This window comes from Chromobacterium fluminis (assembly GCF_011602385.1).
Classification (GTDB): Bacteria; Pseudomonadota; Gammaproteobacteria; order Burkholderiales; family Chromobacteriaceae; genus Chromobacterium; species Chromobacterium fluminis.
Genome location: NZ_JAAOMA010000001.1, coordinates 112367 through 168265, shown reverse-complemented (window position 1 = coordinate 168265; position 55899 = coordinate 112367). Strand labels below are relative to the sequence as shown.

Annotated in this window: 58 protein-coding genes and 1 pseudogene (2 of these 59 only partly in view); 41 read left to right on the top strand and 18 right to left on the bottom strand. The window is 63.3% G+C overall.

Features of this window, described 5'->3' with window-relative positions:
- The 4 genes in view from HA052_RS00800 to HA052_RS00785 are tightly spaced (at most 1 nt apart) and all read right to left on the bottom strand, a layout consistent with a single transcriptional unit that may run on beyond the window.
- Positions 1-382, bottom strand: partial view of a KpsE/RkpR family capsule polysaccharide export protein gene (locus tag HA052_RS00800; RefSeq protein WP_206118728.1) — the 5' end (the start) only. 737 nt of this gene lie to the left of the window's left edge; only the first 382 of its 1119 coding nucleotides appear in the window; its start codon is at positions 380-382; its stop codon lies beyond the left edge, outside the window.
- Entirely contained in the window at positions 366-1037 is a 672-nt protein-coding gene (locus tag HA052_RS00795) for an ABC transporter ATP-binding protein (protein WP_081544941.1), read from the bottom strand. The genes HA052_RS00800 and HA052_RS00795 overlap by 17 nt, the downstream gene beginning before the upstream one ends.
- Positions 1034-1807, bottom strand: coding sequence for an ABC transporter permease (locus tag HA052_RS00790; RefSeq protein ID WP_166450419.1), 774 nt, complete (start codon positions 1805-1807; stop codon positions 1034-1036). The genes HA052_RS00795 and HA052_RS00790 overlap by 4 nt, the downstream gene beginning before the upstream one ends.
- A 1-nt stretch (position 1808) precedes the next feature.
- Complete coding sequence (locus tag HA052_RS00785) at positions 1809-2747, bottom strand: KpsF/GutQ family sugar-phosphate isomerase (protein WP_166450418.1); 939 nt, start codon at positions 2745-2747, stop codon at positions 1809-1811.
- Between the two features lie 369 nt (positions 2748-3116).
- Between HA052_RS00785 and HA052_RS00780 the strand changes: the two genes are divergently transcribed.
- The 4 genes from HA052_RS00780 to yedA all read left to right on the top strand — a co-directional run bounded on the left by HA052_RS00780 (position 3117) and on the right by yedA (position 5608).
- Positions 3117-3317 carry a hypothetical protein gene (locus tag HA052_RS00780; RefSeq protein WP_081544938.1) on the top strand — a complete coding sequence of 67 codons (201 nt, stop codon included), beginning with the start codon at positions 3117-3119 and terminating at the stop codon, positions 3315-3317.
- 55 nt (positions 3318-3372) lie between these two features.
- Positions 3373-3963, top strand: coding sequence for an L-threonylcarbamoyladenylate synthase type 1 TsaC (gene tsaC, locus HA052_RS00775; RefSeq protein ID WP_166450417.1), 591 nt, complete (start codon positions 3373-3375; stop codon positions 3961-3963).
- Between the two features lie 26 nt (positions 3964-3989).
- Positions 3990-4658: a protein TolQ gene (gene tolQ / locus HA052_RS00770; protein WP_019101077.1), complete on the top strand. Its 669-nt coding sequence runs from the start codon at positions 3990-3992 to the stop codon at positions 4656-4658.
- A gap of 86 nt (positions 4659-4744) precedes the next feature.
- Entirely contained in the window at positions 4745-5608 is an 864-nt protein-coding gene (gene yedA / locus HA052_RS00765) for a drug/metabolite exporter YedA (RefSeq protein WP_166450416.1), read from the top strand.
- A 130-nt stretch (positions 5609-5738) separates the two neighbouring features.
- On the opposite strand, the gene HA052_RS00760 is transcribed toward yedA, so the two are convergent.
- The gene (locus HA052_RS00760; RefSeq protein ID WP_166450415.1) at positions 5739-6266 is read right to left on the bottom strand and encodes a cytochrome b; all 528 of its coding nucleotides are present in this window, start codon (positions 6264-6266) and stop codon (positions 5739-5741) included.
- Positions 6267-6457: 191 nt separating this feature from the next.
- Positions 6458-7621, bottom strand: coding sequence for a lytic polysaccharide monooxygenase (locus tag HA052_RS00755; protein WP_166450414.1), 1164 nt, complete (start codon positions 7619-7621; stop codon positions 6458-6460).
- Between the two features lie 439 nt (positions 7622-8060).
- On the opposite strand from HA052_RS00755, the gene HA052_RS00750 reads away from it, so the two are divergent.
- The 6 genes from HA052_RS00750 (at position 8061) to gap (ending at position 16590) form a co-directional block, all read left to right on the top strand.
- Positions 8061-8795, top strand: a complete 735-nt coding sequence (locus HA052_RS00750) for a GntR family transcriptional regulator (RefSeq protein WP_166450413.1) — start codon at positions 8061-8063, stop codon at positions 8793-8795.
- The gene (gene nagA, locus HA052_RS00745) at positions 8792-9913 is read left to right on the top strand and encodes an N-acetylglucosamine-6-phosphate deacetylase (RefSeq protein ID WP_141111076.1); all 1122 of its coding nucleotides are present in this window, start codon (positions 8792-8794) and stop codon (positions 9911-9913) included. Before HA052_RS00750 ends, nagA begins: the two co-directional genes overlap by 4 nt.
- Positions 9906-10916, top strand: coding sequence for an SIS domain-containing protein (locus tag HA052_RS00740; RefSeq protein WP_166450412.1), 1011 nt, complete (start codon positions 9906-9908; stop codon positions 10914-10916). The genes nagA and HA052_RS00740 overlap by 8 nt, the downstream gene beginning before the upstream one ends.
- A 122-nt stretch (positions 10917-11038) precedes the next feature.
- Positions 11039-13543, top strand: a complete 2505-nt coding sequence (ptsP, locus tag HA052_RS00735; RefSeq protein ID WP_166450411.1) for a phosphoenolpyruvate--protein phosphotransferase — start codon at positions 11039-11041, stop codon at positions 13541-13543.
- A 156-nt stretch (positions 13544-13699) separates the two neighbouring features.
- A complete protein-coding gene (gene nagE, locus HA052_RS00730) occupies positions 13700-15382 on the top strand; it encodes an N-acetylglucosamine-specific PTS transporter subunit IIBC (RefSeq protein WP_166450410.1) in 1683 nt (560 codons plus the stop codon).
- A 194-nt stretch (positions 15383-15576) separates the two neighbouring features.
- Positions 15577-16590 carry a type I glyceraldehyde-3-phosphate dehydrogenase gene (gene gap, locus HA052_RS00725; protein ID WP_081544931.1) on the top strand — a complete coding sequence of 338 codons (1014 nt, stop codon included), beginning with the start codon at positions 15577-15579 and terminating at the stop codon, positions 16588-16590.
- Positions 16591-16672: 82 nt separating this feature from the next.
- Here gap and HA052_RS00720 read toward each other — a convergent pair whose 3' ends face one another.
- Positions 16673-17116 carry an Lrp/AsnC family transcriptional regulator gene (locus HA052_RS00720; RefSeq protein ID WP_166450409.1) on the bottom strand — a complete coding sequence of 148 codons (444 nt, stop codon included), beginning with the start codon at positions 17114-17116 and terminating at the stop codon, positions 16673-16675.
- 430 nt (positions 17117-17546) lie between these two features.
- Here HA052_RS00720 and phoB point away from each other — a divergent pair, with 430 nt between their 5' ends.
- The 3 genes from phoB to tal all read left to right on the top strand — a co-directional run bounded on the left by phoB (position 17547) and on the right by tal (position 20931).
- Positions 17547-18236 carry a phosphate regulon transcriptional regulator PhoB gene (gene phoB / locus HA052_RS00715; protein WP_019101332.1) on the top strand — a complete coding sequence of 230 codons (690 nt, stop codon included), beginning with the start codon at positions 17547-17549 and terminating at the stop codon, positions 18234-18236.
- A gap of 6 nt (positions 18237-18242) precedes the next feature.
- Positions 18243-19550, top strand: a complete 1308-nt coding sequence (gene phoR, locus HA052_RS00710; protein ID WP_166450408.1) for a phosphate regulon sensor histidine kinase PhoR — start codon at positions 18243-18245, stop codon at positions 19548-19550.
- A gap of 319 nt (positions 19551-19869) precedes the next feature.
- Positions 19870-20931 carry a transaldolase gene (tal, locus tag HA052_RS00705; protein ID WP_166450407.1) on the top strand — a complete coding sequence of 354 codons (1062 nt, stop codon included), beginning with the start codon at positions 19870-19872 and terminating at the stop codon, positions 20929-20931.
- A 234-nt stretch (positions 20932-21165) separates the two neighbouring features.
- Here the strand turns inward: tal and HA052_RS00700 are convergent, their stop codons facing one another.
- Positions 21166-21699, bottom strand: a complete 534-nt coding sequence (locus tag HA052_RS00700; protein WP_166450406.1) for a hemerythrin domain-containing protein — start codon at positions 21697-21699, stop codon at positions 21166-21168.
- A 234-nt stretch (positions 21700-21933) separates the two neighbouring features.
- On the opposite strand from HA052_RS00700, the pseudogene HA052_RS27515 reads away from it, so the two are divergent.
- Together HA052_RS27515 and ampD are read left to right on the top strand one after the other, a co-directional pair.
- Positions 21934-22317 (top strand): annotated as a pseudogene (locus HA052_RS27515) (GNAT family N-acetyltransferase); the annotation flags it as partial.
- Positions 22318-22365: 48 nt separating this feature from the next.
- Positions 22366-22953 carry a 1,6-anhydro-N-acetylmuramyl-L-alanine amidase AmpD gene (ampD, locus tag HA052_RS27510; RefSeq protein WP_240937240.1) on the top strand — a complete coding sequence of 196 codons (588 nt, stop codon included), beginning with the start codon at positions 22366-22368 and terminating at the stop codon, positions 22951-22953.
- Between the two features lie 66 nt (positions 22954-23019).
- Here the strand turns inward: ampD and kup are convergent, their stop codons facing one another.
- Positions 23020-24885 carry a low affinity potassium transporter Kup gene (gene kup / locus HA052_RS00690; protein ID WP_166450404.1) on the bottom strand — a complete coding sequence of 622 codons (1866 nt, stop codon included), beginning with the start codon at positions 24883-24885 and terminating at the stop codon, positions 23020-23022.
- Positions 24886-25192: 307 nt separating this feature from the next.
- On the opposite strand from kup, the gene HA052_RS00685 reads away from it, so the two are divergent.
- Complete coding sequence (locus HA052_RS00685; RefSeq protein WP_166450403.1) at positions 25193-26902, top strand: proline--tRNA ligase; 1710 nt, start codon at positions 25193-25195, stop codon at positions 26900-26902.
- A 7-nt stretch (positions 26903-26909) separates the two neighbouring features.
- Positions 26910-27551 (top strand): lytic transglycosylase domain-containing protein, encoded by a 642-nt coding sequence (locus tag HA052_RS00680; RefSeq protein WP_043589513.1) that lies wholly within the window; start codon positions 26910-26912, stop codon positions 27549-27551.
- An 88-nt stretch (positions 27552-27639) separates the two neighbouring features.
- On the opposite strand, the gene HA052_RS00675 is transcribed toward HA052_RS00680, so the two are convergent.
- Both HA052_RS00675 and HA052_RS00670 read right to left on the bottom strand, forming a co-directional pair.
- Positions 27640-28137, bottom strand: a complete 498-nt coding sequence (locus HA052_RS00675; RefSeq protein ID WP_166450402.1) for a MarR family winged helix-turn-helix transcriptional regulator — start codon at positions 28135-28137, stop codon at positions 27640-27642.
- Positions 28138-28269: 132 nt separating this feature from the next.
- Positions 28270-28698 (bottom strand): carboxymuconolactone decarboxylase family protein, encoded by a 429-nt coding sequence (locus HA052_RS00670; protein WP_043589518.1) that lies wholly within the window; start codon positions 28696-28698, stop codon positions 28270-28272.
- A gap of 116 nt (positions 28699-28814) precedes the next feature.
- Here HA052_RS00670 and HA052_RS00665 point away from each other — a divergent pair, with 116 nt between their 5' ends.
- A complete protein-coding gene (locus tag HA052_RS00665; RefSeq protein WP_166450401.1) occupies positions 28815-29717 on the top strand; it encodes a LysR family transcriptional regulator in 903 nt (300 codons plus the stop codon).
- Between the two features lie 144 nt (positions 29718-29861).
- On the opposite strand, the gene HA052_RS00660 is transcribed toward HA052_RS00665, so the two are convergent.
- The 4 genes from HA052_RS00660 to HA052_RS00645 are packed head-to-tail and all read right to left on the bottom strand — an operon-like array spanning position 29862 to position 31719.
- Entirely contained in the window at positions 29862-30422 is a 561-nt protein-coding gene (locus HA052_RS00660; RefSeq protein ID WP_166450400.1) for an RDD family protein, read from the bottom strand.
- Positions 30409-30798 (bottom strand): DUF3106 domain-containing protein, encoded by a 390-nt coding sequence (locus HA052_RS00655; RefSeq protein WP_166450399.1) that lies wholly within the window; start codon positions 30796-30798, stop codon positions 30409-30411. The genes HA052_RS00660 and HA052_RS00655 overlap by 14 nt, the downstream gene beginning before the upstream one ends.
- Entirely contained in the window at positions 30791-31156 is a 366-nt protein-coding gene (locus tag HA052_RS00650) for a DUF3619 family protein (protein ID WP_166450398.1), read from the bottom strand. The genes HA052_RS00655 and HA052_RS00650 overlap by 8 nt, the downstream gene beginning before the upstream one ends.
- Entirely contained in the window at positions 31153-31719 is a 567-nt protein-coding gene (locus HA052_RS00645; protein ID WP_166450397.1) for an RNA polymerase sigma factor, read from the bottom strand. Before HA052_RS00645 ends, HA052_RS00650 begins: the two co-directional genes overlap by 4 nt.
- A 195-nt stretch (positions 31720-31914) precedes the next feature.
- Here HA052_RS00645 and ilvB point away from each other — a divergent pair, with 195 nt between their 5' ends.
- The 3 genes from ilvB to ilvC are packed head-to-tail and all read left to right on the top strand — an operon-like array spanning position 31915 to position 35260.
- Positions 31915-33681 carry a biosynthetic-type acetolactate synthase large subunit gene (gene ilvB / locus HA052_RS00640; RefSeq protein WP_166450396.1) on the top strand — a complete coding sequence of 589 codons (1767 nt, stop codon included), beginning with the start codon at positions 31915-31917 and terminating at the stop codon, positions 33679-33681.
- Positions 33682-33692: 11 nt separating this feature from the next.
- Positions 33693-34184 carry an acetolactate synthase small subunit gene (gene ilvN, locus HA052_RS00635; protein ID WP_166450395.1) on the top strand — a complete coding sequence of 164 codons (492 nt, stop codon included), beginning with the start codon at positions 33693-33695 and terminating at the stop codon, positions 34182-34184.
- 59 nt (positions 34185-34243) lie between these two features.
- On the top strand, positions 34244-35260 hold the full coding sequence (gene ilvC / locus HA052_RS00630; RefSeq protein ID WP_166450394.1) for a ketol-acid reductoisomerase: 1017 nt from the start codon (positions 34244-34246) through the stop codon (positions 35258-35260).
- Positions 35261-35336: 76 nt separating this feature from the next.
- On the opposite strand, the gene HA052_RS00625 is transcribed toward ilvC, so the two are convergent.
- Positions 35337-36398, bottom strand: a complete 1062-nt coding sequence (locus HA052_RS00625; protein WP_166450393.1) for a ferritin-like domain-containing protein — start codon at positions 36396-36398, stop codon at positions 35337-35339.
- Between the two features lie 182 nt (positions 36399-36580).
- Complete coding sequence (asd, locus tag HA052_RS00620) at positions 36581-37423, bottom strand: archaetidylserine decarboxylase (RefSeq protein WP_166450392.1); 843 nt, start codon at positions 37421-37423, stop codon at positions 36581-36583.
- 235 nt (positions 37424-37658) lie between these two features.
- Between asd and HA052_RS00615 the strand changes: the two genes are divergently transcribed.
- The 7 genes from HA052_RS00615 to HA052_RS00585 all read left to right on the top strand — a co-directional run bounded on the left by HA052_RS00615 (position 37659) and on the right by HA052_RS00585 (position 44985).
- Positions 37659-39467 carry a 2-isopropylmalate synthase gene (locus tag HA052_RS00615; protein ID WP_166450391.1) on the top strand — a complete coding sequence of 603 codons (1809 nt, stop codon included), beginning with the start codon at positions 37659-37661 and terminating at the stop codon, positions 39465-39467.
- Positions 39468-39764: 297 nt separating this feature from the next.
- A complete protein-coding gene (gene bioD / locus HA052_RS00610) occupies positions 39765-40403 on the top strand; it encodes a dethiobiotin synthase (protein WP_166450390.1) in 639 nt (212 codons plus the stop codon).
- 230 nt (positions 40404-40633) lie between these two features.
- Positions 40634-41686 carry a cytochrome c oxidase subunit II gene (gene coxB / locus HA052_RS00605; RefSeq protein WP_240937202.1) on the top strand — a complete coding sequence of 351 codons (1053 nt, stop codon included), beginning with the start codon at positions 40634-40636 and terminating at the stop codon, positions 41684-41686.
- 38 nt (positions 41687-41724) lie between these two features.
- A complete protein-coding gene (gene ctaD, locus HA052_RS00600; protein WP_166450388.1) occupies positions 41725-43362 on the top strand; it encodes a cytochrome c oxidase subunit I in 1638 nt (545 codons plus the stop codon).
- Positions 43328-43927, top strand: coding sequence for a cytochrome c oxidase assembly protein (locus tag HA052_RS00595; RefSeq protein WP_240937195.1), 600 nt, complete (start codon positions 43328-43330; stop codon positions 43925-43927). Before ctaD ends, HA052_RS00595 begins: the two co-directional genes overlap by 35 nt.
- A complete protein-coding gene (locus HA052_RS00590) occupies positions 43924-44100 on the top strand; it encodes a DUF2970 domain-containing protein (RefSeq protein ID WP_081544914.1) in 177 nt (58 codons plus the stop codon). Before HA052_RS00595 ends, HA052_RS00590 begins: the two co-directional genes overlap by 4 nt.
- A gap of 21 nt (positions 44101-44121) precedes the next feature.
- Positions 44122-44985, top strand: a complete 864-nt coding sequence (locus HA052_RS00585; RefSeq protein ID WP_166450387.1) for a cytochrome c oxidase subunit 3 — start codon at positions 44122-44124, stop codon at positions 44983-44985.
- 57 nt (positions 44986-45042) lie between these two features.
- Here the strand turns inward: HA052_RS00585 and HA052_RS00580 are convergent, their stop codons facing one another.
- A complete protein-coding gene (locus tag HA052_RS00580) occupies positions 45043-45240 on the bottom strand; it encodes a DUF2909 family protein (protein ID WP_019102806.1) in 198 nt (65 codons plus the stop codon).
- A gap of 91 nt (positions 45241-45331) precedes the next feature.
- Here HA052_RS00580 and HA052_RS00575 point away from each other — a divergent pair, with 91 nt between their 5' ends.
- From HA052_RS00575 to hisA, 13 genes are all read left to right on the top strand, one after another.
- Complete coding sequence (locus HA052_RS00575; protein ID WP_346774532.1) at positions 45332-45961, top strand: SURF1 family protein; 630 nt, start codon at positions 45332-45334, stop codon at positions 45959-45961.
- Positions 45945-46472: a redox-active disulfide-containing membrane protein gene (locus tag HA052_RS00570; protein ID WP_166450385.1), complete on the top strand. Its 528-nt coding sequence runs from the start codon at positions 45945-45947 to the stop codon at positions 46470-46472. Before HA052_RS00575 ends, HA052_RS00570 begins: the two co-directional genes overlap by 17 nt.
- A gap of 73 nt (positions 46473-46545) precedes the next feature.
- A complete protein-coding gene (locus HA052_RS00565; RefSeq protein WP_166450384.1) occupies positions 46546-47565 on the top strand; it encodes a COX15/CtaA family protein in 1020 nt (339 codons plus the stop codon).
- Positions 47566-47591: 26 nt separating this feature from the next.
- On the top strand, positions 47592-48491 hold the full coding sequence (locus HA052_RS00560; protein WP_081544909.1) for a heme o synthase: 900 nt from the start codon (positions 47592-47594) through the stop codon (positions 48489-48491).
- Positions 48491-49078, top strand: coding sequence for an SCO family protein (locus HA052_RS00555; protein ID WP_081544908.1), 588 nt, complete (start codon positions 48491-48493; stop codon positions 49076-49078). Before HA052_RS00560 ends, HA052_RS00555 begins: the two co-directional genes overlap by 1 nt.
- A gap of 93 nt (positions 49079-49171) precedes the next feature.
- Positions 49172-49888, top strand: a complete 717-nt coding sequence (locus tag HA052_RS00550; protein WP_240937193.1) for a flagellar brake protein — start codon at positions 49172-49174, stop codon at positions 49886-49888.
- A gap of 53 nt (positions 49889-49941) precedes the next feature.
- A complete protein-coding gene (gene hisG / locus HA052_RS00545) occupies positions 49942-50583 on the top strand; it encodes an ATP phosphoribosyltransferase (protein ID WP_043589540.1) in 642 nt (213 codons plus the stop codon).
- 10 nt (positions 50584-50593) lie between these two features.
- Positions 50594-51886, top strand: a complete 1293-nt coding sequence (gene hisD, locus HA052_RS00540; RefSeq protein WP_166450383.1) for a histidinol dehydrogenase — start codon at positions 50594-50596, stop codon at positions 51884-51886.
- Between the two features lie 57 nt (positions 51887-51943).
- Positions 51944-52933, top strand: a complete 990-nt coding sequence (locus tag HA052_RS00535; RefSeq protein ID WP_166450382.1) for an ABC transporter substrate-binding protein — start codon at positions 51944-51946, stop codon at positions 52931-52933.
- A 99-nt stretch (positions 52934-53032) separates the two neighbouring features.
- Entirely contained in the window at positions 53033-54103 is a 1071-nt protein-coding gene (gene hisC, locus HA052_RS00530; protein WP_166450381.1) for a histidinol-phosphate transaminase, read from the top strand.
- A gap of 3 nt (positions 54104-54106) precedes the next feature.
- Positions 54107-54700: an imidazoleglycerol-phosphate dehydratase HisB gene (gene hisB, locus HA052_RS00525; protein ID WP_166450380.1), complete on the top strand. Its 594-nt coding sequence runs from the start codon at positions 54107-54109 to the stop codon at positions 54698-54700.
- A gap of 83 nt (positions 54701-54783) precedes the next feature.
- The gene (hisH, locus tag HA052_RS00520; protein ID WP_166450514.1) at positions 54784-55425 is read left to right on the top strand and encodes an imidazole glycerol phosphate synthase subunit HisH; all 642 of its coding nucleotides are present in this window, start codon (positions 54784-54786) and stop codon (positions 55423-55425) included.
- A gap of 20 nt (positions 55426-55445) precedes the next feature.
- Positions 55446-55899 carry the 5' portion of a 1-(5-phosphoribosyl)-5-[(5-phosphoribosylamino)methylideneamino]imidazole-4-carboxamide isomerase gene (gene hisA, locus HA052_RS00515; RefSeq protein ID WP_081544902.1) on the top strand. The gene runs 287 nt beyond the window's last position, so the window shows 454 of its 741 coding nt (coding positions 1-454); it begins with the start codon at positions 55446-55448; its stop codon lies off the right edge, out of view.

The following is a 55899-nucleotide window of genomic DNA, read 5'->3' as shown; positions in this document are numbered from 1 at the left end:
AGAAGGCCAGCGTGTCTTCCTTGCTGGCCGATGCCGATAGCCGGTGCGGCCAATCAAGACCGGCGGCGTCAAAGGCTTTCTTGAACGCCAGCCGTGTTTCCAGCCGTTGCAGCATGTCCGGCGAATGGATGTACTGCTGCAACAGCATGGCGTCCTCCCGGACCGTGGAGGCGCCGGCGCCTAATAGTGTGCTCAGATTGAGATCTCCTCCGCCGTCGCTGGAGCGTTTGACGATGACCTTGGACTCGCTGACGTAGCGATCCTGGGCGATCAGGACGAAATATGCGCCGCACAGCGTCAGCGGCAGTCCGATGCAGATCCATGGCGAGACGAGGCGGGCGAGCAGGGCCTGAGGCAGGAAACCATCAAACCATGTCGACATTTTCTTCTTCCCGGTAGGCCTGGATGGCATCGTCAATGCGCTGGAAATAGCGGACTTGGCAACGGCCGATCAACAGCCCGGCGTCGCAGAACTTCTTCAGTTCGGACATGGAGTGCGACACCATCAGGAACTGGCTGTGCCGTCGGCGCTCCAGCATCAGCTCCGCGCTTTTTCGTTTGAAGGCGGCGTCGCCCACGGCGGTGATCTCATCGACCAGGTAGTAGTCGAAGGGGAAAGCCATCGACAGCCCAAAGCCGAGCCGGGAACGCATGCCGGAGGAATAGGTTTTGATGGGCATGTCGAAATAGCCGCCCAATTCGGCGAAGTCCTCGACAAAGGCGACTTTGTCGTTCAGTTCGTGTTTGCGGGCATAGAGCCGCGCGACGAATTTGACGTTATCGCGTCCGGTCATGCTGCCCTGAAAACCGGTGGCCAAGCCCACCGGCCAGGAGATGCTGTGTCGGGTGACGATGCTGCCGCAGTCCGGCCGGTCTATGCCGCCGATGATGCGCAACAAGGTTGATTTGCCCGCGCCGTTGCGGCCGATCAAGCCTACGCTGACATTGGACGGGATCTCGAGGTTGAGGTCTTTGAAGACATGGAACCGTCCGTTGGGCGTCTTATAGGACTTGCTGAGTTTGTGTATCTGGATCATGAGCGCAACATGGCCGGTTCCCGGCCTTTATAGAGAGATAGGGCGGAAAACAGCAGGGCCAGCGTCCAGGCGGAGAGGTAGGCCAGGCTGTCGTCGTTGATTGGGTAGGCGGGCATGACCGCGTGCCGCATCAGTTCGAAGGCATGCAGCAGAGGGTTCCACTCCACCAGCCAGCGGTATTCGGCGGGGATCAGGCTGAGGGGGAACAAGATTCCGCTGAGGAAATAGAGCAGCTTCATCAGGATGGGCAGCAGCTTGTCGACTGCCTTGAACGCATGGCCCAGAACCATGCAGATCAGGCCCCAGGCCAGGGAGAGCAAGCACAGCAGCAGCCAGGCCACGATCAACAGCGAGAGCTTGTTTAGCTGGATGGTTTCGCCGGCAAGCCAAAGGCAGCTCATCAATATGGCGTAAACCAGCGCGTAGGTCAGACTCTCCAGCAAGGTCCGGGCCAACACCGCGTCCAGCGGCCGCACCGGACGGTAGTTGAACAGGCCGCGATTGGCCTCGATGGCGTTCAAGGAGCGCAGGGAGATGTTGCGAAACAGCATATAAGGCACGATGCCATTGGCCAGGAAGACCGGAAACGACATGCCGGGCATCGCGCGTTGCACGATGAAGCCAAGCACCAGCAGAAGAATGGCCATATGCGCCGCCGGTTCCAGCGGCGCCCATAGATAGCCCAGCCGATACTCGCCGAAGCGGGTTTTCAACTCTCTCAGCAGTAGCGCGTGCACGGCGGCGCGCATGATGTCGAAGCCGCTGCGCATATCAGATATCGAATGATTTGATGACGCCGACCGTTCGTTGGCGCTCATCGGTGACCAGCAGCGCGGTGATCTTGCGCTGGCTCATCAGCGCTTCCGCTTCCGACAGCAGGGCGTCGGCGGCAATGCAGAATGGCGATGGGCTCATGATGTCGCTCGCGCGCAGCGATTTGAGGTCTTCGTGCTGTTCGATGGCGCGGCGCAAATCGCCGTCGGTGATGATGCCGTCGGCGGGGGCGTCGGGCGCGCCCACCACGGTCAAGCCCAGACAGCCCTCGGTAATGGTGCTGACGATGGTTTTGAAGGTGTCGTCGGGGCGGTTGGAGGGCACCCGAGCGTGCATCGCGTCTTTCGTCTTGGTCAGCAGTTTGCGGCCCAGCGAACCGCCGGGATGGAAACGGGCGAAATCCTCAGCCTGAAACTGGCGTCTTTCCATCAGCGCCATGGCCAAGGCGTCGCCCATGGCCAGGGCAAGCGTAGTGGAGGTGGTGGGTGCCAGATTATTGGGGCAGCTTTCACGCTCCACCGGGATGGGCAGCGACAAGTCGGCCTGCCGAGCCAGCGTGGAGCCCGGCTTGCCGGTGATGGCGATGACTTTGGCCTGGATATGGCGAAGGTAGGGCAGCAGACGCAGCACTTCCTCGGTTTCCCCGCTGTTGGATATCAGCACCAGGCAATCATTGGACATGATCATTCCAAGGTCGCCGTGAAAGGCTTCGCCGGGATGGACAAAGAAGCTGGGGGTGCCTGTTGAGGCCAGCGTCGCGGCGATCTTGCGCCCGATGATGCCGGATTTCCCCATGCCGGAAACGATGACTTTGCCAGTGGTGGCGTACATGAGGTCGATGGCGCAGGAGAAGGACGTCGACAGCGCGTCGGCTTGTCGAATCAATGCCTGTCCTTGCGTGCGCAAGACGCGTATTCCGGTTTGAATGGCATTCATGCGTTTATCCAATAGGGTGTGCGGCGCAGCGGCGTTAGGGTTCAGACGAGCTCGCTGTAAAAGTCCAGTCGGCCGACGCAGGGTTAGTGTTTTGTCATGATGCTAGCATCAGCATGAAATATCCTCATTAGGAAAAGTCCTAAAAAAAACGGGGTTTCTTCCCTGTTTTTATTGGTATTTTCACTGCAGTTTAAAATTAATTAACCTATTTATTTATTTGTGTTTGTTTTCTAGGATTTAATGAAAAAACAAGGTATTTAAATCTTATATTTACATGCGATTTTGTAGGCTTTTCCTATCAAGTCTGATTGCAGCGTTTGGGCCGCGGTTCTTGCCTGGAGCGCGGCGCATATATGCTAGGGAGGGATCATGGTTGGAGTGGACGAGGGAGAGGACGCGGAGCCTGGGAGCTGGCGCCGCCAACTGGCGCAGTTTCTACGCCATGAACGTCGCTGCTGGCGCCGGCTGGCGTATTGGTTGAAGCAATTCCACAGCGACCGTCCGCCGCCACGCTGCTACGCTTGGCGGCCGGCGCCGGAGGATGTCGACGACGAGGCGTCGAAGCGCTAGGTTGCCGCCGCGGACAGCGGTACAATGCGGCTTTACTTTCGCATCGCCGTCCATCATGAAGTTCACGCCAGGCCGGGTGCGGCCCTTGCCCCGTCTGCCCGGCCGCGCCCTGCAACAGCAGGCCCGCGCGGCCTTGAAGCAAGGCGAGGTCATCGCCTATTCCACCGAGTCCTGCTACGGCTTAGGCTGCAATCCGCTGGACGCGCGCGCCATCCGCAAAATTCTGGCGATCAAGGCCAGGCCCAATCACAAAGGGCTGATCGTGATCGCGGCCGACGTTTCCCAGATCCGCCACCTGATCCGTCCTTTGACCGCCGCCCAATACGCGGAACTGGCGCGCTACTGGCCCGGTCCATATACTTTTTTGCTGCCGGCTTCGCGTCGCGTGCCGTCGGCCTTGCGCGGCAAACACGACAAGATCGCCGTGCGCGTCACCGCGCATGGCGAGGCGGCGGCCTTGTGCCGCACCTTGGGCACGGCGCTGGTGTCCACTTCGGCCAACCGCGCCGGCCAGCAATCGCTGAAGACCGCGCGCGCCTGCCGCGAGGCGTTCCGCCGGCGGGTGTTGACCCTACCGGGGCGTATCGGCAAGCGGCGCAAACCGTCCACCATCATTGATTTGGAAACAGGCCGCGTATTGCGCTGAGCCTGGCGATTACAAGAGGAGTTGCCGTGCAACAGATTTCCTTCCTGAGCCTGATCCTGGACGCCAGCCTGATGGTGCAATTGGTGATGGCCGGCCTGGCCTTGATGTCGGTGCTGTCCTGGGCCCTGATCTTCAACAAGATCGCGGTGCTGCGCGCGGCCCGGCGCAATAGCGACGAGTTCGAGCGCAATTTCTGGAGCGGCGCTGACTTGAACCGCTTGTATGAAGACGCCAGCCGCCGCAGCGACACCGTGGGCATGGAGCGCATCTTTCAGTCCGGCTTCGCCGAGTTTCTGAAACTGCGCGGACGCAACGGCACCGAGCTGTCCGACATCATGGCCGGTTCGCGCCGGGCGATGAAGGCGGCGGCGCAGCGCGAACTGGACGCCTTGGACAGTCATACGTCCTTCCTCGCCACAGTGGGTTCGGTCAGCCCCTATATCGGCCTGTTCGGCACGGTGTGGGGCATCATGCATGCCTTCATCGGCCTGGGCAACGCCGGTCAGGCCACCTTGTCCACGGTGGCGCCGGGCATTGCCGAGGCGCTGGTGGCCACCGCCATCGGCCTGTTCGCCGCGATTCCGGCGGTGGTGGCCTATAACCGCTTCGCCACCGACGTCGACCGTTTGGCCACTCGCTTCGACAGTTATATGGAAGAGTTTTCCAACATCTTGCAGCGCCTGGCCACGCGTTAAGTTTGGCCGCGTCCGCGGCAAAATTGGACTTGCCACGGACATTCCCATACGGCATGGTATTCGGTTCCACTTTCTTGAGCCGCACCATGCCGTTTTCGCGCATTCCCCCGCTGACTTTAGCCGCTTTCTTCGCCCTGTACGTGATCTGGGGCTCCACTTATCTGGGCATACGCATAGGGGTGGAATCCTGGCCGCCGATGATGATGGCCGGCTTGCGTTTTTCCCTGGCCGGCTGGCTGATGCTGGCCTATCTATGCTTGCGCAAATACCCGATGCCGAACGCGCGCGAGCTTGGCGGCGCCGCCTTGCTGGGCGTGCTGATGCCGGCGGTGGGCAACGGCTTGGTCACGGTGGCGGAGAAAGACGTGTCCTCCGGCGTGGCCGCCTTGGTGATCGCCACCGTGCCGCTGTTCACCCTGTTGTTCGCGCGCATGTTCGGTCAAAAGGCGCGCAAGGTGGAGTGGGCCGGCATTGGTTTGGGCGTTTGCGGCATGGTGTTGTTGAATATGGGTGCCAATCTGAAGGCCAGCCCCAGCGGCGCCGCGCTGCTGCTGTTGGCCTCTGCCGGCTGGGCGCTGGGCTCGGCCTGGAGCCGCCATCTGGCTCAGCCCAAGGGACCGATGGGCAGCGCCTGGATGATGATCTTCGGCGGCGCGGCTTTGCTGCTGGCCAGCCAGATCTACGGTGAGAAGTTGCTGGCGATGCCGCCGCTGTCCGGCTGGCTGGCTTTGCTCTATCTGGCGGTATTCGGTTCCATCATCGCTTACAGCGCCTATCTGCACCTGCTGAAGACGGTGTCTCCGGCCGCCGCCACCAGCTACGCCTACGTCAACCCGGTGATCGCGGTTCTGCTGGGCGTGGTCTTCCTCGGCGAGCATATCGGCTTGCACGAGATGTTGGCGATGAGTGTGATCGTGGCGGCAGTGGTGCTGATCAGTTGGCGGCGCTAGCAGCGCTTCCATGTCCGCTGCGCTTCGTGAGACGTGGCGTAGCGAGCACCGCTTCGACATGCTCATATACCGTCGGTATATTACGCTTTCTCGGCGGTTTGCGTCTGCTCTTACTCTTGCCGGCGAGGTTTTAGTTTGTTAGCAGCGCCATGCGCCGCAACAGACGACGCCCCCGGCGCTGATGCTGGATCACCGCGCCGATATGCGCGCTCAGCAGCAGGGCCAGCATAACGTTGCTGGCGAAGTGCAGCTTGGCCAGCGCGCGCGTGCCTGCGCCCGGGTCCAGGCTGGGCGGCAACGTGATCTGGCCGAACAGATCGACCGGCCGCTCCATCATCAGCCAGCCGCTGGCCAGCGATAGACAGCTCAGCAGATAGAGCAGTGCGTGGGCGCGGCGCGCCAGCCGGTGCTTGGCCGGGGGGATGCCGGCGGGCGGCGGCATGCGGAAGCTGACGCGGTAGACGACGCGCAACAGGAAGACAGGCATGAGCAGGGTGGTCAGCGCAACGTTGAACGGCGGAATCGCCGCGGCGACGGCGGGCGGCAGCGCGCCGGAGGCGAGGGCGAAGCCGCTGATCATCGCCCACAGGATCACGACGGCGCAAATCCAATGCAGCCAGGCGGCGAGGGGCGGATAGGTCTGGATCGAGGTTTCCATCGGAACCGGCTTTCTTGCGAATCCCGGCAGGCGACGCGCGGCAGCCGTCCTGCCTGCGTTGGGGCATGGCGTGGCCGCCGTTCAAGGAATGGCCTGCGGCAGGAGGGGTGGGGGAAGCCGGCCTCCCGGAGAAGGGGAAGGCCGGCGATTCAGCGCGTCAGGAGCTCAGCTCGCGCGCCGAGCGGGACGGCTTAAGCCGGCGCCCACAAAGCGGGTTGGGTGGACGGAGTCCAACCCGCGCCGGCCCAGGCGGTGTGCGGCTGCAGGCAGCGGTACTTTTTGCCTTGATAGCTGACGATCTGCCCTGCGGTGTAGGACAGGCCTTCTTTCCAGGTATCGCCCACCGGCGGCGGGTTGATGCCGCCGTCGCCCTTTTTCAGGTCGATCTGGTAGGTGTAGCCCTTGTAGCTGTCGTTCAGGTACACGCGGTTGGCGGTGGCGCTGCGTTCCGGGGTGATGGTTACCGTGCGTTGCTTCTGATTCATCACGCCGATGCGAATCGCCTTGGAAGTTGCGTTCACTTTCACGCCCAGCTCGTACGGCCAGTTGGCCATCTGGCCGCTGACGGCGTCCAGCTTGACCGGGATGGTTTCGGCGTCTCGGCCGCTGGCGTCGAACACGCGCAGGGTGGCGGTGCTGTTGTTCGGCAGGTTCTCATAAGCGGTTACCTTGCCGATTTCCTTCCACGGATTGGTCACCGGCGGCGGCTCCGGCGGGTTGGTGCCGTCGCCGAAGATCACGTCGGAGCACGAGTAGAACGCTTCCTCGCTGTCCGCGCGCTTCCAAACATTGAAAATGATGTGCGGGCCGCTCTTGCCGGCCGGCAGCTTGGCGACCATGTGGTAGCGCTTGTTGGCGTCCAGCCACGGATTGCCGTTCACGGTGTGGAAGGGCTGCGGATCCAGGTCCGACCACTTCAGCGGTTTGGTCTGATCCCAGCCGTTCTTGGTCACATAGAACTTGAAGTACTTGGTCGAGTGCGGCGCAGTGGCGTGGTAGACGAACTCGTAGTTGCCGCTGGCGTCCGGGACCAGTTTGGTCTTCGGCCAGTCAGTGCGCGCCAGATTGAAGCCCTTGAACTTGTCCTGGCCGCCGGCGCACAACTTGCCGTCCGGCACCAGAGACGCGTGGTCATCGCCGCGCGGGGTCTGGTTGATGCCGTTCCAGTCGTACATGGCCTGGGTGCCGCCTACGAGTTTGGCTTGCTGGCAAGCGGCGGACTTTGGCGATTCCGCGCCCTCCTTGAAGCAGTTGTAGGTGCGGTTGATCGGCACTTCCATGGTGCCGTGGGCCCAGAGCGGTGCGCTGAGGCAGGCCAGGGCGAGGGCGGCGGGAAGGCGCAGTTGTGGTTTCATTCTGACTCCTTTGAGCTACGAGTGGTATGCAAGCGCCCAGCAGTTTGCCGAGCAGTCCAATCATCATATGAAATGCCATATGATTTAAAATGGGACGACTATTTTTAATTTAAGTTTGGCGATAGGTACTATTGCCATGCTTACTGTGTGGTCTTGCATCTGCTTGATTCTTGCAAAAAACGCTCATTCCCAGACCTGTCCCGCCGGTCACGACACATTGATTTCACTTTTTCCCCTGCCAAATCATTCGTTTGTCGTTTTGCTGCCATGCAGCAAGCCGACAATAATGCGCGTCAATAAAATGGTATTGACGTGGTATTAATGTGGTATTAACGTTCGCGGTAAGCCGGAAGGCCGGAATCGACACGCGCCAGCGCGGAAGATGCCAGCCGGGGAGCCAGGTTATACACTGGGGTTTTCAGACCACTTGCAGACAACCATGGAAAATCGCTGGCTTGCATTGAAACCGGATGAAACCCTGACCACGCCGCTGTATCTGCAGCTGTCGCGGAAACTGGCCGACGCCATCAACGCCGGTTGGTGGCAGGCGGACGAGGCGCTGCCGTCGGAGCGCACGTTTTCCGAAGAACTGAGCATTTCGCGCGTCACCGCGCGCAAGGCGATGGATGTGCTGCTGGAGCAGGGCCTGATACGCCGGCGGCAGGGTTCGGGCACCTTCATCACGCCGCGGCTGGAGCAGCCGCTGTCGCGCTTGACCGGCTTTACCGAACAATTGCGCCAACGCGGTTTCGTGCCGTCGTCGGTGTGGCTGGAGCGCGGCGTGTTCGCGCCCAGCAATGAAGAAGTGATCAAGCTGGGGCTGTCGCCCACCTCGCAGGTGTCGCGGCTGAAGCGCCAGCGCCTGGCCGACGGGGTGGTGATGGCGATCGAGATGACGACGCTGCCGGTGGCGTATTTGCCGGAGCCGCAGCAAGTGGGCACCTCGCTGTACGCCCATCTGGACGCCTGTGGCCACTCGGTGGTGCGCGCGCTGCAGCATATTCGCGCGGTGAACGCTTCCGGCGACATCGCCACGCTGGCCGGCATCCGTCCCGGCGAGGCGATGTTGCTGATTACCCGCATCGGTTTCAACGCCGAGAACATCGCGATTGAATTGACCGATACCTATTGCCGTAACGACTACTACGATTTTGTTGCCGAACTGAGACGATGACCCAACACCGAGTGCTGCAAGGACGCATCCTGACCGAAGCCGGCTGGATGGACGGCGAATTGAAACTGGCTGCCGACGGCCGCATTGAGTCTATAGACGCGCGCTTGGCCTCCGGACGCGCGGTGGAGCGCTATCTGCTGCCGGGCTTCATCGATCTTCACGTCCACGGCGGCGGCGGCGTAGACATCATGGAGGGCGGCCGCGCCGCCGAGCGCGTGGCCAGGCTGCACGCTCGCTTCGGCACCACCTCCTTGCTGGCCACCACCATGACCGCGCCGCCGATCGACATCGAGCAGGTGCTGCGCGCGCTCGGTTCCTCCTGTCGCGAACGCCAGCCCGGCGGCGCCCGCATCCTGGGCGTGCACCTGGAAGGCCCCTACATTAATCCCGGCAAGTTGGGCGCCCAGCCCGACGACGCCTGCCGCGCGGTGATGGAGCAAGTGGACTGGTACCGTTCGCTGGCGCCGGTATCGTTGATCACGCTGGCGCCGGAAATCGCCGGCCACATGGACATCATCCGCCAACTGGCGGAGCAGGGCGTCAAGGTGCAACTGGGGCACACTCTGGGCAGCTACGAAGACGGCGTGCAGGCCCTGGAGCAGGGCGCATCCGGCTTCACCCATCTGTTCAACGCAATGAGCGGGCTGCACCACCGCGAGCCCGGCATGGTGGGCGCGGCCTTGGCCCACGCCGAATACGCGGAACTGATCCCGGATTTGCTACACGTCCACCCGGGCGCGATTCGCGCCGCTCTGCGTTCGATTCCACGCTTGTATTGCGTCACGGATTCCACCGCCGCCGCCGGCATGCCGGACGGCGAATACAAGTTGGGTTCGCACTCGGTGACCAAATGCATGGGCGGCGTGCGCCTGGCCGACGGCACCCTGGCCGGCAGCACGCTGACCATGGACCAAGCGCTGCGCAACCTGGTATCCATCGGCCTGCCGCTGGCGGACGCCTCGCACCGGCTGTCGCTCTACCCGGCCGACTACCTGGGCCTGGCCGACCGCGGCCGGCTCGCCGCCGGCGCCTGGGCCGACATTGTGGCGATGGATGCGGATTTGAATTTGCAGCAAGTCTACGTAGAGGGAGAACAAATTGGCCTCGTTGATGCTTGAAGAAGCGCTGTACGCCGCTGAGGCGGTGGCAGCGCAACACATGTACGCCGATGAAGCGCTGGCCGCGCTGGGACGCGCGCTGGCGGTGGAACGCCCCAGCCTGGCGCTGACCGTTGCACGCGGCAGTTCCGATCACGCCGCCAACTACTTCGCCTATCTGGCGATGCAACGGCTGGGCGTGCCGGTGGTGTCCTTGCCGATGTCGCTGGTGACGCTGCACCGCGCGCCGCTGGCGGTGAAAGGCCAACTGGCGGTGGCTTTGTCCCAGTCCGGCCAGAGCCCGGACCTGATCGACACCATGAAGGCGCTGGGCGCCGCCGGCGCGCGCACCGCGGCGCTGGTCAACAAGCATCAATCGCCGCTGGCCGCCGCTTGCGAATGGGTGGTGCCCTTGTGCGCCGGTGACGAAAAAAGCGTGGCCGCCACCAAGAGTTACATCACCTCCTTGTCCGCGGTGGCGCGCCTGGTTGCCCACTGGCAGGCGGACGACGCGCTGTTGGCCGCGCTGGCTAACCTGCCTCAGCGCCTGACCGAAGCCACGCGCCAGGACTGGACGGCGGCGGTGGACGTTTTGCGCGACGCCGAACGCATCATGGTGGTGGGCCGCGGCCTGGGCTTCGCCGTGGCATTGGAAGCCGCGCTCAAATTCAAGGAAACCTGCGCGATTCAGGCCGAGGCCTTCTCCGGCGCGGAAATCAAGCACGGGCCGATGGCCTTGATCGACGACGGCTATCCGCTGCTGATCTTCGCGCCGCGCGGGCCGGAGCAGCAGGGCCTGATTGATCTGGCCGAGGAAATGCGCGGCCGCGGCGCCAAGGTGTTGCTGGCCGCGCCGGATAATATCGTCAGCCGGGATCTGACCCTGGCGCTGGCCGACGACGAAGCGCTGGATCCTTTGCTGGCGATTCAGAGCTTCTATCTGATGGCGGCGCGCTTGTCCGAGGCGCGCGGCCTGAATCCGGATGTGCCGCGGCATTTGTCCAAGGTGACTTGCACGCGCTGAGTCCGGCACTGCTTGAAACCGCGCCCCGATCGGTCATCGAATCGGGGCGCGTCGCGAACGGCACCCAGCGGAATCCGCGCCGGCCGCGGAGACGACACATAAGTAAGAATGGAGACGCCCCCATGTCCGCTACGCTCGAACTCCTGGCTCCGTTTGACGGGCCGTCCGTGCCGCTGAGCCGTGCGCCCGATCCGGTATTCGCCGGCTTGATGATGGGCGACGGCCTGGCGATCGAGCCCTTGTCCGGCACCCTGCTGGCGCCCTGTGACGGCGAGGTGGCGCAATTGGCGCGCACGGGTCACGCTTTGACCTTGCGCGCGGCCAACGGCGCGGAAGTGCTGATCCACATCGGCATCGATACCGTCAAGCTGGAGGGCGAGGGCTTCAAGCCCTTGATCAAGGCCGGCGACGCGGTGCGTCAGGGCCAGCCCCTGATCGAAGTGGACCTGGACGCGGTGGCGCGGCGCGCGCCGTCGCTGCTGACCATGGTGGTGATCGCCAACGGCGAGGCTTACGCCTTGGAACGCCGGGCCGAGGGCTGGCAGCAGGCGGGCCGCAGCGTGTTTCTGACGCTGTCCGGCGGAGCGGCCGTCGACGACCTTCCCTGTGCCGGGGGCGCGGAAAGCCGAGGTCAGGCCACGGTGCGCCACGCCGGCGGCCTGCACGCGCGGCCGGCGGCGCTGGTGCAGAACGCGGCGCGTCAATACCGCGCCAGCGTACGGGTGGAATTCAACGGTCAGGCCGCCAATGCGCGCAGCGTAGTGGCGCTGATGGGGCTGGGGGTGGTCGAGGACGACGATGTGGCGGTGTTGGCGCAGGGCGAGGACGCAGCGGCGGCCGCCTCAGCGGTGATCGCCGCGCTGCAAACCCGCACCGAGTCCGGCCACGGCGCGCCAGCGCCCTTGGTCAGCGCCTCGGCGCGCTCGCTGCCGGCCGGCTGGATAGGCGGCGTTTGCGCGGCGCCGGGTCTGGCCATCGGCCAGGTGGTGCGCCTCGACGCCTTCGAACCGCAAGTGGCGGAGTTCGCGGTCAACGCCGACAGCGAGCGCGAGCAGCTGCGCCGCGCGCTGGCCGAGGTCAGCGCCGGCATCGCCGCCGCCATCGACGACGCGCTGCGCCGCGGCCAAACCTCGCAGAGCGACATCTTCTCCGCCCATCTGGCGCTGGTGGACGATCCGGAATTGCGAGAGGCGGCGGAACGGGACATCGCCGCCGGCCACAGCGCAGGCTACGCTTTCCGCCAAGCGGTGCGGGCGCAGTGCCGGGTGTTGTCCAGCCTGGGCAGCCCCTTGCTGGCCGAGCGGGTGGCCGATCTCAAAGACATTGAACGCCAAGTGTTGAAAGCCTTGCTGGGCGATGCGCAGAGCGAGCCCGCATTGTATCCGGCCTCCATCCTGGTGGCCGAAGATCTGGCGCCTTCCGAACTGACCCGGCTGCCGCGCGAGCGGGTGGCCGGTATTCTGTCCGCCGCCGGCGGCGCTACCGGCCATGTGGCCATCCTGGCGCGCGCGCTAGGCATTCCGGCGCTGGTGGCTTGCGGGCCGCAGGTGTTGCGTCTGGACGCCGGCAGCGAAGTGCTGCTGGATGCGAGCCAAGGCGGTTGTGATCCGGCGCCGGCCGCCGCAGCGCTGACCGCAGCCAGGCAGGTGATGGCGGAACGCGAGCGCCGCCGCGCCGATATGCGGGCCGACGCCGACGGCGCCGCGGTGACGCTGGACGGCGTGCGCGTCGAAGTCGCCGCCAATATCGCCAACGAAGAGGACGCGCGCGAAGCGGTGCGCCACGGGGCCGACAGCGTTGGTCTGTTGCGCACCGAATTCCTGTTCATCGATCGCCGGGACGCGCCGGACCGCTACGAGCAGGCCAATGCCTATCAGGCGGTGCTGGACGAATTGCAGGGCCGCGTCGCCATCATTCGCACGCTGGACGTGGGCGGAGACAAGGAAGTGCCCTATCTGACCTTGCCGCCGGAACCTAACCCGGCGCTGGGCCTGCGCGGCATTCGCACCGGTTTCGCCCATCCGGAGATGTTGGACGAACAACTGCGCGCGCTGCTGATGCTGCGCCCGTTGTCCCTGCTGCGCATCTTGGTGCCGATGATCGCCGACGTTGGCGAACTTCGGCGCTTGCGTCGGCGCATCGACTCGCTGGCCGCGGAAATGGGGCTGAGCGAACGGCCACAGCTGGGCGTGATGGTGGAAGTGCCCTCCGCCGCGCTGCTGGCCGACCAACTAGCCGCCGAGGCGGACTTTCTGTCCATCGGCACCAACGATCTGACTCAATACACGCTGGCGATGGACCGTTGCAACGCTTCGCTGGCCGCCAGCCTGGACGCAATGCATCCGGCGCTGCTGCGGCTGATAGAACGCACGGTGGCCGGCGCCAGCCTGCACGGCAAATGGGTGGGCGTGTGCGGCGCCTTGGCGTCGGACCCGCTGGCCACGCCGGTGCTGATTGGTCTTGGCGTCGCCGAATTGTCGGTCAGCCCCGGCCTGGTGCCGGAGATCAAGGCCAGGGTGAGGACGCTGGATCAGCAGGCTTGCCTCAAGCGCGCCGAGCAGTTGTTGACGCTGGACTCCGCCGCCGAAGTGCGCGCGCGGGCCGGCGAATGGTGGCCGGAGGTCTGATCAGGCCGGCGTGCAAGGCCGTTCAAGGTTTTTGCAGTGGTTTTGAAGTAATCGCATGCAGCGGGGACACGCGGCAGCGAGCGGCACAGACACACAAGAAGGTAGCAGCCTGGAGCGCCATGCCCCCATCGGCGTCCATACACTGGGAGACGAGACGTGAGTACCTCTGACAATAAATTCGCTGGCATTCAGCAGCTGGGCCGAGCCCTGATGCTGCCGATCGCCGTTTTGCCCGTGGCCGGCCTGCTGCTGCGCCTGGGCCAGCCGGACCTGCTCAACATCAAGATGATGGCTCAGGCAGGCGACGCCATTTTCGGCAACCTCGCCCTAATCTTCGCCATCGGCGTGGCGGTGGGCTTCGCCAAAGACAACAACGGGACCTCCGGCCTGGCCGGCGCCATTGGCTATCTGGTGATCACCGCGGTGCTCAAGGTGATAGACGAGAAGCTCAATATGGGGGTGCTGTCCGGCATCCTGTCCGGCCTGGTGGCCGGCGCGCTGTACAACCGCTACAAGGACATTAAGCTGCCCAGCTACCTGGCCTTCTTCGGCGGCAAGCGTTTTGTGCCCATTGTCACCGGCTTCTCCATGTTGCTGCTGGGCGCGGTGCTGGGCTATGTCTGGATGCCGGTGCAGATCGGCATCGATAGCGTTGGCCGCTGGCTGATCGGCGCCGGCGAGATCGGCGTCTTCGTCTACGGCGTGCTCAACCGCGTGCTCATCGTCACCGGCCTGCACCACATCCTCAACACCATTGTCTGGTTCCAGGTGGGCGATTTCGCCGCCGCCGCCGGCAAGGTGGTGCATGGGGATCTGACCCGCTTCTTCGCCGGCGACAAGACGGCCGGCATGTTCATGTCCGGCTTCTTCCCGGTGATGATGTTCGGCCTGCCGGCCGCCTGCCTGGCGATGTACCGCACCGCCAAGCCGGAGAACAAGCAAGCCGTCGGCGGTCTGCTGTTCTCGATGGCGCTGACCGCGATGCTGACCGGCGTCACCGAGCCGGTGGAGTTCGCCTTCATGTTCCTGGCGCCAGCGCTGTACGCCATCCACGCGGTGCTGACCGGTCTGGCCATGGCCTTGATGCACGCGCTCAACATCAAGCTGGGTTTCGGCTTCTCCGCCGGTCTGTTCGACTACATGCTGAACTTTGGCTTGTCCACCAATCCCTTGCTGTTGATCCCGGTGGGCATTGGCTACTTCGCGCTCTACTACGTGTTGTTTGTGTTCTTCATCAAGAAATTCGATCTGAAGACCCCCGGCCGTGAAGACGCGATGGTGACCGTGGCAGCGGTGGCGGCCGGCAGTGAGCGCGCGCGCGCCTTTATCACCGCGCTGGGCGGCGCCGCCAACCTGAAATCAGTGGATGCCTGCACCACCCGTTTGCGCCTGCAAGTGGCCAGCAATGACAAAGTGAGCGAGGCCGCGCTGAAGGCGTTGGGCTCGCGCGGCCTGATCAAGCCGGCAGCCGGCAGCGTGCAAGTCGTGTTGGGGCCGGAAGCGGACCTGATCGCCGACGAAATCCGCGTCGCCTTGAGCGCCGCTGAAACCGCGGCAGCCGTTCAAACGAGCGAGGCGGCGCCGGCGCAGGCCTTGGGCGAAGTGGTGGGCATAGACCGCGAACGCTGGCTGACGGCGCTGGGCGGGGCGGACAATGTGCACAAGGTGGAAGCCGTGGCCGGCAGCCGGTTGCGGGTGGAAGTGGCCGACGCGGCCCTGGTTGATCAGGCCGCTTTGCAGCAGCTGGGCGCCAGCGGCGTTACCGCCTTCTCCGGCACGCTATTGCATATAGTATTGAATAGCGACGCCGGCGATTACGCCGCCGTGTTGCAGGGCTGAGGCGCTGTTCGATGCCGGGCGGCGGCCGGCGGAATTTGACGCACGGCAAGCTTGGACGGAATTTCCGCACTGGCGATGTTGGTAATTCGCCCACTACTTATGTAGCGAGTTGATTACAAGCCGAATCAGGCGGACAGTGGTGGCGCAGGGCACGGGAAGATGACCTTGCGCCATTTCAACTTGGAGGATGCATCATGACGTTGCGAGTTGCTATCAATGGTTACGGCCGCATCGGCCGCATGATTGTGCGTGCATGGCAAGAGCGCTATGCCGATCAGGACATCGAGATTGTCGCCATCAACGATCTGGCCTCGCCGGAGCTGCATGAACACCTGACCCGCTACGACAGCGTGCACGGCCCGTTCGCCGCGTCCGTGGCGTTGGACGGCGACCACCTAGTGGTCAACGGCAAGAAGATCAAGCTGCTGGCCATCCGCAACCCGGCCGAGCTGCCGTGGAAAGAATTGAACGTGGATGTGGTGATGGAATGCACCGGTTTGTTCACCAACCGCGAAAAAGCCGGCGCTCATCTGCAGGCGGGCGCCAAAAAAGTGCTGATCTCCGCTCCTGGCGGCGAAGGCGTGGACGCCACCGTGGTTTACGGCGTCAACCATCAGCAGTTGAACAGCGCGATGACCATCGTGTCCAACGCCTCCTGCACCACCAACTGCCTGGCTCCGATGGTGCAGCCCTTGATCGACACCATCGGCATCGAGCGCGGCCTGATGACCACCGTGCACGCCTACACCAACGACCAAGTGTTGCTGGACACCGATCACAAGGATCTGCGTCGCGCCCGTTCCGCCGCCGTGTCCATGATCCCGACCAAAACCGGCGCCGCCGCCGCGGTGGGTCTGGTGCTGCCGCAGCTGAAAGGCAAGCTGGACGGCTTCGCCGTGCGCGTGCCGGTGAGCAATGTCTCGCTGGTGGACCTGACCTTCACCGCCGGCCGCGATACCAGCAAGGAAGAAGTGAACCAGCTGATCAGCGACGCCGCCAAGGGCCCGCTGAAGGGCGTGCTGGGCGTCAACACCCTGCCGCTGGTGTCCTGCGACTTCCTGCACAACCCGGCGTCCAGCACCTTCGACGCCACGCTGACCCGGGTCATTGGCGGCCGCGAAGTCAAAGTGCTGGCCTGGTACGACAATGAGTGGGGCTTCTCCAACCGCATGATCGATACCGCGGTGGCCTGGCAGGCCGCCAAGTAAGCGCGCCGACAGGCATTCCGCTCTTGCAAACGGACAGGCTCGCCTGTCCGTTTTTCATTGCGTGGTCCAAAACCGGGCCGGATTATTCGTCCTGTTGCAAATCCGGCAGCCGCGGCGGCACCGGCACCTCGATCACGATCGAAGTCTTGGTGTCGCCAAACTGCATCAGCCGCGCGATCAGCGCCTGCAGCGTGGGCATATTGTCCACCACCACCTTCATCATCAGTCCGCTGGTGCCGGTCACCGACATGCATTCGATGATCTCCGGCATGGTGCGGATTTCCTCTATCACCGCGAAGTACTCCAGGTGTTTGACCGTCAGTTCTATCATGCAGCAGATGGGCAAGCCCACCTTGTTGGGATCGATGGTGGCGCGGTAGCCGGTGATCACGCCGCCGCGCTCCAATTTGCTCACCCGGTCCGCCACCGCCGGCGGTGACAGATTCACCCTTCTGGCCAGTTCCGCGAAGCTGATGCGAGCGTTTTCGTGCAGTGCGGAGATGATTTTTCTATCAAATTTATCCATGTTTCGATTATAAGGAAATATGACAAAACAAACATATAAAAGGAGGTAAAATGGCAGAAAATCCAATCAACCATCTGATAAAAACGCCTGTTTGCTACGTAAAATTCTGGCCGTATCAGGGTTGGCCGCACTGTCCCGCGGCCCGCCTGTCCAGATCCGTTGCGGATGAGAATTGTCCCAAAACGCTCTCATTTGAAACTGTCCTGGTGATCTCTTTGTCCCTGGTCTCTAGTCAGATCAAATCTGTATTGACGACGACCATTCCGGGCCTGTTCACAGCAACAGGCCCGTTTTTTTTTGGTTTCAGCGGCGTCTACGGCTGGCGCGTTAAAATAATCTGCGCCAAAGTGGGAAAGTTTGACGAAATGTCATATTTTTGTAATCACCCGTTTTTATCCTTGCCACACACTCAAACGGGAATGGATCAACCATGCCAGCCAATATCTTGCTTGTTGAAGACGAACCGGCAATCCAGGAGCTGATTGCCTTCAACCTGGCGCAGGCCGGCCACCATGTGCTGCGAGCCAGCACCGCCGAAGCGGCGCTGACGCTGGTGCGCAACGCGCTGCCGGATCTGGTGCTGCTGGACTGGATGCTGCCGGGCGCCAGCGGCGTGGACATCGCCAAGCGCTTGCGCGCGGACGAGCGTACCCGCCACGTGCCCATCATCATGCTGACCGCTCGCTCGGACGAACAGGACAAGATCACCGGCCTGGAAACCGGCGCCGACGACTACATCACCAAGCCCTTCTCGCCGCGCGAGTTGCTGGCGCGCATCAAGGCGGTGCTGCGCCGCCGCGCGCCGCAGATGACCGACGACGCAGTGGACGTGCAAGGCCTGCGGCTGGATCCGGTTACCCATCGCGTCACCGGCAACGGCGGCGTCATTGATCTGGGCCCCACCGAATTCCGCCTGCTGCATTTCTTCATGACCCACCCCGAGCGCGTGCATTCGCGCTCCCAGTTGTTGGACCAAGTGTGGGGCGACCATGTTTTCGTGGAAGAGCGCACCGTGGACGTGCACATCCGCCGGCTGCGCAGCGCATTGGAGGGCACCGGCCACGACGCGCTGATCCAGACCGTGCGCGGCACCGGTTACCGCTTCTCCACCCAGCAGTGAGGCCTGATGCCTGAATTTCTGAAACGCACGCTGGCCTCGCTGCTGGCGACCGCCGTCATCGGCCTCGGCTTCTGGCTGGGATCGTCGGCGGAAGACGGACTGATCGCGGTGGCCATCTGCCTGGGCGGCTGGCTGGCCTTCAATCTCTACCATATGGCGTTGCTGCTGCGCTGGCTGCAGCGGCCCACCCCGGAGCGGGTGCCGGACGGTTTCGGCGTTTGGCACACCATTTTCATGACGCTGTACCGCACCACCCGCACCCAGAGCCAGAGCCAGAAAAAGCTCACCCACGCGCTGGAGCGCTTCATCAACGCCGGCGAGGCGATGCCGGACGGGGTAGTGGTGCTGGACGAGCACGACCGCATCGAATGGATCAACCCGATGGCGGTGGAGCACCTGGGCCTGGACCGCAAGCGCGACGTCGGCAACCAGATCCTCAACCTGATCCGCCAGCCGGCCTTTCACGCCTATATGAACGAGGCGCGCTTCAGCCAGCCGCTGGTGCTCAATTTCGTGCAGCCGCGCGAACTGGTGATCTCGCTGCAGATGGTGCCTTTTGATTCCACCCGCAAGCTGCTGCTGACCCGCGACATCACCCAGCTGGAACGGGTGCAGACCGTGCACAAGGATTTTGTCGCCAACGTCTCGCACGAGCTGCGCACGCCGCTGACCGTGGTGGGCGGCTTTCTGGAGACGCTGGGCGATCTGCCGCAGGTGGACGACGCCACCTTCCGCCAGTTTCTGCCGATGATGCTGGAGCAATCGCGGCGAATGCAAAGCCTGGTTGAAGACCTGCTGACCCTGTCCAAGCTGGAGAACAGCCCCAAGGCGGCGGTGTCGGAGCGCGTGGACATGCAGGACATGCTGGACACGCTGATGGTGGAGGCAGAGGGTCTATCCCATGGCCGCCATCAGGTCCAACTGGATCAGCGCAGCGACGCGTGGTTGTGGGGCAGTCCTCAGGAGCTTCATTCGGCTTTCGGCAACCTGGTGTCCAATGCGGTGCGCTACACGCCTGAGGGCGGCTGTATCACGCTGAGCTGGAAGGAGGAGGGCGAGCAACTGCGCTTCTCTGTGGCGGACACCGGCATCGGTATTCCGCGCGAGCATATTCCGAGGCTGACTGAGCGCTTCTACCGGGTGGACCGCGGTCGTTCGCGCGGCAGCGGCGGCACCGGTCTCGGCCTCGCCATCGTCAAGCACGTGCTGGCGCGACATCACGCCCGGCTGGAGATCAGAAGCGAGCCGGACAAGGGCAGCGTGTTCTCCGCGGTGTTCCCGCGCGACCGCCGCAGCGGCTCGAAAGCGGCCTGAGCGCCGCGCCGCGGGGCCGCATGCGGCGTATTCTTGCAAGCTTGGGTCGGCGCTCTTGGCGCGCCGCTCCAAGCGGGTTAGGATGTCCGTTTTAGCCCGCCGATTTTAGAACCTGTTCAAAGTCTGCTGCGCTTCGGCGATACGGTGTTGAAACCCGCTTCGAAATGCTTATGTACCGTATGTGCATTCCGCTTCCTCGGCTGATTTCGCCTTGTCTCGCCCTTGCTCGCGAGACTCTGAACAGGCTCTATGGCGTGGCAGCCCCCGGCCGGCTCGGCGACGCCGGGCCCGTCCCGACTTTATTCTGGATCGTTCCACCATGAATCGACTGCAATCCATCCGCCCGTTCGGCCAGCGCGTCTGGCTGGACAATCTGTCCCGCGAACTGATCGCCTCCGGCGAATTGGCGCGCCTGCTGGCCGACGACGGCATCGCCGGCGTGACGTCCAACCCGGCGATCTTCTACAAGGCGATCAGCGGCGACGCCAGCTATCAGGCCGATTTGGCCCGCTTGAAGGCGGACGCCGGCCTATCCGCCGAGGCGCGCTACGAAGCGCTGGTGGTGCCAGACATCCAGGCCGCCTGCGACCTGCTGCGCGGCCAATACGACGCCAGCCAGGGCAACGACGGCTATGTCAGCCTGGAAGTGTCGCCGGAACTGTCCAACGACGAGGCCGGGACCCTGGCCGCGGCGCGGCGCTTGTGGGCGGAAATCTCCCGGCCCAACGCCATGATCAAGATCCCGGCCACCGCCGCCGGCATCCGAGCCTTCCAGACGCTGACCCGCGAAGGCGTCAACGTCAACATCACCCTGCTGTTCTCGCTGCCGCAAGTGGAAGCGGTGTGGGACGCCTACATCGCCGGCTTGTCCGCCCGTCACGCCGACGGCAAGAACGTGTCCGGCGTCAAGGCGGTGGCCAGCTTCTTCCTGTCCCGCGTCGACAGCCTGCTGGACCCGCAAGTGGCGGAGGCCCATAAGGGCAAAGTGGCCATCGCGCTGTCCAAGGCCGCGTACGCTCGCTATCTCGAGCGCTTCCACGGCGCCGAGTTCGCCGCCTTGAAAGCCGCCGGCGCTCGCCCGCAATACCTGCTGTGGGCCTCCACCGGCACCAAGAACGCCGCCTACTCCGACGTGCTTTACGTGGAAAGCCTGATTGGCGATGAAACCGTCAACACCGTGCCGGACGGCACGCTGGCGGCCTTCCGCGACCACGGTCAGGCCGCGTTGACGCTGCCGCAAGGCATGGACGAGGCGCAGACCCTGCTGCACGCGGTGGGCGCGTCGGGCGTGGATCTGGCCGCCGCCGGCGAAAAGCTGCAGCAGGACGGCTTGAAGCTGTTCGAAGACGCGTTCGAGCAGTTGTTGAAGCTGACCGCCTGAGAGTGTAAACAGGCTCTGAGAACCGGATTACGATCTGCTGCGCGTTGGCGATACGGCGTTGAAAACGTCCTCAAAATGCTCATGTACCATGTGTACACTCCGCTTTTTCAGCCGTTTTCGCCTTGTCTCGCCCTAGCTCGCGGGATCGTAAACAGGCTCAGAGTGCGGAAAGATAAAAAGGCTGACCAGCGCGGTCAGCCTTTTTTGCGTTTGCGACCGGGCGGCGGCAGCCGTTCAGGCGGCCTGCTGCGTCCGGCGCGCCGCCATGCGTTGCCCGGCGGCGCTCATCTCCTCGGCGCTGATGGCGGAGGCGGCGGTGGGGAATAGCCAGCTTTCCTCGGCGGCGGCGTGTTCGCGGTACTGGCGCGCGAACTCCTCCAGCTCGTTTCGGTTGATGCTGTGGATCTTGCCGTCGCGCAGCGCCAGCAGATCGTCGCGAATGGCGTTCCAGCAGGAGTGCAGATACCCGTGTTCGGCGCTCAGTTGCTCCAGCCGCGAGGCGGCGGTGGGCACCCGCTCCAGAATCAGCGGGAACAACTCGTCTTCCTCGTCGCTGTGATGGGCGGGGCCGGCCAGATCGAAGTAGCGGACCACGCCGTCTATCGTATTGCGTGCGGCCTCGTTGACGCCGTGCTGTTCGATATAGGAAGGCAGTTGATCCAATTGCTCGCAGAAGCGGCGAATCTTGTCGTGGCAGGCTTGCAGCATTTCCAGCGGCTGTTCGAAGCTGGGCGCGGCGGCGCTGCTCAAGGTGTCCAGGGTCAGCATCGGCGTTCTCCTGTAGTGGGTGACGGGCTGCATTCTGCGGCATGGTGCGGGCGGCGGCCATGATCCGGCTCAAGCCAACGCGCGCCGGAGGCTCCGCGGGAGCGGTAGAATGCCGAGGTTTGGCTGCCCCGGTTGTTCTTGATACCCCGCTGTCGGGCAGAAAACAAGTGAGATATTGGACTGTTCCGATGACTAGAATGTTGCGCGCGCAAGCGCAGCGCCGCAGGAGGTTGGATGCAAGCCCCGTTTGAAGTGAAACGCCTGGATTTGAGCGACGCGGCGTTGGCCGCTCGCGCCTTGAGCCTGCAGTTGGCGGCCCACCGCCTGGAGGCGGAATGGCTGTCCTATCCGCATTTGCCGGTGCTGTGGACCGACCTTGCCGCCGTGCAGGTCTGCGCCGACGCGGTTTGGGGCGCGTTCGAGGGCGAAAGCCTGCGCGGGGTGCTGGTGGCCTCGCGTCGCGAGGATGGCGGGCTGCATATCGAAAGAGTGGTGGTGGATCCGCAACAGTTGCGCGCCGGCTGGGGCTATCGTTTGCTTAACCGGGCGTTGGTGGGCGAGAGCGAGGTCAGCGTCGATACCGCCGAGGTCAATATCGCCGCGCTGTCCTTGTACCGCAAGGCCGGCTTCGTCGCCGAACAGCGCTGGTCCACGCCGGACGGCTTGATGCTGTGGCGTCTGAATTATCAGCCGGTCACGCCGCCGGCTTTCCAGCTACTGGAAGACGGCTGGCTGGACGGCGCGCGCCGGCTGCCGTCGCCCAATCACGACGAACGCGGCGAGGGCATGGCGCCGGAACTGCTGGTGATCCACAACATCAGCCTGCCGCCGTATCGCTACGGCGGACTGGGCGTGGAGCAGTTGTTCCAGAACCGGTTGAACCCGGACGAGCACCCGTTCTACGCCGAAATCCAGCATTTGCGCGTGTCTTCCCATTTCTTCATCCGCCGTTCCGGCGAGTTGCAGCAGTTTGTGCCTGTGACGCGGCGCGCTTGGCATGCCGGCGTGTCCACCTGGCGAGGGCGTGAGCGCTGCAACGATTTTTCCATAGGCGTGGAGCTGGAAGGCTGTGATTTCGAGCCGTTCAGCGAGGCGCAATACCGGACGCTGCAAGCCTTGGCGCTGGCATTGCGGCGCAGGCTGCCGCTTAGCGCCATCATCGGTCACGAGCACATCGCGCCGGGGCGCAAGACGGATCCGGGGCCATTTTTCGATTGGGCGAGGGCGGAGGCGGACAGCGGTCTGTCGCGTTAGCGTAAGCCAGCCGCGAAAAAGCCGGACAGGCAAGGCCGGTCCGGCTTGGGAGCGGGGCGGGAGGGGTTACAGCTCGACTTGCGCGCCCAACTCCACCACCCGGTTGGTGGGCACCTGAAAGAAGTCGGTAGCGCGCATCGCGTTCTTGCTCATCCACACAAACAGCTTCTCGCGTAGGCGAGACATGCCCGGACGCTCGGTGGACACGATGGTTTCGCGCGATAGGAAGAAGGAGGTGTCCATTAGCTCGAAGGCGAGACCTTGGGCAGTGCAATCTTCCAGCACCTGCAGCACGTTCGGGTCTTCCTTGAAGCCGTAGCGGGCCACCACGCGCCAGAACGAGGCGGACATCTGCACGATTTCCAGCCGTTCCTCCGCCGCCACATAGGGGACGTCCTCGGTGCGCACCGTCATCAGCACTACTCGCTCATGCAGCACTTTGTTGTGCTTGAGGTTGTGCAGCAGCGCGTGCGGCACGCCGTGCAGGGTGCTGGTCAGGAACACCGCGGTGCCTTGCACCCGCGTTGGCGGGTAGGCTTCCAGGTTCTCGATGAAGCTGTCCAGCGGCAGCGCCTGGTCGCGCAGGCGCGTGAACAGCAGCTCGCGGCCCTGCTTCCAGGTGCTCATCAGCGTGAAGATCACCATGCCCAGCACCAGCGGCAGCCAGCCGCCGTCGGCCACTTTGTGGATGTTGGCGCTGAAGAAGCCCAGGTCTATGGTGGCGAATATCAGGGTAATGCCCAGCGCCAGCGGCAGGGGCCAGCGCCAGTTGACCCGGGCCACCACGAAGAACAGGCAGGTAGTGATCAGCATGGTGCCGGTGACGGCGATGCCGTAGGCGGCGGCCAGGCTGGACGAGGTCTTGAAGGTCAGCACCACCACCATCACCGCGATCAGCAAAGCCCAGTTGATGAAGGGCATGTAGATCTGGCCGATCTCTTTTTCCGAGGTGTGCTGCACTTCCAGCCGCGGGCAGTAACCCAGCTGGATGGCCTGGCGGGTCAGCGAGTAGGCGCCGGAAATCACCGCCTGCGACGCGATCACCGTGGCCAGCGTCGCCATCACGATCAGCGGCAGCAGCGCCCAGTCCGGCGCCAGCAGGAAGAAGGGGTTCTTGATCGCCGCCGGGTTCTGCATCAGCAGCGCGCCCTGGCCGAAATAATTCAGCGCCAGGCCGGGCAGCACCAGGCTGAACCAGGCGCGGCGGATCGGCGAGCTGCCGAAATGGCCCATGTCGGCGTACAGAGCCTCGGCGCCGGTCAGCGCCAGCACCACCGAGCCCAGGGTCAGGAAGGAGCCCCAGCCGTTGTGGCCGATGAAGTGCAGGGCGTGGTAGGGGTTGAGCGCCTGCAGCACTTGCGGCGCTTGCACGATCTGATGCAGGCCCAGCAGGCCCAGAACGGAAAACCAGATCAGCATGATGGGGCCGAACAGCAGGCCGACGCTGGCGGTGCCGAATCGTTGTAGCAGGAAGAGGCCGGTCAGCACGCCGATGGCCATCGGCAACACATAGCTTTCCATCGCCGGCGAAATCAGCTCCATGCCTTCGGCCGCGGATAAGACCGACACCGCAGGGGTGATGATGGCGTCGCCGTAGAACAGCGCCGCGCCGAACAGCCCCAGCAGCACGATCTTCCAACGCGCGGCGTGAGTGGTGTAATGGCGGGCCAGCGCCATCAGCGCCATGATGCCGCCTTCGCCGCGGTTGTCGGCGCGAAGCACGAAAGCCACGTATTTGATGGAAACCACGAAAATCAGCGACCAGAAGATCAGCGACAAAATGCCGAAGATGTTTTCAGGCGTGGTGGGGATGCCCTGGCCGGTGAAGCATTCGCGCAGGGTATACAGCGGGCTGGTGCCGATATCGCCGTATACCACGCCCAAGGCGGCCAGGGTCAGGCCTGCCATGGCCTGTTTGTTGTGATCCTGCATATGCATCCAATGGAATTGTTCGTCACCGTATATTGCTGCACAGCAATATCGATGGTTCTTGAGCGCGCAGATTACTCCAGAGGTCTGGGTAAGCCAAGCAAAGGTGGCGCAAGAGCCGAGATGTGTTCTCGTAAAACGACAGAATCCGGGCTGTCTGCTTGCGCGGCGGCCGCATCTGGGGTAACCGGCGGGGGCGGGACACGCATCTTTATAGCGCAAAACGGCGATGCCGGCGCAAGGCTTGGCCGCGAGGCGCGGCAAACGCTACAATCAAGCCCTCATTACACCGTATTACCAAGGACGCATCATGCGCGCATCGCAGTTTTTCATTTCCACCCTGAAGGAAGCCCCCGCCGACGCGGACATCGCCAGCCAGAAGCTGATGATGCGCGCCGGCTTCATCCGCAAAGTGGCCGCCGGCATTTACTCCTGGATGCCGATGGGCCTGCGCAGCGTGCGCAAGGTGGAAAACATCGTGCGTGAAGAGATGAACCGCGCCGGCGCGATCGAAGTCAGCCTGCCGGTGGTGCAGCCGGCCGGCCTGTGGCAGGAAACCGGCCGTTGGGACAAGATGGGCGAGGAGCTGCTGCGTTTCAAGGACCGTCACGAGCGGGACTTCGCCTTGCAGCCCACCGCGGAGGAACTGATCACCGACATCGCCCGCAACGAGCTGCGCAGCTACCGTGCGTTGCCCAAAAACTTCTATCAGATTCAGACCAAGTTCCGCGACGAGCGCCGCCCGCGCTTCGGCGTGATGCGCGGCCGCGAGTTCACCATGAAGGACGCTTACTCCTTCGACCGCAGCGCTGAAGCCGCCGGCGTTAGCTACGACAATATGTACGCCGCTTACTGCCGCATCTTCGACCGCCTGGGCCTGAGCTACCGCGCCGTCGCCGCCGACACCGGCGCGATCGGCGGCGACCGTTCGCATGAATTCCAGGTGATCGCCGACACCGGCGAGGACGCCATCGTCTACTGCCCAGGCTCCGACTACGCCGCCAACATCGAACTGGCCGAAGCGGTAGCGCCGGTTGGCGAGCGCGCGGCCGCCGGCGCGGCCATGGCCAAGGTGCATACGCCCAAGGTCAAGACCATCGCCGACTTGGTGGACTTCCTGAAGGTCGACATCAAGCAAACCGTCAAAGCGGTGGTGGTGGATGGCGACGACGATCAGCCGGTGCTGTTGCTGGTGCGCGGCGATCATGAGCTGAACGAGGTCAAGGCCGAGAAAATCGCCGGCATCAAGTCGCCGCTGACTTTCGCCGCCCCGGGCGCGATCAAGGCCGCCTTCGGCGCCAATCCCGGCTCGCTGGGTCCGGTGGGCTTCAAGGGCCGCGTCATCGCCGACCGCACCGTCGCCAAGATGGCCGACATGATTACGGGCGCCAACGAGGACGATCAGCACTACACCGGCGTCAACTTCGGCCGCGACTGCGCGGAACCGGAAGTGATGGACATCCGCAATGTGGTGGCCGGCGACGCCTCGCCGGACGGCAAGGGCGAGCTGGCGATCCAGCGCGGCATCGAAGTGGGCCATGTATTCTATCTGGGCACCAAGTACTCGGAAGCGATGAACGCCACCTTCCTGGACGAGGACGGCAAGCCCAAGCCGTTCGAAATGGGCTGCTACGGCATCGGCGTCACTCGCATCCTGGGCGCGGCGATCGAGCAGAACTTCGACGACAAGGGCATGATCTGGCCGGACGCCATCGCACCGTTCACCGTGGTGATCTGCCCGGTGGGCTATGACCGCTCCGTCGAGGTGAAGGCCGCCGCCGACGCCTTGTACCAAGGTCTGTCGGCCAAGGGCGTGGACGTGATCCTGGACGACCGCGGCGAACGCCCGGGCGCGATGTTCGCCGACTGGGAGCTGATCGGCGCGCCGCATCGCATCACCATCGGCGACCGCGGCCTGAAGGAAGGCAAGGTCGAGTACCAGCACCGTCGCGACACGGAAGCCAGCGCGCTGGCAGCGGATGCTATGCTGGAACAAGTGTTAGCCAAACTGGGGCTGTGACCGTCTTATGATCCGATCCGGCATCGTCGTATTGTTGGCCGCGCTGGCAGCGATGCCGGCGTGGGCCGGCGCGCAGAAGGAAGAGGCGTTGGCCGCCAACGTCGCTTCCACTATGCGCCGTTCGGTGTCGGACGCCAACGCGCCGCGGCTGGTATTCGACGACCAGCGCGAAGCCGATGCCTGGCTGGGCGAAATGTCCAGCCGGCTGGCCAAGCGGATTCCGGACAAATGGACGCGGGAGCGCCTGCTCACGGCCATCCACTACGAGGCCACCCGGGCCGGCCTGGACCCGCAACTGGTGCTGGGCCTGATCCAGGTGGAAAGCGGCTTCAACAAGTACGCGATCTCCGGCGCCGGCGCGCGAGGGCTGATGCAGGTGATGCCGTTCTGGGTGCGCAGCATAGGCAATGCGCAGCACAACCTATTCGATCTCACCACCAATCTGCGCTACGGCTGCACCATTCTGCGTTACTACCTGGATATCGAGCGCGGCAATCTGTTCCGCGCGCTGGGCCGTTACAACGGCAGCCTGGGCCGGGCTGAATACCCCAACCTGGTGATGGGCGCCTGGAAAGGCCGCTGGCACTGGGTGGCGCCGCTGCCGGTGAAAACGGCGGCGGCGGGCGCCGCACCGCCGTTGGTGCGCTGACGCGCGGCTGTAAAAAAACCGGCTCTGGAATCCAGGCCGGTTTTTTTTGTCCGCTCAGCGCGGCAAGCTACAGGAGGACGCGCGCATCTCAATCCTCCTGGGTCTGCAGCATTTTCTTCAGCAAGCGCGCCAGCGTGGCGCGTTCTTCCGTGTCCAGCATCTCGATCAGTTCGGCCTCGGCCGACAGATGATTGCCGACGGCGTCCTCGATCACTTCGAAGCCCTTGGGCGTTAGCGTCACGATCACGCCGCGGCGGTCGGTCGGGTCCGGCGAGCGGGTCACCAGACCGGCTTCTTCCAGCCGGTTGATGCGGTTGGTCAGCGCGCCGGAGGAAATCAGCACCATGCCCTGCAGTTGATTGGGGGACAGCTGGAACGGTTCGCCGCCGCGGCGCAGCGCGGCCAGCACGTCGAACTCGCCGACATTCAGATTGTGGCGCGCCAAATCGTGCAACACGCGGCGGGTGACAAAGTATTCCATCCGCACAATGCGGCCGACCACTTCGGTGGAGGACGGGTCCAAGTCCGGGCGAACCTCGCGCCACAGGGCGACGATACGGTCAATCTGGTCTGGTGCTTGTTGCATCACTGACGGTTCCTGATGTGTGGGTGACAACTGGATGACTACCGGGCGCAGAGATTAGCACGGCTTGAAGTTAGTTTATCTTCATGTGAAAGAATAGTCCCCAGTCATCACCCGCACCAGCGGGAAGCGCGCTTACTGACGCATGCTGACCGCCAGCCGGTTGAAGGCGTTCATCAGAGCAATGGCGAAGCTCAGGTCCGCCACTTCTTCCGGGCTGAAGTGTTCCTGCAAGGGCAGATAGTGCTGGTCCGGCGCCTGGGTGACGGCGATGTCGGTCAGCGATTCCGCCCATTCCAGCGCCGCGCGTTCGCGGGCGCTGTACAACTCGCTGACGCGCCAGCCGGCCAGGGAATCGATGCGCTCATTGCTTTCCCCCCTGGCGCGCAGGGCCGACGCGTGCATTTTCAGGCAGAAGGCGCAGCCATTGATCTGGGATACGCGCAGATAAACCAGCTCGATCAAGGGCAGGCCCAGGCTGCTGTGTTGCAAGCTGGACTTGACGCTGGCCAGCCCTTGGTAGGCGGCGGGGGACAGTTGGGTGTAGGGCAGGCGCAGAGACATGGCAATTCCTTTCAAGAGAGAGATCATCGCAGCGGCGAGCTGCAAGGCCAGTCTAGGCAAAAATCATTTATGTAAATAGACTTAAAATATCGAATTCAAATTCCAAAAATGAAATCATGCTGGATGATCTGCAATTATTCGTGAGCATTGTCGACGCGGGCAGCCTGAATGCCGCCGCCCGGCGGCTGGGCGTTCCCACCGCCACCCTGTCGAGGCGTTTGCAGGCGCTGGAGCGGGAGCTGGGTTGTCGTCTATTGCACCGCAGCGCGCGGCGGATGGAGCTGACGGCGGAAGGCGGGCAGTACTACGAGCAATGCCGGCCCTTGCTGCAATCCTTGAGCCAGGCCGCCGCGTCGCTGGCCGATTCGCTGTATCAGGTCAAAGGCGTGCTGCGGGTGCTGTCGCCGCTTAGCCTGGGCAATGATGTCCTGGTGCCGGTATGGCGGCGGATGCTGAGGGATTACCCGGACTTGCGCCTGGAGCTGCATCTGAACAACGCCATCGACGACCTGCTCAGCGGCATGGCGGATTTGGCTTTACGGGTGGGGGAGCAGCCGGACTCCAGTTTGAACCAGCGGCAGCTGGGTTGGGTGCGTACTTTGCTGGTGGCCGCGCCGGCCTATCTGGCGGCGCAAGGCGAACCGCGGACGCCGGAGGATCTGGCGCGCCACGCCTTGCTGGTGGCGGAGCCGTTTGAGCGTTGGCATTTGCGGCGGGGAGACGACGGCGCGGCATGGGAGTTGCCGCCGCCACGGCTGCGGGTCAACGATATGCTGCTGCCGCGCCGCTTGGCGGAGGCGGGAACGGGCATCGCCGTCTGCCCCCATAGCCTGTGTCATCGCCAGTTGGCGGAAGGCGGTTTGCGGCAGGTTTTGGCCGGCTGGGAAATGCCGGCTCAGCCGGTGTACGCGGTGTGGCCGCAACGGCGTTATCCGCCGGCGCGGGTGCGCGTCTTGCTGGATATTTTGGCGGAGTTTGCCGAGACGGAGCCCTTGCTGTCCCGGCCCGCCGGGATTTAGAACGTGTTTACGATCTTGCGAGCTAAGGCGAGACAAGGCGTTGCGGCTGAGAAAGCGGAATGTACGGGTGGTACATGAGCATTTCGAAGCGGTACTCACCGTGTACGCGTCCACGACGCGGAGCAGATCGTAAACAGGTTCTTGTCAGTCCGGCGTGGGATCGCCGCGCCGCTTCTTGCCTGGGTGGGGCGGCTTGGGTAGCACGACCTGGCGGGTGCCGGCCAGCCTGTCGTGCAGGAATAGCTTGTCGCGGTCGTAGAACTTCGCCAGGAAGGGAATCAGGCACCAGCTCAATGCCAGCCATAGAGCCTGCGGCTGGTGGCCGTAGGCATTGGCCCAGCCGAGGTAGGACACCGCCGGCATGCCGACGAACAAGGTCAGGCCGATCAGGTAGCGCGCCGCCGCCTGCTTCCAGACAATGCCGCCGCCGCGGGCGTTGACCAGCTTGATGCGCCAGGTCTTCATCGCCACGGTCTGGCCGCTGCGGACCCAGCAATAGCCGAAGTAGCCGAACAGGGCGACGGCGAGCACGCCTTTCAGCAGAGCCTTGAACAGCGGCCCCTGGCCGATCAGCGTTTGCAACGGCGTCAGCGCCGCGGTGACGGTGAGCAAGAGCGCGGCGACCAACAGCAATTCATAAAACAAGCTGGCCAGGCTGCGTTTCAGTGTCGGAGGAGTCAGGGCGGGGGCGTCAGCGGGAGGCATCTTGGGCTTTATGTTGTTGTTGCAGGCGCTGGATGGCCTGCCGGCGTTGTTCGGGCGGCATCTGCTGCAAGGCTTTCCAGTTGGCGCGGATTTCGTCGCGCTGCTGCTGGCTCAGTTCGGACCAGGCTTTCAGCTTCTGTTGCACGCGCTGGCGCTGCGCCTCCGGCAGCTGTTGGAATTGCGGCACGATGGCCAGCAGGTTTTGTTTTTTATACGGCGCGTAGCGGTCCCATTCCGTGGCCAGCGGCGCTAGAACCTGCTGCTGTTCCGCGCTTAATTGCGCCCAGCGGGGGTTGGCCGGCGGGCTGGCCTTGGTCGCCGGCGCCAGCAGTCCGCTTAGGCACAGGGCGAGCAAGAGGTGGCGGCCGCTATTCATGCAGGCCTCGGCTGAAGTGGGGTTCCAGCAAGGTTTCGAACGGCAGATCCTGCGCCAGTACCGCGGCGTCCACCGCTTCTTCTTCCAGCAGCAAATCTTCGGCCAGCATCATGCCGGCGCCGGTCAACAGCGCGAAGCCCAAGGCCAAGCCGCCGCGGCGGAGCGACAGCACATGGCGCTGTCCCCACAGGCCCAGCCGCTCGCGTTGCGTAACGGCTCCGGGGGAACTGGCGTCGAAGCGAGCCAGCGCACGCTCGCGCGCCTGGCGCAGCCTGCGTTCCAGCGCGGGGTCGAGATCGGCGCTGGCGTGGTCCAGCACGCGTGATACATGGCCGGGCAGGGGATAGGAAGGTTTCATAGCGTCACTCCCTTTTGCGCGAGGATGGCGGCCAGAGTGTGATTGGCGCGCGAGCAATGCGTTTTCACGCTGCCTTCCGAGCAGCCCATCACGCGCGCGGTGGCGGCAACATCCAGACCTTCCCAATAACGCAGCAGAAACGCCTCGCGTTGACGGGCCGGCAGCAGTTGCAGCGAGGACTCGATCAGCACGGCGGTTTCCTTGCGCGCGCACCATTGTTCGGGATTGCTGTGCGCCTCGTCCGCGGCTACGTCCAGCGTTTCCAGCGGGTCGGGGCTATCGTCTTCCTCGCGGGCGGGGATCAGCGAGGACAGCAGCGTGCTGACGAAACGGCGCGCCTTGCTGCGGCGGTAGAAGTCGCGAATGGTGTTTTGCAGGATACGCTGGAAGATCAGTGGCAGTTCCGCCGCCGGGGCGTGCGGATAGCGATCCGCCAGTTTCATCATCGAGTCCTGCACGATATCCAATGCGCTGTCTTCATTCTGGACCGCATACCACGCCTGCTTGAAAGCGCGTTTCTCCGCCGACTCCAGAAAGTCGGCCATTTCCTCGCGGCTAGCCATCGGATGAGAGTTTGAGTAGATGCCAACAGAAGATGGTAGCAGAGCGCCGCCGATTCGGCCAAGCCTGATTTTTTTCCTGAATTTACCGAGGCTTAGGGGGATATTGCACCTGCACAAAAGCACTTGACCGGTTTCAAAGCAATACGATAAGGTCGTCCGATACGGGATGAAACTAACGCAAAGACAAGAGGCGATATGCAGATATCGGGCGCGGAAGCGGTTGTCCGCTGCCTGCAGGAAGAAGGTGTCGAGTTTGTTTTCGGCTACCCCGGCGGCGCGGTGCTGGAAATTTACGATGCCATTTTCCGGCAGGACAAATTCAAACATGTGCTGGTGAGGCATGAGCAGGCGGCGGTGCATGCCGCCGACGCCTACTCCCGTTCCAGCGACAAGGTGGGCGTGGCTCTGGTCACTTCCGGTCCCGGCGCGACCAATGCCGTGACCGGCATTGCCACCGCCTATATGGACTCCATCCCCATGGTGGTGCTGTCCGGCCAGGTGCCGTCCCCGGCCATCGGCCTGGATGCATTCCAGGAAGTGGACATGGTGGGCATTAGCCGTCCGTGCGTGAAGCACAACTTCCTGGTCAAGGATGTGAACGAGATCGCCGCCACCATCAAGAAGGCGTTCTATATCGCCAAGAGCGGCCGTCCCGGCCCGGTGGTGGTGGACATCCCCAAAGACATCACCCAGCAGCGCACGGAATTCCAATACCCGGAAAGCGTGCATATCCGCTCCTATGTGCCGGCTACCCGCGGCCATCCGGGGCAGATCAAGAAAGCGGTGAGCCTGCTGTTGGAAGCCAAACGCCCCTTTATCTACGTGGGCGGCGGCGCGGTGCAGGGCAATGCCGCCGGCGAGGTGACCGAACTGGTCAAATCGCTGGGCCTGCCGTGTACCAACACCCTGATGGGCTTGGGCGCCTATCCGGGTTCCGATCCGCAGTTCCTCGGCATGCTGGGCATGCACGGCACGTATGAAGCCAATATGGCGATGCAGTACTGCGATGTGCTGGTGGCCATAGGCGCGCGTTTCGACGACCGCGTGATCAGCGTGCCCTCGCACTTCCTCAGCCAGCCCAAGAAGATCATCCACATCGATGTGGACCCGTCCTCCATCTCCAAGCGAGTCAAGGCGGACATCCCCATCGTCGGCGACGTCAAGCATGTGCTGAAAGACATGCTGGACCTCTTGAAGCAATCCGGCCAGAAGCCGGACGCTCAGGCCCTGGCCGGCTGGTGGAAGCAGATCGAGGAATGGCGCGGCCACAACTGTTTGCTGTACACCCCGTCCAGCGAGCTGATCAAGCCGCAGTTCGTGGTGGAGAAGCTGTACGAAATCACCGGCGGCAAGGCCATCGTCACTTCCGACGTGGGCCAGCATCAGATGTGGGCGGCGCAGTATTACAAGTTCGACAGCCCCAAGCAGTGGCTGAACTCCGGCGGCCTCGGCACCATGGGCTTCGGCCTGCCGGCGGCGATGGGCGCGCAGATGGCCAATCCGGACGCCACCGTCGCCTGCATCACCGGCGAAGGATCGATCCAGATGAACATCCAGGAACTGTCCACCTGCAAGCAATACCATACCCCGGTGAAGGTGGTGGCGCTGAACAACCGCTACCTGGGCATGGTGCGCCAGTGGCAGCAGTTCTTCTACGGCACGCGCTATTCAGAATCCTATATGGACGCGCTGCCGGACTTTGTCAAAATCGCCGAGGCTTACGGCCATATCGGTTTCAAGGTGGAAGACCCCGCCGACGTGGAGCCGGTATTGAAGGAGGCGTTCAGCCAGAAGCTGAAAGAGCGTCTGGTGTTCCTGGATTTCCGTACCGACCAATCCGAGAACGTGTTCCCGATGGTGCAGAACGGCAAGGGACTCGACCAGATGGACCTGCCCGAACACATGAGCGAGGTGCAGAACGTCCCCTTCGAGAACAACCGTGACTACGGCAATATGTGTTGAGGCCAGCCGGTATGCGACATATCCTATCCATTCTTCTGGAAAACGAGGCGGGCGCATTGTCCCGCGTGGTGGGTCTGTTTTCGGCCCGTAACTACAATATCGATTCGCTGACAGTGTCCACGACCGAGGACCCGACGCTGTCGCGCATGACTATCGTCACTCACGGCTCCGACGAAGTCATCGAGCAGATCACCAAGCAGCTCAACAAGCTGATCGAGGTGGTCAAGGTGATAGACCTCAATGAATCCGAGCACATCGAGCGCGAGCTGATGCTGATCAAAGTCCGCGCCACCGGCAAGGACCGCGAGGAGATGAAGCGCATGGCCGACATCTTCCGCGGACGCATCATCGACGTGACGGAAAAGACTTACACCATCGAGCTGACTGGTACGAGTGAAAAGCTCGGCGCCTTCATCGAGGCGGTGGACCGCACAGTGATCCTGGAAACGGTCCGTACCGGCGCATCCGGCATTGGTCGGGGTGAGCGGGTTCTGAAAATCTGACGCAGGCGGGCGCCGGCCGGAGGCCGGGCCCCCAAAACAAACGATATCAAGGATTGCAAATGAAAGTTTTCTACGACAAAGACGCTGACCTCTCCATCATCAAGGGCAAGAAAGTCGCCATCATCGGCTACGGTTCCCAGGGCCACGCCCATGCGCAGAACCTGAAAGACTCCGGCGTGGACGTCGTGGTGGGCCTGCGCAAGGAAGGCGCTTCCTGGAAGAAGGCGGAAGCGGCCGGCCACAAGGTCAAGGAAGTGGCCGAGGCGGTGAAGAAGGCCGACGTGGTCATGATTCTGTTGCCGGACGAGTCGCAGCCGGATGTCTACGGCAAGGACATCGCGCCCAACCTGAAGAAGGGCGCGGCGTTGGCCTTCGCCCACGGCTTCAATATCCATTACAACCAGATCGTGCCGCCGGCCGACGTCGACGTGATCATGGTGGCGCCGAAAGGCCCGGGCCACACTGTGCGCTCCGAATACCTGAAGGGCGGCGGCGTGCCGACCCTGATCGCGGTTTATCAGGACAAGTCCGGCAAGGCCCGCGACGTGGCGCTGTCCTACGCGGCGGCCAACGGCGGCACCAAAGGGGGCGTGATCGAGACCAATTTCCGCGAGGAAACCGAGACCGATCTGTTCGGCGAGCAGGCCGTGTTGTGCGGCGGCGCGGTGGAACTGGTCAAGGCTGGTTTCGAAACCCTGGTGGAAGCCGGCTACGCGCCGGAAATGGCCTACTTCGAGTGCTTGCACGAGCTGAAGCTGATCGTCGACCTGATGTACGAGGGCGGCATCGCCAATATGAACTACTCGATCTCCAATAACGCGGAGTACGGCGAGTACGTGACCGGCCCGGAAGTAGTGACTTCCGCCACCAAGGACGCGATGAAGAAGGCGCTGTACCGCATCCAGTCCGGTGAATACGCGAAGATGTTCATCCTGGAAGGCAAGACCAACTACCCGAGCATGACCGCGCGTCGCCGTCTGAGCGCCGATCACCCGATCGAGAAAGTCGGCGCCGAGCTGCGCGCGATGATGCCGTGGATCGCCAAGAACAAGCTGGTGGACCAGTCCAAGAACTGATCTGTCGGTTTGATCTGGCGGCATGGAAAAGCCGGGCGTTGCGCCCGGCTTTTTTCATGCTGCTTCCGCATCCGGTTCAGTGGCTGGGAAAAGCCGGCGTTGCGCCGGATTGCCAAACGGCGGTGATCAGGTTCTGCAAGTTGAACATGCTGCTGTAGAAGCTGCCTGGCATCTGCTGATTGGCTTGTGCGGTGTTGAAGCCGGTTTGCAACTCGGACATGAAGGCGCGAAAGCCGTCCTGAAGTTGGCGTTGAGCCATTGCCTGCTCCGCCAGCTGCTGTTTGTCGGGGTGGGGAATCAGCGGGTAGGTAGCGGGAATCCAGGGGTTGGACCCCAGGCGTAGCAGGTCAAGGATCAGGTTGAACTTCAAAAAGTGGCTTTGCGACGGGTCGAAGTCGCTGGGGTCGTAAGCCGCCGGATTCTCCGCCGGCGCTTGATCGCGTGGAGGGATCTCCTCGGTGGAGCGATTGCCTTCGCCTTGCTTGACGATGGCCTGCATCGCCGCCAGGGCTTGTTCCAGGGAGTTGATGGTTTGGCTGAAGCCGTCGCCCTGCTGGTTTTTCTGCGTGTAGTCGGTGAAATTGGTCTGCTGTTTGGTATTGGCGGCGGCGCCGACATAGAGGTCTTTCCACTGCAGGGGTACGGCAATCTCAAGCGCCTGATACAGCTCGCCTATCGAGTTGTATCGTGTCTGTTTGTTCCAGTCCGGTTTGCCGGGAGGCTCGGGTAGCTCGATCACACAGAACAGCTTCAGTTGGTTGATGTCCAGCGGCCCTAGCTTGACCTGATAGCCCGCGTATTTCGGCGGCACATCGGGTTTGAGGAAGGGGATGCCCTCAGCCGCTTCATAGGTGGGGAAGGGGTATTGGGGCGCATAACCCAGCGCATTGCACAGATTGGAAATCAGTTCCAAGTGCAGCATTTCCTGGATCACCACGCTTTCGATCAGTTTGGCGGTGGCGGGATAAGCCTGCTGATTGCCGGAGTTCAATCCCTGAATCGAATACAAGGTGGTCAGGTAGAGAGGAATGGTCCACAGCTCCACATCCACCGCGGCCTGCAGATTGTCGTAAAGCTCTTGCTTGCTCCAGCTTGCTGGATTGTGGATGGTTTTGCGCAAAACATCGGTGATATGCATCGTTGCCTTCTCCGTAGGATGAATGCCGGTTCGGCGCGGGATGCCGAGGGCGTCTTGTCATTTTTGGATAGGCAATCGATGATTCCTACGTGATAGTTATTTTTACGTAGAAAAGGGTTTGGGAGGGCAAAAATAAAACGCGGCGCCGGGCCGCGTTTATTTATGGGGAGGGCGAGCTCGATTCAGTCCGCCATTGCCTCGCCCATGCGCACCGCGCCGGCGGCTTGCCAGGCGAGGTTGAAGTTCAGCGGGCCTTGAGGGAACAGCAAGACCACGGTGGAACCCAGCAGGAAGCGGCCCATCTCCTCGCCCTTGGCCAGGCGGATATCCTGGTCGTGGTAATCCCAGTGGCGGATCTGTCCCGGACGCGGCGGGTTGATCACGCCGTGCCAGACCGTGGCCATGCTGCCGACGATGGTGGCGCCCACCAACACCAGCGCAAAGGGCTGGCCGTCCTGCCCCTCGAACAGGCATATCACGCGCTCATTGCGCGCGAACAAGCGGTCCACGCCGCGGGCGGTGGCCGGGTTGACCGAATACAGTTCGCCCGGCACATAGCTCATCCGCAGCAGGCGGCCGGCGCAAGGCATGTGGATGCGATGGTAGTCGCGGGGGCTCAGATAGATGGTGGCGAAATGGCCGTCGTCGAAACGGCGCGCCCACTCGGCGTCGCCGGCCAGCAGTGCTTGGGCCGAATAGCTGCGGCCCTTGGCCTGGAAAATCTGCCCCTGTTCGATACGGCCGAACTGACTGATGGCGCCGTCCACCGGGCACGCCAGCCGTTCGCTCGAGAGCGGGCGCGCGTCGGCGCGCAGGGCGCGGGTGAAGAAGGCGTTGAAGCTGGCGTAGGCTGCGGGGTCGCTGGCGGCGGCTTCGCTCATGTCCACCTTATAGCGGGCAATAAAGCGGCGGATGATCCATTGCGTCAGGCTGCCGCCTTCCCAGTTGGCGACGCTGCCCGCGAACCGGGTCATGGCCAGCTTGGGCATCAGATGTTGCAACAGCACGAACAGGCGTTCGGACACTGGTTTGTCCTCGATCAATCTGACTAAACCCAAGAGTATAACCGATCTGCCGGCGTCTGATCGCTTGCGCTTTGCTTAAAGCTTAGGCAATTGCCAAGCAAAAATAGACATGATGTCTAATATTTTTGGCTTGGACATCAGGTGTAACGTTTTAATCACAGTTTTCAGCATGCAGATTTGACTTTATGTCTTGCTTGCCGGTAGGCTGGATCAAAATTTGCTGCGGGAGCACATGATGCAATTGGACATTGAACGCTTGATTGCGGACTTCGGCGGGCCGGGACAGCTGGCTGAGGATCTGAATCGCTTGTTCGCCGATGAGCCGGTGACTCGGGCGGCGATATACAAATGGAGAGAACGCGGCAGCCTGCCATTGGCCCAGCTCAACAAGCTGGCGGTGATGGCGGCCAGCCAGGGTAAACGCTTCGATTTCAACGATTATCTGATCGGCGTCGGAACCGGCGCGGAAATGGCAATGCAGGGACCAGGGAGAAACAGCCAGATGGGCAATCGTCTGTATATATTCGACACCACCTTGCGCGACGGCGAGCAATCGCCGGGCGCATCGATGACCAAGGAAGAAAAGATCCGGATTGCCCGCCAGCTGGAGCGTCTGGGCGTGGACATCATCGAAGCGGGTTTCGCCGCGGCGAGCCCGGGCGACGCCGACGCCATCCGCGCCATCGCGGAGGTGATCAAGGACTCCACCGTCTGTAGCCTGGCCCGCGCCAACGAGCGCGACGTCCGCGCCGCGGGCGAAGCGATCAAGCCGGCGGCGCGCGGCCGCATCCATACTTTCATCGCCACCAGCCCCATCCATATGGAGAAGAAGCTGCGCATGAGCCCGGACGAAGTGGTGGCGGCGGCGGTGGCGGCGGTGAAAATCGCCCGCGAATACACCGACGACGTGGAGTTCTCCGCCGAGGACGCGCTGCGCTCGGACATCAATTTCCTGGCGCGCATCTTCGGCGAAGTGATCAAGGCCGGCGCCACCACCTTGAACGTGCCGGACACCGTCGGATACGCGGTGCCCTTCATCACCGAAGCCTTCTTCCGCGAACTGATCGCCAAAACGCCGGACGCCGACAAGGTGATCTGGTCCGCTCATTGCCATAATGATCTGGGCATGGCGGTGGCCAACAGCCTGGCCGCGGTGTTGGGCGGCGCGCGCCAGGTGGAATGCACCATCAACGGCCTGGGAGAGCGCGCCGGCAACGCCAGCCTGGAAGAAGTGGTGATGGCGGTGCGCACCCGCAAGGACGTCTTCGCGCTGGAAACCGGCATCGACGCCACCCAGATTGTGCCGGCGTCCAAGCTGGTGTCTACGGTGACCGGTTATCCGGTGCAGCCCAACAAGGCCATCGTTGGCGCCAACGCCTTCGCCCATGAGTCCGGCATCCATCAGGACGGCGTGCTCAAACATCGCGAAACCTACGAGATCATGTCCGCCGAATCGGTGGGCTGGAGCACCAATCGCTTGACCCTGGGCAAGTTGTCTGGCCGCAACGCCTTCAAGACCAAGTTGATCGAGCTGGGCATTGTGTTGGACAGCGAAGAAGCGCTGAACGCCGCCTTCGCCCGGTTTAAAGAGCTGGCGGACCGCAAGCGCGAGATTTTCGATGAAGACTTGCACGCGCTGGTGTCGGACGAGTTCAGCACTGGCCGCGAAGAGGATTACAAGCTGGTGTCCTTGAAGATCGCCACCGAAACCGGCGAAGCGCCGGTGGCCTCCATCGTGTTTCTGGCGCATGGCGAAGAGCGCCGTGCCCAGTCCAGCGGCTCCGGTCCGGTGGACGCCGCTTTCAAGGCAATTGAAAGCGTGGCCGCCAGCGGCGCGGAGTTGGAGCTGTACTCGGTGAACGCCATCACCAAGGGCACTGAATCCCAGGGCGAGGTGACCGTGCGCCTGGCGCTCGACGGCCGCATCGTCAGCGGCCAGGGCGCGGACACCGACATTATCGTATCTTCGGCCAAGGCCTATCTGTCCGCCTTGAACAAATTGATGAACCAGGAGCAAAAGCTGAACGCGCAAGCGCTGGTATGAGGTTTTCCGGCCGAGGCGGTCAGCGCGGCGCATCGTCGACAAGGTTTTCCATCCCGTCCTTGTCGGCGCGCAGCCAGCGCTAGATCGTCCGGCCCAGGGAGTTCACTTTATCGAGTGTGAAGTCCATCAGGCCCACAAGGCCGACCCTTTTTGCCCCGGCTCACAAGGCTGCGCGGTGGACAGCCGACCCATGAGGTCGGCGTCGTTGCGCGGCGGAGCCGGGGTTTTTTGCGTTTTACGCGCGAACGGGCCGGCGCTAGACTGCCAGCTCTCTACTATCCATTACGGAAAGCGTCCATGTCCGCAGCCTTCTTCATCACCGGCACCGATACCGAAATCGGCAAGACCCACGTCGCCGTGCAATTGATCCGCCAATGGCAGGCCGAAGGCAAGCGCGTGCTGGCGATGAAACCGGTGGCTTCCGGCTGCGAACTGCTGGCCGACGGCAGCTGGTGGAACGACGACGTGGCGCGGTTGACCGCAGCCACCGGGCAATCTGATCTGGATCTGATGAATCCTTATCGATTCCTGCCGCCGGTGTCGCCGCATATCGCCGCGAGCGAGGCCGGCGTGGACATCCGGCTGGACGTGATCGTCGACCATTACCAGCAATTGGCCGCCTGCGCCGATGTGGTGGTGGTGGAGGCGGCGGGTGGCTGGTTGGCCCCGCTGTCTGACCGACTGTTCATGGCCGATATGGCCAAAGCCCTCCAATTGCCGGTGATTCTGGTGGTGGGGATGCGGCTGGGCTGCATCAACCACGCCTTGCTGACCGCGCGCGCGGTGCTGGACGCCGGCCTGCCCTTGGCCGGGTGGGTGGCCAATCGAGTGGTGCCGCAACAACAGGCTTACGAGCAGAACCTGGAAACCCTGCAAAGGCACATGCCGGCGCCGTTATTGCTGGAAATACCGTATCTGGCGGGCGAATCCAACTGAGCCGCCGCGCGTGAGTCGGGGGTTGCATACGTAATATTTTATTGCGTTGCCGCAAGACATTTTCTTGTTTTCCTTGATCTTTTTTTCTAGCATGCCATTAACCGGTCATGAAAATAGACCGGACCAGTCAGCACCATTTCATGTCAGTTGAGGATTTCTAGGGGGGCTCCATGTCCTGTATGCGCGTCCTTTGCTGTTGGCTGCCGATATCCTGCGCGTCAGCGGCCGAGTTGAATCTGCAAGCCCCCGTCACTCCCATTGCCCGCCAGCAATACGATCTGCACACCATGCTGCTGCTGATCACCTGCGTTATTTTCGCGCTGGTGTTCCTGGTGATGATGTACGCCATCGTCCGCCATCGCAAAGCCGCCGGCCACCAGGCCAAGCACTTCCATGAAAACACCACGGTGGAAATCATCTGGACGGTGATCCCGTTGCTGATCCTGATCGGCATGGCCTGGCCGGCCACTAAGGCGGTGTTGTCGCAGAAGGGCACGCGCGGCGAGGACATGACGGTCAAGGTCACCGGCTATCAATGGAAGTGGCGCTACGACTACCTGGACGATAATTTCGGCTTCATGAGCCACTTGTCCACGCCGCGCGAGGCCATCGCCAACACCGCGGCCAAGCCGGTCAACTATCTGCTGGAAGTGGACGAGCCGCTGGTGGTGCCCACCGGCAAGAAAGTGCGGCTGCTGTTGACCGCCAACGACGTGATCCACTCTTGGTGGGTGCCGCAATTGGGCGTCAAGCAGGATGCGATTCCCGGTTTTCTGCGCGACAGCTGGTTCCGCATAGACAAGCCCGGCACGTATCGCGGTCAGTGTTCCGAGTTGTGCGGCAAGGACCACGGCTACATGCCCATCGTGGTGGAAGCCAAGACGCCGGACGACTACGCCAAGTGGCTGGAAGCCAAGAAAAAGCAGATGGCGGCGGCGGCGGATGATCCCAACAAAGTGTGGACGCTGGCCGATTTGAAAGCCCGCGGTGAAAAAGTCTACGCCCAGAACTGCGTCGCCTGTCACCAGGCCAACGGCAAGGGCCTGCCCGGTGCTTTCCCGGCGCTGGACGGCTCCAAGATAGCCACTGCGGACAAGCCGGCGCACATCCACATCGTCTTGTTTGGCAGCCAGAAGAACCCGGCGATGCAAGCCTGGGGCAAGCAGCTGTCCGATACCGACATCGCCGCCGTGATCACCTATGAGCGCAACGCCTGGGGCAACCACACCGGCGAATTGGTGCAGCCCAAAGAGATCAAGACGGCCCGCGGCGCCACCGGCTGAGCCCGGGACCGGCGGCGAACCCATGCAAGGAGAGCGATATGGCAATTGTCGATGACGCCGGCCATGCCGGGCACACGCCGGGGCACCATGAGCGCCCGCGCGGGATCATGCGCTGGCTGGCGGCCACCAACCACAAGGACATCGGCTCGATGTATCTGTGGTTCTCCTTCATCATGTTTCTGTCGGGTGGGGTGATGGCGTTGTGCATTCGCGCCGAGCTGTTTCAGCCTGGCCTGCAGTTCTTCCAGCCTGAGCTGTTCAATCAGTTCACAACCTTGCACGGCCTGATCATGGTGTTCGGCGCCATCATGCCGGCCTTCACCGGCCTGGCCAACTGGATGCTGCCGCTGATGATAGGCGCACCGGACATGGCCTTCGCCCGGATGAACAACTGGAGCTTTTGGCTGCTGCCGCCGGCGGCGCTGCTGCTCTTGTTGTCCTTCATCGTGCCCGGCGGCGCGGCGGCGGCCGGCTGGACGCTGTACGCGCCGCTGTCCACCCAGATGGGCATGGGCATGGACATGACCATCTTCGCCATCCACATCATGGGCGTCAGCTCCATCATGGGCTCGATCAACATCATCGTCACCATTCTGAACCTGCGCGCGCCGGGCATGACCATGATGAGGATGCCCATGTTCGCCTGGGCCTCGCTGATCACCGCCTACCTGATCATCGCGGTGATGCCGGTGCTGGCCGGCGTAGTCACCATGGTGTTGACCGACCGTCACTTCGGCACCCATTTCTTCAACGCCGCCGGTGGCGGCGACCCCATACTCTATCAGCACGTGTTCTGGTTCTTCGGCCACCCCGAGGTCTACATCATGGCGTTGCCGGCTTTCGGCATCGTCAGCCAGGTGATACCCACTTTCGCCCGCAAGCCCTTGTTCGGCTACGCCTCCATGGTCTACGCCACCTCCAGCATCGGCATCCTGTCCTTCATGGTGTGGGCGCACCATATGTTCGCCACCGGCATGCCGGCCACCGCTCAACTGTTCTTCATGTACGCGACCATGCTGATCGCGGTGCCCACAGGGGTCAAAGTCTTCAACTGGGTGGCCACCATGTGGGAGGGCAGCATGAGCTTTGAAACCCCCATGCTGTTCGCCATCGGCTTCATTCTGCTGTTCACCATCGGCGGCCTGTCCGGCGTCACCCTCAGCGTGGCGGCGGTGGATATCCAACTGCACGCCAGCTACTACGTGGTTGCCCATTTCCATTACGTGCTGGTGGCCGGGGCGCTGTTCAGCCTGTTCTCCGCCATCTATTACTGGTTCCCCAAGATGACGGGCAAGATGTACCACGAGGGCCTGGGCAAGCTGCACTTCTGGTGGTCCTTGTTGTGGTTCAACGTCACCTTCTTTCCCATGCATTTCCTCGGTCTCGCCGGCATGCCGCGGCGGATTCCCGACTACGCGCTGCAGTTCACCGAATTCAACCAGCTGGCCAGCATCGGCGCCTTCATGTTCGGCCTGGGGCAGTTGATCTTCCTCTACAACATCCTGCGCTCGCTGCGCCACGGCAAGCCCGCGCCGCAGCATCCGTGGGAGGGCGCCAACACGCTGGAGTGGGTGATTCCGACCCCGGCCCCCTACCACAGCTTCGTGGAGGCGCCGCAGTTGGAAGTGATCGAGAACGGCGTTGTGGTGTCCAGCACCGGCGGCCAGCACCACTGAGAACGACACCATGGAAGCCGCCGCCAAGCAGGGACGCAGCAATCGCCAACTGATGAAGAAGCTGGCGGTGGTGGCCTTGTTGATGTTCGTTTTCGCCTGGGGCTTGATCCCGCTGTACAAGGTTGTGTGCGAAGTCACCGGTCTCAACGACGTGGTCAAGGCGGACAGCCTGGACGATGTGGCGAGTGGCGGCGCGGCGGCGCACGAGGTGGACATGACTTTCGACGCCACGGTCCAGGCCGGCCTGCCGTGGCAGGTGCGGCCGCTGCAAACTCGGCTCAAGGTGAAGCCCGGCCAGTTTGTGCAGGTGGAGTATGAAATCACCAACGCCAGCGGCCAGCGGGTAGTGGGGCAGGCGATTCCGCGCTATCTGCCCGCCGCCGCCGGCGAGTACGTCAAGAAGCTGGAGTGCTTCTGTTTCCGCCAGCAGGCCTTCGCGCCCGGCGAAACCAGGCGCTTTCCAGTGGTGTTCGTCGTCGACAAGCGTTTGCCGGCCTCAATAGACAGCATCACGCTGGCCTATACCGTGTTTGACGTGCCGGGCAATGCGGGAGCGGGCTCATGAGAGCGTGGCAAGGAGTACTGGCGGTGTTGTCCGCCTTTTTCGGCGTGCGCCGCAAGGCGGACGCGCGAGAGGACAGCAAGCTGTCGCCGTTGCAGTTGATACTGACCGCGTTGTTGCTGGCGGCCACGTTTATTGGAGTGTTGCTCTTGGTGGTGCGGCTGGCCACGTCCTAATCAGTGTGCAGGGAGTATGCAATGACGACAGCGAACGAACAGGAACAGACGCATTACTTCGTGCCGCAGCCATCGCGCTGGCCGGCGGTGGGCGCGGTGGCGCTGTTCTGCTTGGGACTGGGAGCGGCCTTCGCCGTCAACGGCCAACCCTTGGGCAAGCTGTTGCTAGGCGTGGGCGCGTTGATCCTGATTTATATGTTGTTCGGCTGGTTCGGCGACGTGATTCGAGAAAACCGGCGCGGCGACTACCAGGGCAAGGAGGATATGTCCTTCCGCTGGGGCATGGGCTGGTTCATCTTCTCCGAGGTGATGTTCTTCGGGGCTTTCTTCGGCGCCTTGTACTGGGTGCGGGTGGTGTCGGTGCCGACCTTGGGCGAGATGGACTACAAGATCTTGTACCCGGATTTCGAACCGTCCTGGCCCTTGCTCACCGGGCCGGGCATCACCAAGCCCTACCAGGCGATGGGCGCCTGGGGGCTGCCGGCGCTGAATACCTTGATCCTGCTCAGCTCCGGCGCGATGGTGACTTGGGCGCATTGGGCGCTGCTGCAAGGCCGGCGCGCCCAATTGAAGCTGGGCCTGCTGCTGACCGTACTGCTGGGGACTTTGTTCCTGTGTCTGCAGATGTATGAATACGGCCACGCGATGAGCGAGTTGAACCTGAGCCTGGCATCCGGCGCTTACGGCATGACCTTCTTCATGCTGACCGGCTTTCACGGCATGCACGTTCTGCTGGGCACTATTATTCTGGCGGTGGTGTGGCTGAGGGTGATGCGTGGACATTTCGATGGCCAGCACCACTTCGCCTTCGAAGCGGCGGCCTGGTACTGGCACTTCGTCGACGTGGTGTGGTTGCTGCTGTTCGTCTTCGTCTACTGGCTGTGAGCGGCGCGGCCAGACCAAAGGCCAGGGGCCGCGTGGGGACGTGGACGGGCGGCTCGGCTAAGCTTGATGTGGGCGCCACCAGCCGAACAGCGCGCCCAGCAGCAGCAGCAGAAACAGGCCGATGGACAGGCCTATGCGCAAAGTGAGGGAGCGAACCAGACGTTGAGAGCCTTGATCGGACTTCAGCAGGCCGGTCAGGCCCCAGAACAGGGCAAGCACGATGCAGGCGAGCAAGAACAGAATGACAAGTTTCATTGCGGAATCCCCCGGTCGATTGGGCCGTCGATCTTCAGCTTTGAAGTCTAGCGGCAAACGGCTGGTTTGGCTGTGTTTATTGGCTATGGCGGTGTTGCCTTTCTTTCTGGCGGCCTGGCAGTGGCAGCGCGCGCAGGAAAAAACCGAACTGTTGCGCTCGTTGACCAGCGCCATCGGCGTGCCGCCGGTCAGCTTGATTTATCGGGAAGCCCGCCCTCAGCCGGAGTTCAGCCGGGTGGCCTTGCCGGGCGCGCACCCCGCCGGGCCTGTTTTGCAACTGGAAAACAGCTACCTGGGAGAGGTCAAGGGTCGGCGCATGCTGCAGCCGTGGCGGCTGGAGGATGGCGCGATGGCCCTGGTGGACCTGGGCTGGCTGGCCGACGGCGTGGCGCTGCCCGCCGTCGATCCGCAAGCGCTGACCTTGCGCGGGCATTGGATGCCCTTGCCGCGTCACTTTGTGCTGCCCGGCGCGGTGGCCGGCGTCGAGGGGCGCGTCGACGCCATCGACATGGCCGCGTTGCGTCAGCGTTATCCCGGCCATTGGCATCAGGGCGTGGTGGTGCTGGAGCACTCGCCGGATCCGTTGCGGCATTGGCCGGTGCTGCCGGAATTCATGCCGGAGCGCCATTACGCCTATGCGGCGCAGTGGCTGCTGCTGGGCCTGTTATTGCTGCTGTCCTTGCATTCGCTGAGGAGACGTTCCCATGAGCCGCGTCGATGAAGCGTCCCCCGAGCCGTCCCGGCGCCGCGGCCGGCTCAAGCTGCTGCTGATGGCGGCCATCTGCCTGGCGCCGGTGCTCGCCTCTTGGGCGGCTTACCGACTGATGCCGCCGCAGGGCGGCAAGAGCTACGGCCAATTGTTGCCGACGCGGCCGTTCGCGCTGACCGGCGCGCAAGGATGGCCGCGCGGCAAATGGGTGCTGGCGGCCAGGATAGAACCGGGCTGCCAGACACGCTGCCAGCAGCGCTTTTTCGCGATGCGCCAGATTCAGCGCGCGCAGGGCGAGGCCGCCGGCCGTCTGACCCGGCTGGGCTGGCAGGAGAGCGCCGCGCACGAGGAGGTGGACGCCACTCACATCGTGCAGTCCGCGCAGGCCGGCGTTGATGACGGCGGCTACTATCTGGTGGACCCGCTGGGCAACCAAGTGCTGTTTTATCCCGACGCCGCGGACCCCAAGAAAGTGATCCAGGAAATAGGTCGCGTGCTGAAAACCAATAACGGCATCGGTTAAGTCCATTTGGCCGCTGGCCCGTACGGCCCGTGGCTTTCGCAGTTTGTTGGCCGCTCGACAAGGGGAGCGCAGCATGAGGCGACTGATCTGGCTGGCATTCATCCTGGCATGCGTGGTCGTGCCTTTCGGCGCCTATGTGCGCTTGTCCGATGCCGGGCTCGGCTGTCCGGATTGGCCGGGTTGTTACGGCCAGATATCCCCGCACCACGCGGCGGAGAGCATCCAGCGGCAATATGCCCAGAGTCCCGATGGTCCGGTTAGTCTGGGCAAAGCCTGGAAGGAAATGAGCCATCGCTATCTGGCCGGCGCGCTTGGCGCGTTGATTGTCGCCGTCGCCTGGCACGCCTGGCGTGCGCGGCGGCATCGCCGCGCGGCCGGCGCGTTGCTGGCGGTGGTGGCGGCGCAGGGCTTGTTGGGCATGTGGACGGTGACCTTGCTGCTCAAACCGGCCATCGTCACCCTGCATCTACTTGGCGGCATGTCGGTGCTGTTGCTGTTGGCCTGGCTGGCGCTGTCCCCGCGGCTGCGGCCGGTGGAGGCGCCGGCAGTGCTGAACTGGCTGGCGCGCGGCCTGGTCCTGGCCGTGGCGCTGCAAGTGGCGCTGGGCGGATGGGTGTCCACCAACTATGCTGCTCTGGCCTGTCAGGGCTTCCCCGCCTGCAATGGCGAATGGTGGCCGCAGATGCGTTTTGAGCACGCTTTCCATCTGTTCCGGGCATTGGGCGAGGCGCCGGACGGCAGCCCGCTGGCGGTGGGCAACCTGGTGGCGGTGCATTGGCTGCACCGGCTCGGGGCCGCGTTGGTGACCGTCTTATGCCTGGCGACGGCGCGTGCCGGCTGGCGGCTGCCGGCGCTGCGCGGCCATCTGGCTTGTTTGCTGGCGCTGCTGGGCTGTCAGCTAGCCTTGGGCGTCGCCAATGTGCTGCTGGCGTTGCCCTTGCCGGCGGCGGTGTCGCACAATGCCGGCGCCGCCGGTCTGCTGCTGGCGGCCAGCTTGCTGGCGTTGCGTGTGCGCCCGGCGCGAGCCGCTCAAGCGCGGGCCGTGGCCGGGTCTTTGCCAAGTCTTTCGAAAAATCATCGCGAGTGGGTTTGAGCGCCGCATCCTGAAGGGGAAAAAACATGAACGCAGCGGAGCTTCAACAGGCGCGCCAGCACGCGGTCGCCTTGATGCAACTGGCCAAGCCCCGAGTAGTGGGGCTGATTGTGTTCTGCGCGGTGATCGGCATGTTCCTGGCGGGGCCGGGCTGGCCGGACCCGGCGCGTTTGTTGCCGGCCACCGCCGGCATCGCGCTGGTGGCCGGCGCGGCGGCGATGATCAATTGCCTGGTGGAGCGCACAGTGGACGCCAATATGCGTCGCACCGCCTGGCGCGCCACCGCGCGCGGCGAGGCCGGCGCGGGCGAGACCCTGATCATCGCTCTGACCGCAGGCGGCATCGGCATGGCCTTGCTGGCCGGCCTGGTCAACGCCTTGACCGCCTGGCTGACGCTGGCCACTTTCGTTGGCTACGCCATCGTCTACACTTTGCTGCTCAAGCCCAACACGCCGCAGAACATCGTGATAGGCGGCGCCAGCGGCGCGATGCCGCCGGTGCTGGGCTGGGCGGCGATGACTGGGGAGGTGCACGCGTTCGCCTTAGTGTTGTTCCTGATCATCTACGCTTGGACGCCGCCGCATTTCTGGGCGTTGGCCTTGTATCGCCGCGACGATTACGCCCGCGCCGGGCTGCCGATGCTGCCGGTGACTCATGGCCAGCGTTTCACTACGCTGTCCATCTTGCTGTACTCCTCGCTGTTGTCGGCCATCACCCTGCTGCCGGTGGCGATGGGCGCGGCCGGCTGGCTCTATCTGCTGGCGGCGCTGGCGTTGGACGCGCGTTTGCTCTTCCTTGCCGTGCGCCTGCATCGCCAGTATGCTGACGCTCTGGCCCGCCGCGCCTTTGCCTGGTCGATTTGGTATTTGACCTGGTTGTTCGCGGCCCTGCTGATAGACCACTACTGGCTGATACCCGTTTCCTGATGCGCAAATTGATAAAACTCGCCGGCTTGCTGTTGCTGCCGCTGTGGCTGGCCGCGTGCTCGCCGAATGAACCCAAGCTGGATTTGAAAGGCACCGACGTCGCCGGAGCGTCGATAGGCGGCGATTTCACGTTGACCGACCATCAAGGCCAGCGCCGCAGCCTGTCTCAATACCAGGGCAAAGTGGTGGCGCTGTTCTTCGGCTACACCCATTGCCCGGATGTTTGTCCGACCACCATGCTGGAATACGCGGCAGCGGTGAAGCAACTGGGCGATAAGGCCGGACAGGTGCAAGTGCTGTTCGTCAGCATCGATCCGGAGCGCGACACGCCGCAGGTGCTGGCCGGTTACGTGCCGCACTTCAACCGCGGCTTCGTCGGCCTGACCGGCACGGCCGGCGAGGTCGAACAGATAAAGAATCAGTACAAAATCGTCGCCCAACGGGTGAGCCAGCCGGGCGGCGGCTATAGCGTGGACCACAGCGCCGGCTCCTATCTGTTGGATAAACAGGGCCGTTTGCGTGTGTTTGAGGCCTACGGCACGCCGTCGGCGAGCTTGGCTCATGATATTGACCAGTTGTTACGCTAAACTTGGCGTATCGGAAACTGACGCAGACATGAAAGTCGGATCAAAGTGAGCAACGACCATAACGCTGGCGCAACATCCGGCTCGCAGCCATCGTTGGATCTCGCCAAATACACGCTGTCCACGTCGGTGGAGATCGCCCATCATCTGGCCGGCATCGCCAAGAACGGCCATATGGTGACGGTGTTTTCCAACAAGGGTAAAACCTTCATCCTGACCCGCTTCCTGGAAGTGGACCATAAGGCGGGCACGCTGGTGTTCGACTGGGGCGCGGACCCGGAGACCAATGAGCATTTGCTGGCCAGCGAGCGCAATGTCTTCGTCTGCTCGCCGGAGGGCGTCAAGACCCAGTTCGTCACCGGCCAGGTGCGGCGCGTCGATTGGGAGGGCCAGCCGGCCTTCCAGGCCGACTTGCCCGAGCAGGTGATCAAGCTGCAGCGCCGCGAGTTCTTCCGCATCCAGACCCCGGCGGCCAGCCCGGTGATGTGCCATGTGGCCGATTATCCGCACAAGCCCGTCGATCTGGCCTTGTTCGACGTCAGCCTGGGCGGCGTCAGCATGTGGTTGCCGCAGCCGGGAACGCCCGGCTTCGACATCGGCCAGCAATACCAGCGCTGCACGCTGGATCTGAAACCGCTGGGCGCGCTGCATATCGGCTTGGAAGTTCGCCACCGGCTGGCCGCTAAATTGCGCAACGGCAACGAAGCCGTACGCATAGGCTGCTCCTATCTGGGGCTGACGCCGGCGATGGAAACGTTGATCCAGCGCTATGTCGGCCTGCTGGAGCGCGAACGCCGCGCTCTGGTTGGCTGAGTCCGCTCCGCTCCGCCTTAACTTCGATTTCGTCATCCTTGCCGCAAGACATCATGAAGCTGACTATTGCCCTGTCCAAAGGGCGCATCTTTGAAGAAACTCTGCCTTTGCTGGCCGCCGCCGGGATTTTGCCGGCGGAGGACCCTGAAGCCTCGCGCAAACTGATCATCGGCACCAACCATCCAGGCGTGAGGCTGGTGATCGTGCGCGCGTCCGACGTGCCGACCTATGTTCAGTACGGCGCCGCCGATCTGGGCATCGCCGGCCGCGACGTGCTGATCGAGCACGGCGGCGCCGGCCTGTACCAGCCGCTGGATCTCAATATCGCCAAGTGCAATATGATGGTGGCGGTGCAAAACGGCTTCGATTACGAGGCCGCGGTGCGTCGCGGGGCGCGGCTGAAGATCGCCACCAAGTATCCGCAGATCGCGCGCGAGCACTTCGCCCGCAAAGGCGTGCATGTGGACATCATCAAGCTCTACGGCTCGATGGAGCTGGCGCCGCTGGTTGGTTTGGCCGACGCCATCGTCGATCTGGTGTCCACCGGCGGCACGCTGCGCGCCAACAACCTGATCGCGGTCGAGCACATCGTCGACATCAGTTCGCGGCTGGTGGTCAACCAGGCCGCGCTCAAGCTCAAACACGACGTGATCCAGCCTGTGCTGGACGCATTCGCCGGCGCCGTGCCGGCCTGAGGTTTGCCCCATGCTGAAACTGTCTTCTTCCCAAGCCGATTTCACCGAGCGCCTGCAGGCGCTGCTGGCCTTTGAAACCGCGCAAGACCCTGCCGTCGACGCCGCCGTCGCCGCCATCTGCGACGACGTCAAAGCGCGCGGCGACGCCGCGGTGATCGAATACACCAACCGTTTCGACCGCATGCGCGCCGTCTCCATGGCCGATCTGACGCTGTCGCGCGAGCAACTGGAAGCCGCCTTCCACCGGCTGGGCGACCCGGTGCGCCATGCGCTGAGCACCGCCGCGGAGCGAGTGCGCCGCTACCACGAGAAGCAGCTGGCGCATTCCTGGAGCTACCAGGACGAAGACGGTACCCTGTTGGGGCAGCAAGTGACGCCGCTGGACCGCGTCGGCATCTACGTGCCGGGTGGCAAGGCCGCCTATCCCAGTTCGGTGCTGATGAACGCGCTGCCGGCCAAGGTGGCCGGCGTGGGCGAGATCATCATGGTGGTGCCGACGCCGGACGGCGAGCGCAACGATCTGGTGTTGGCGGCAGCCTATATCGCCGGCGTCGACAAGGTGTTCACCTGTGGCGGCGCGCAGGCGGTGGCCGCGCTGGCCTACGGCACCGAAACCGTGCCTCAGGTCGACAAGATCACCGGCCCGGGCAACGCTTACGTTGCCGCGGCCAAGCGCCGGGTATTCGGCGTGGTGGGCATCGACATGGTGGCCGGTCCGTCCGAGATTCTGGTGATCTGCGACGGCGACACCCCGCCGGACTGGGTGGCGATGGACTTGTTCAGCCAGGCCGAGCACGATGAAATCGCCCAGGCCATCCTGCTGTGCCCGTCGGCGGAATACATCGCCCAGGTCGAGGCCAGCGTCGCCAGGCTGCTGCCGCAGATGTCGCGCCGCACCATTATTGAGGCCAGTCTGGGCAACCGCGGCGCGCTGATTCAGGTCAGCGACTTGGGGCAAGCCTGCGAGATCGCCAACTACATCGCGCCCGAGCATCTGGAGCTGTCGGTGGCTAATCCGGACGAGTTGTTGCCGCGGATTCGCCACGCCGGCGCCATCTTCATGGGCCGCTTCACCTCGGAAAGCCTGGGCGATTATTGCGCCGGCCCCAATCACGTGCTGCCCACCAGCCGCACCGCGCGTTTCGCCAGCCCGCTGGGCGTGTACGATTTCCAGAAGCGCAGCAGCCTGATCCGGGTGTCCCAGGCCGGCGCGCGGACGCTGGGCCAGGTCGCCAGCCTGCTGGCTCACGGCGAAGGCCTGAGCGCGCATGCGCGCGCCGCGGAACTGCGCTTGGACGCATAGCGTTTAGAGCAAAACGCCGCGTCATCGCTTAATCTGGATAAGTAACCGGAGAAGGCGATGGCTGGGCTGCTACGCATCATGGCCGGACTCTGTCTGGCCTTTTTCTTGTCCGCGGCGGCTTGGGCGCAGCCGCGGGTGCTGGTGGTGGAGAGCTATCACAGCGACTACCCCTGGGATCAGGATTACCGCCGCGCACTGCAGGAGCGTTTGGGCAAGCGCGCGCAATTGAGCTACTACGCGATGGACACCAAGCGCCTGCCGCCGGCCCAACATCAGGCGCGCGCCGACGAGGCGCTGGCCATGGCGGCTAAAATAAAGCCGGACCTTGTCATCGTCGGCGATGACGCCGCGTTACAGAGAGTGGGCAGCAAACTGGCTCAGCAAGGCGTGCCGGTGATCTATCTAGGCATCAACAACAATCCGCGCAATTACTTCCCGGGCGCGGCGACGGGCGTCAGCGGCGTGCTGGAGCGGCCCTTGATCCTGCGCAGCGTCTTCGAATTGGGCAAAACCGTCAAAGGCTTGCGCAATGCTCTGGTGCTGTTCGACGACGACCTGACCTCGCGCATCATTCGCGACGAGACCTTCGTTGGCCGCGACACCATGTTGTTGGCCAATATCCACGTCGATCTGGTCTTGACCGGCTCCTACGCCGAGTGGCAGCGGCGAGTGCTGAGCGCAGCCGGCCGCTACCAGGCGATCTGGGTGGGCCTCTACTTCACTCTGCGCGACGCCGGAGGCAAGGTAGTGCCCGGCGATGAAGCGCTGCGTTGGACCGCCGCCCACGCCAAGCTGCCGCTGTTTGCGTTTTGGGACTTCGCCGTGGGCAAGGACAAGGCGGCGGGCGGCTTGGTGCTGTCCGGCTACGAGCAGGGCCGAGAGGCGGCCAAGTTGGCCGAACAGGTGCTGTTCCAAGGCCAGTCGGTGGCCAGTTTGTTTCCTGTGACGCCGTCGGAAGGCCGTTATGTTTTCAGCCGCGAAGGGCTGGCGCGCGACCGCGTCGAGCTGCCGGCGCGGCTGCGGGAACGGGCCAACTGGGTCGAGTAGCTGAAAGCGAATGAACACGCTACTATAGCTTTTCGCCGTTTCCGATAACACGGCTCCGTCCGCGGGGCTCTTGTTGGCCGCGAGGCCGATTGCGAAGTCATGAAAAAGTCCGTCCGACAACTGGTGCGCGATGAGATCGCCGCCATCAGCGCCTACCCGGTAGCCTCCGCCGACGGCTACATCAAACTGGACGCCATGGAGAATCCGTGGCCGCTGCCGGCCGAGCTGCGCCAGGAACTGGCGCGGACGCTGGCCGACGTCGCCGTCAACCGTTATCCGGACCCGTCCGGCGGCACGTTGAAAGCCCAGCTGAAGCAGGCGTTTTCCATCCCGGAGCCGGCCGAAGTGCTGCTGGGCAACGGTTCCGACGAGCTGATCACCCTGGTGGCGCAGGCGCTGGCCCGTCCCGGCGCCAAGCTGCTGGCGCTGGAGCCGTCCTTCGTGATGTACAAGATGAACGCGCTGTTCTCCGGCCTGGACTATGTCGGCGTGCCGCTGCGTTCCGATTTCAGCCTGGATCTGCCGGCGACGCTGGCGGCCATCGCCGAGCATCAGCCGGCGGTGGTGTTCGTGTCCTACCCCAACAACCCGACCGGCCCGCGCTTCGCCCGCGCCGAGGTGGAAGCGATCTGCGAGGCCGCGCCCGGCCTGGTGGTGGTGGACGAAGCCTACCAGGCTTTCGCCAGCGACAGCTTCATGAACCTGGCCGGCCTGCGCGACAATCTGATCGTGATGCGCACGCTGTCCAAGCTGGGCCTGGCCGGCATCCGCCTGGGCTACGCCGCCGGCCCCGCCGCCTGGATCTGCGAGCTGGACAAGGTGCGCCCTCCCTACAACATCAATGTGCTGACCCAGGCCGCCGCACGCTTCTCGCTGCGCCATATCGAGGTGTTTAACCGCCAGGCCGCGGAGCTGTGCGAGGAGCGCGGCCGGCTGGCGGCCGGGCTGGCGCGCCACGCCGCCGTCGCATCCTTTCCGTCGGAAGCCAATTTCATCACCATCCGGGTGCCGGACGCGCCGGCCTTGTACCAGCATTTCAAGGCCAGCGGCATCCTGATCAAACAACTGCACGGCAGCCATCCGCTGCTGGAGCGATGCCTGCGGCTGACCGTGGGCGCGCCGCAGGAAAACGACGCCATGTTGGCGGCCCTGGACGCTTACTTCGCCTGAGTCATGAGAACCGCAACCGTTACCCGCAATACCCTGGAAACCCAGATCACCGTCAGCCTGAATCTGGACGGCGCCGGGGCTGGCCGCTTTGAAACCGGCGTGCCCTTTCTCGACCACATGATGGACCAGATCGCCCGCCACGGCTTGATCGATCTGGACGTGGTCGCCCACGGCGATCTGCACATCGACGCCCACCACACGGTGGAAGACATCGGCATCACTCTGGGCCAGGCTTTCGCCAAGGCGATAGGCGACAAAAAGGGCATTCGCCGCTACGGTCACGCCTACGTGCCCTTGGACGAGGCGCTGAGCCGGGTGGTGATCGATCTGTCCGGCCGACCGGGCTTGGTGTACAACGTCGATTACACCCGCGCCAGCATCGGCCAGTTCGACGTCGACCTGTTTTCCGAATTCTTTCATGGCTTCGTCAACCACAGCATGGTCACGCTGCACATAGACAATCTGCGCGGCGTCAACAGCCATCACCAGGCCGAGACCATCTTCAAGGCCTTTGGCCGCGCGCTGCGCATGGCCTGTGAGACGGACGAGCGCATGGCCGGGCAGGCGCCGTCCACCAAGGGCACGCTGACCGCATAAGTCGGGCGCGCCGTTTTTTTCAGGGCTCCGGCCGCATTTGGCCGGAGCGCCGCCACACCCCGAAGCGAGCTTGTAGGATGGCGATTAAAGTTGCAGTAGTGGATTACGGCATGGGCAATCTGCATTCGGTGCTCAAGTCGGCGCAGGCGGTCAACGACATCGGCGCGGACATCTTTCTCACCAGCGAGCCGGAGGCCGTGCTCAGGGCTGACAAAGTGATCTTTCCCGGGCAGGGCGCTATGCCGGACTGCATGCGGGAACTGAATCAACACGGTTTGGCCGATGCGATAAGGGAAAGCACCAAGAGCAAGCCGTTTTTTGGCATCTGCGTCGGCGCGCAGCTATTGTTCGAGGAAAGCGAGGAGGGACCGACCCAAGGCCTGGGCCTGTTTCCCGGCAAGGTGGCGCGCTTTGCCGCCGGGCTGCGCGACGCCGAGGGCGAGCGTTTGAAAGTGCCGCACATGGGATGGAACCAGGTGTTCCAGAAAACGGTCCATCCCTTGTTCGCCGGCATCGCCGACGGCGAGCGTTTCTATTTTGTGCATAGTTACCACTTTGCGCCGGCCGATGCGGCCCTGACGCTGGCGGAAAGTGAATATCCCGAACGGTTTTCCTGTATTGTCGGTCGTGGGAACATTTTCGCAAGCCAGTTCCACACCGAAAAGAGCCACCGGGCCGGTCTTCAGATGATGAAGAACTTCCTGGCCTGGGATGGCAGTGTTTAACTCACGTTTGATTTAGCACCATGCTGCTCATACCCGCGATAGACCTGAAAGACGGTCAATGCGTACGCCTGAAACAGGGCGTGATGGACGACGCCACCGTTTTCTCCGACGACCCCGTGCAAGTCGCCGCCCATTGGCGCGATCAGGGCGCTCGCCGCCTGCATCTGGTCGACCTCAACGGCGCCTTCGCCGGCAAACCCAAGAACCTAGCGGTGATCCGCGACATTCTGGGCGAGGTCGGCGATGAATTGCCGGTGCAGTTGGGCGGAGGCATCCGCGACCTGGACACCATAGAGAAGTATCTGGACATGGGCTTGTCCTACGTGATCATAGGCACCGCCGCGGTCAAGACCCCCGGCTTCCTGCACGATGCCTGCGACGCCTTCCCCGGCCAGGTCATCGTCGGCCTGGACGCCAAGGACGGCATGGTGGCGATAGACGGCTGGGCCAAGATCACCAACCACAAGGTGATCG

Coding starts and splice junctions, on each gene's coding strand:
- HA052_RS00795 (WP_081544941.1), bottom strand. CDS start 1,037: ATGATCCAGATACACAAACTCAGCAAGTCCTATAAGACGCCCAACGGA.
- HA052_RS00790 (WP_166450419.1), bottom strand. CDS start 1,807: ATGCGCAGCGGCTTCGACATCATGCGCGCCGCCGTGCACGCGCTACTG.
- HA052_RS00785 (WP_166450418.1), bottom strand. CDS start 2,747: ATGAATGCCATTCAAACCGGAATACGCGTCTTGCGCACGCAAGGACAG.
- HA052_RS00780 (WP_081544938.1), top strand. CDS start 3,117: ATGGTTGGAGTGGACGAGGGAGAGGACGCGGAGCCTGGGAGCTGGCGC.
- tsaC (WP_166450417.1), top strand. CDS start 3,373: ATGAAGTTCACGCCAGGCCGGGTGCGGCCCTTGCCCCGTCTGCCCGGC.
- yedA (WP_166450416.1), top strand. CDS start 4,745: ATGCCGTTTTCGCGCATTCCCCCGCTGACTTTAGCCGCTTTCTTCGCC.
- HA052_RS00760 (WP_166450415.1), bottom strand. CDS start 6,266: ATGGAAACCTCGATCCAGACCTATCCGCCCCTCGCCGCCTGGCTGCAT.
- HA052_RS00755 (WP_166450414.1), bottom strand. CDS start 7,621: ATGAAACCACAACTGCGCCTTCCCGCCGCCCTCGCCCTGGCCTGCCTC.
- HA052_RS00750 (WP_166450413.1), top strand. CDS start 8,061: ATGGAAAATCGCTGGCTTGCATTGAAACCGGATGAAACCCTGACCACG.
- nagA (WP_141111076.1), top strand. CDS start 8,792: ATGACCCAACACCGAGTGCTGCAAGGACGCATCCTGACCGAAGCCGGC.
- HA052_RS00740 (WP_166450412.1), top strand. CDS start 9,906: ATGCTTGAAGAAGCGCTGTACGCCGCTGAGGCGGTGGCAGCGCAACAC.
- ptsP (WP_166450411.1), top strand. CDS start 11,039: ATGTCCGCTACGCTCGAACTCCTGGCTCCGTTTGACGGGCCGTCCGTG.
- gap (WP_081544931.1), top strand. CDS start 15,577: ATGACGTTGCGAGTTGCTATCAATGGTTACGGCCGCATCGGCCGCATG.
- HA052_RS00720 (WP_166450409.1), bottom strand. CDS start 17,116: ATGGATAAATTTGATAGAAAAATCATCTCCGCACTGCACGAAAACGCT.
- phoB (WP_019101332.1), top strand. CDS start 17,547: ATGCCAGCCAATATCTTGCTTGTTGAAGACGAACCGGCAATCCAGGAG.
- phoR (WP_166450408.1), top strand. CDS start 18,243: ATGCCTGAATTTCTGAAACGCACGCTGGCCTCGCTGCTGGCGACCGCC.
- tal (WP_166450407.1), top strand. CDS start 19,870: ATGAATCGACTGCAATCCATCCGCCCGTTCGGCCAGCGCGTCTGGCTG.
- HA052_RS00700 (WP_166450406.1), bottom strand. CDS start 21,699: ATGCTGACCCTGGACACCTTGAGCAGCGCCGCCGCGCCCAGCTTCGAA.
- ampD (WP_240937240.1), top strand. CDS start 22,366: ATGCTGTGGCGTCTGAATTATCAGCCGGTCACGCCGCCGGCTTTCCAG.
- kup (WP_166450404.1), bottom strand. CDS start 24,885: ATGCAGGATCACAACAAACAGGCCATGGCAGGCCTGACCCTGGCCGCC.
- HA052_RS00685 (WP_166450403.1), top strand. CDS start 25,193: ATGCGCGCATCGCAGTTTTTCATTTCCACCCTGAAGGAAGCCCCCGCC.
- HA052_RS00680 (WP_043589513.1), top strand. CDS start 26,910: ATGATCCGATCCGGCATCGTCGTATTGTTGGCCGCGCTGGCAGCGATG.
- HA052_RS00675 (WP_166450402.1), bottom strand. CDS start 28,137: ATGCAACAAGCACCAGACCAGATTGACCGTATCGTCGCCCTGTGGCGC.
- HA052_RS00670 (WP_043589518.1), bottom strand. CDS start 28,698: ATGTCTCTGCGCCTGCCCTACACCCAACTGTCCCCCGCCGCCTACCAA.
- HA052_RS00665 (WP_166450401.1), top strand. CDS start 28,815: ATGCTGGATGATCTGCAATTATTCGTGAGCATTGTCGACGCGGGCAGC.
- HA052_RS00660 (WP_166450400.1), bottom strand. CDS start 30,422: ATGCCTCCCGCTGACGCCCCCGCCCTGACTCCTCCGACACTGAAACGC.
- HA052_RS00655 (WP_166450399.1), bottom strand. CDS start 30,798: ATGAATAGCGGCCGCCACCTCTTGCTCGCCCTGTGCCTAAGCGGACTG.
- HA052_RS00650 (WP_166450398.1), bottom strand. CDS start 31,156: ATGAAACCTTCCTATCCCCTGCCCGGCCATGTATCACGCGTGCTGGAC.
- HA052_RS00645 (WP_166450397.1), bottom strand. CDS start 31,719: ATGGCTAGCCGCGAGGAAATGGCCGACTTTCTGGAGTCGGCGGAGAAA.
- ilvB (WP_166450396.1), top strand. CDS start 31,915: ATGCAGATATCGGGCGCGGAAGCGGTTGTCCGCTGCCTGCAGGAAGAA.
- ilvN (WP_166450395.1), top strand. CDS start 33,693: ATGCGACATATCCTATCCATTCTTCTGGAAAACGAGGCGGGCGCATTG.
- ilvC (WP_166450394.1), top strand. CDS start 34,244: ATGAAAGTTTTCTACGACAAAGACGCTGACCTCTCCATCATCAAGGGC.
- HA052_RS00625 (WP_166450393.1), bottom strand. CDS start 36,398: ATGCATATCACCGATGTTTTGCGCAAAACCATCCACAATCCAGCAAGC.
- HA052_RS00615 (WP_166450391.1), top strand. CDS start 37,659: ATGCAATTGGACATTGAACGCTTGATTGCGGACTTCGGCGGGCCGGGA.
- bioD (WP_166450390.1), top strand. CDS start 39,765: ATGTCCGCAGCCTTCTTCATCACCGGCACCGATACCGAAATCGGCAAG.
- ctaD (WP_166450388.1), top strand. CDS start 41,725: ATGGCAATTGTCGATGACGCCGGCCATGCCGGGCACACGCCGGGGCAC.
- HA052_RS00590 (WP_081544914.1), top strand. CDS start 43,924: ATGAGAGCGTGGCAAGGAGTACTGGCGGTGTTGTCCGCCTTTTTCGGC.
- HA052_RS00585 (WP_166450387.1), top strand. CDS start 44,122: ATGACGACAGCGAACGAACAGGAACAGACGCATTACTTCGTGCCGCAG.
- HA052_RS00580 (WP_019102806.1), bottom strand. CDS start 45,240: ATGAAACTTGTCATTCTGTTCTTGCTCGCCTGCATCGTGCTTGCCCTG.
- HA052_RS00570 (WP_166450385.1), top strand. CDS start 45,945: ATGAGCCGCGTCGATGAAGCGTCCCCCGAGCCGTCCCGGCGCCGCGGC.
- HA052_RS00565 (WP_166450384.1), top strand. CDS start 46,546: ATGAGGCGACTGATCTGGCTGGCATTCATCCTGGCATGCGTGGTCGTG.
- HA052_RS00560 (WP_081544909.1), top strand. CDS start 47,592: ATGAACGCAGCGGAGCTTCAACAGGCGCGCCAGCACGCGGTCGCCTTG.
- HA052_RS00555 (WP_081544908.1), top strand. CDS start 48,491: ATGCGCAAATTGATAAAACTCGCCGGCTTGCTGTTGCTGCCGCTGTGG.
- hisG (WP_043589540.1), top strand. CDS start 49,942: ATGAAGCTGACTATTGCCCTGTCCAAAGGGCGCATCTTTGAAGAAACT.
- hisD (WP_166450383.1), top strand. CDS start 50,594: ATGCTGAAACTGTCTTCTTCCCAAGCCGATTTCACCGAGCGCCTGCAG.
- HA052_RS00535 (WP_166450382.1), top strand. CDS start 51,944: ATGGCTGGGCTGCTACGCATCATGGCCGGACTCTGTCTGGCCTTTTTC.
- hisC (WP_166450381.1), top strand. CDS start 53,033: ATGAAAAAGTCCGTCCGACAACTGGTGCGCGATGAGATCGCCGCCATC.
- hisB (WP_166450380.1), top strand. CDS start 54,107: ATGAGAACCGCAACCGTTACCCGCAATACCCTGGAAACCCAGATCACC.